This is a genomic window from Muricauda brasiliensis, from assembly GCF_003057865.1.
Classification (GTDB): domain Bacteria; phylum Bacteroidota; class Bacteroidia; order Flavobacteriales; family Flavobacteriaceae; genus Flagellimonas; species Flagellimonas chongwuensis.
The window spans coordinates 1-57,671 of sequence record NZ_QBTW01000021.1; the positions used below are offsets into that span (position 1 = coordinate 1).

The following is a 57,671-nucleotide window of genomic DNA, read 5'->3' on the forward strand; positions in this document are numbered from 1 at the left end:
CGCCGGGTCGAAGAAAGGGCCAGCCTCGACAACGGCCACCTTTAGGCCCGCCTCCGACAGCACCTTCGCCGACATGCCGCCACCGGCCCCGGAGCCCACGATGATCGCATCGTACACCGTAGAATTCTCTATTATCTGCATCTGTTAGTTTGGTTTAATTATAAATGAGTAAAATATGATTCAATCTAAAGGGAATCATTATCAATGCTTGCACAGAACGTATGTTCCATGCTCTTGATTCCCATGAGTATCTTATATATTAAAATTGAGGCCCACCATCCATAAAGGATATGATGGGCCTCATAGTTTAATACTAATGTATTAATAACCGTTGTTGTCGGTACCCAAACTTGGGTTACGCTGAAGTTCCGGCCCTGGCAAAGGCAATAACATATGCTTTTCTTCAATCTGTTTACCTCTTTCTGTGGTATGCCCAACTGCATTCACAAAGGATATGGAACCAGGTGTATCCGCTACTGGGAACTGTCCTGTACGAACAATATCGAACCAAGTTTTGAATTCAAAAACTAATTCCCTGTGTCTTTCTTTCCAAACTTCCTGTACAAAGGCCTCTGTTCCCAAACCGGATAAATCCGCTTGAACTGTGGCAATGTCGGATTCCCAATAAGCTCTGGCACGCACTTGGGCCAAATAGTTAATGGCATCTGGGGTGACTCCGCTAGATCTTGCAATGGCTTCGGCCGCAATCAGCAATACATCAGCATAACCGTAAACTGCAAAATCCTTTCCTGAGTTTGCTGTTTCAAAAATGGCGGTATCATCATGCCAGACGTAAGGTGCTGTTGCAAAGGTTTGTCCTGAATCTTGAAAGGTGGAATGAAAATATTGCTTTTCCTGAATTCTTAGGTCAGTTGCCGGGTCATATAAATCCATAAATCCATCTGAAGGCAGATACCCTCCGTTAGTAATATCATAAAGTACTTCTGAAGCAAGTGCTACAGGGTAAGAGTACCTTGGATAAACGGAAGTTCCTATCTCTGGGTCATATTCTTTGATATAAATATGTTCTACGGCAGATGCATCTGACTTTCTAATCTTGTTGTAGGCGGAATTTTCCAAATCCACAACTCCCGGAGACAGCTCATCATGCTGCACCAAATCATAAGAACCGTAAGTTCCATTGATTATGTCCTGTGCCAAGCTGGCTGCATCACTGTATCGGTCCGCATTCAATGGGTTTCCACTCATGGTCAGGTAAACATCGGCCAATAGTGTCGCAACTGCTCCTGCAGTTACGCGCTTACCGTTGTCCACCATACTTACTGTTGGCAGTCCACCATTTAGAGCATCGGTTAAATCTTGCTCTATCAGCGTATAGATATCGGCCACAGGGCTTCTCTCCAAATACAGATTTTCCAAAGATTCGTATGGCTCCGTGGTCAATGGTACGGGACCGAACCATCTTACCAAGAAATAGTAGGCAAAGGCTCTAAAGAATTTGGCTTCGGCCATTAGTTGTGACCTTTCTGAATCGCTCAACCCAGGTGTTTCAGGAATATACTTGATGGCGTTATTTGCCCTGGAGATTCCCAGATAAAGTTCCCTCCATCTATCTTGAAGGTAACCTCCAATATTATCCCCGTTAAGGGTAAGCTCTTGAGAATTGCTCACATGGAGTTCCTGACCTGCATATTCGTTAACGAAATACCCGGACATGTATCCTCCCAGCATCATTGGGGTTCCACTATACACTCCACCATCCGTCATGTTGGGAGCACCGGTCCTGTACAGTGAATTTACCGCACTGTAGGCCTGGTCTGGTTCTGAGAAGAACTGATTGGAATCCAGTTCGCTCAAGGGTTTCTCTTCCAGAAAGTCTGAACAGGAACCCAATACAATTATTCCGATTAGAAAAACTATATATTTAATTTTCATGATATCTTTTTTATGTATTAAAATTTGAGGCTACATCCAATGGTAAATGTTCTTGGCTTGGGATACTGGAAGAAGAAAATATTCTGTCCCCATTGGTTCCCGCCCCATGAAGTAGCTTCTGGGTCGTACCCTTGAAAGTCTTTGGAATGAATCACGAAAGCATTTTCCAAACTGGCATATACCCTAAGACGGTTCAAGCCCATGATATCCAAAAACTGCTGATTGAAGTTATAACCCAAAGAGAATAGGTTTCCTCTGATGTAGGAACCATCAACCACCCATCTGCTATCTACCTGACTGTTTTGCCCTGCATACGCTTGGTTCCTGATTTCCTGAACTTGGGTGTTCTGGTTGCTCTCGGTCCAACCATCATAAAGAATGGTAGCAAGTCCGTTGGCAATACCTGAACGGTCTTCGGTAGAGTGATAGAACTGCTGCATGATCTCTACACCTGCAACAAATTGTATATCGGCGGTGAAATCGAAATTCTTATATCTGAAGGTGTTGATAAAACTACCTGTAATATCCGGCAAACCTTTTCCAAGGATTTTCTTTTCTGCAGATCGTTTGGCCTCACCAGGAACAGCGCCAACTTCGGCAGCCTCAGCGGCTTCGTCGGTTCCCCAGGTTCCCAAACGCTCGTAACCCCAGAAAGAACTTAAGGACTCTCCCACTCTAAGTATAGTTTGACTTCCTGAAACCCAAAATGGTCCTGGTTCTATATCCTCATCATTTTCGCCCAAGCTTTCAATCCTGTTCTTGTTGTAGTTCATGTTGAAAGATGTCTCCCAACCGAAATCGGCTTTGCGGATAATTTCTGCGGTGACCATGGCCTCGATACCTTTGTTGGAAACCGAACCGATATTATCCCTTACCGATGTAAATCCTGTTGTATAAGGAACTGGTCTGTCCAATAGAAGGTCTTTGGTCAACTTATCGTAATAATCAAACTCCACACGAAGTCTGTAGTCAAAGGCAGCAAGATCTAAACCTATATCAAACTGGCTGGTTTTCTCCCATTCCAAACCTGGGTTGGATAAACGATTTACGGAACTGGAACTTACCCTTGTACCGTTCAATAAAACTGTTCCTGAAGAAACTGTTGCCAATGAACTATAAGGTGCAATTTCCGTATTACCCGTGATACCGTAGCTACCACGTAGCTTAAGCCTGTTGATTGCGGTCACATCCTGCATAAAACCCTCTTCACTGATGTTCCAACCTGCACCGATTGAAGGGAAGAAACCGTATTTATTGTCTTCACCAAATCTTGAAGAACCATCGACCCTTCCTGTCAAAGTCAACAGATATTTATCTTTAAATGTATAACCGGCACGTAAGAAGTAAGAGTTCAACGCCCATTCGTTTGTTTCGGATTCCGGTGCACTTGGGTTACTGGCGGAACCAATGTTGTTATAACGGAAAAAGTCGTCGCTAAATCCTCTGGCAAAAATGTTAGAGGACTCATATACACGCTCTTGCCAGCTAATACCCAACATGGTGTTGATTCTGTGATCACCGAACTCCTTGTTGTACGTTAGGTAGTTCTCTTGTTGCCAGTATGTGCTTTTTTCGTTAAAAATACGGGCAAAACCATTGGGAGCGGAAATGTTTACCAAGTCACGTGGCGAATATTCCTTTTTGTTTCTGATATTTTTATCAAAACCAAATTGTGTTCTGAACTCCAAACCTGGCATAATAGTGAAATTCGCGTAGAAGTTTCCGAAAAGCTGGTTTCTCTCCCAGAATCTTTCCTGTGTTTCCAATACGTGAACCGGGTTGGACATGGACTCCAAGTTGTAGGCATCGCTGATCATTTGGCTATTGCTCCATGTTCCATCAGGGAATTTTACAGGGAAAATTGGAGGCATTTCAATCATGGTCCTTCTTGGCGTTTGACCTCCACCGCCTTCTTCGAACTCGGTATCCTTTACGTCGTTTACAAGAAGGTTCACTCCTAATTTCAACCAATCTTTTGGGGTGACATCATAAGCTATTTTACCGCTTATCCTATCCAACTCGTTGTTCAACATTATACCTTCTATGTGGGAATAATTCAAGAACACCCCTATAGATGATTTTTCGCTTCCTTGTTGAATAGATAATTGGTGATTGTTAGAGTAAGCTGTTCTAGTGGCTTCATCTTGCCAATCGGTATCGTACAACGGATTACCTTGTGCATCAAAAAGATTGGGATCGTTTGTGGTAAAAACCGGGGCAGGATCGCCAGGACGATATTTTGGAGTGTTCTCCATACCTGTACGAACTACTTCCAACCATTCCTCTGCATTCAGCAAATCCATTTTCTTACGAATGCTTCCCACGCTCAAGAAACCATCATAACCGATAGATATTTTTTCATCTTTTGAACCTCTTTTGGTCGTGATCAAAACAACACCATTGGCACCTCTAGCTCCATAAATAGCTGCAGAAGATGCATCTTTCAACACCTCCATACGCTCAATATCGTTCGGGTTGATGAACTGTATATCGTCCATTACCACGCCATCCACCACATACAATGGATCTGTAGAAGAATTAATGGTTCCCACACCACGAATCACAATTCTTGGCGAACCTGTTGGCGAACCTGAATTCAAGAATACGTTTACACCAGCCACCTTACCTCTCATACCTTGCAAGGCGTTGCTTACCGGCGCTTTTAAAAGTGTTTCGCTGTCCACTGCCCCAACAGCACCAGTAAGGTCAGATTTTTTTTGGGTACCATAACCCACGACAACCACCTCATCAAGAGCAGCAACATTTTCTTTAAGGGTTACATCAATGGTCTGTTCTCCAGTAACCTCGATTTCCTGGGTCACAAAACCTATATAGCTAAACATAAGCGCATCACCGGCATCTGCCATAATACTGTAGTTCCCGTCAAAGTCGGTGGTAGTACCTTTGGAAGTACCTTTTACCAGTATCGACACCCCAGGAATCGGAGTACCGGCATCGTCCGTAACCTTTCCGTTTACAGTAAACTGTACATTGGTTCTAATGAGCTCGTTGATTTTGTCCGGGCTCAATGCGGTCGGCACTTTATCTACATTATGCTTGCTCAGGAGACTTTCAATTTTATCCTTTATCTCCGGATTGTTCTTTGGAAAAAGAATAATCTGGTTCCTAACAAAACTGAAGGCTATATCGGACTCGGAGAAGAGTTCGTTCAATACGGCGTCCAATGTTTTATTTTCAACTTTAAGCGATTTTTTGGAATAGACATCCACAATGCTGTTGTTGTAGAAAAAACTATAATCGCTCTTACGTTCGATTTCGTTCAATATCCGCTTCAATCTTACATTGTTCGCCTCCAACGAAATGCTTTGGGCATTTGCTTCCGAAGCAAATAACTTGGCCAAAGTAAGCGCCACTAAGATCAAATAGATTTTCATTATCCTGATAATTGGGACCTTTGGTAAAAAAAGTTCCTTTTTTTCCATAATTTTGATGAGTTTACGATGTTTAATTACATTTTTATGTGGTTAAATAGTTTCTGAGAGGAGGGTGCGGGAACACCCTCCTCTCTCTTTTTAAATCATTGCTTCATAAATAGTGTTATTTGGTTATTGTGCATTTTATAGAGTATAGGTGACGACACCTCAAAAAGATCCAGAATCTGTTCAATACCAAGATTATCGAACTCCCCGGTATATTTATAGTCCATTATCCCAGGGGATTCTACCGATATATCAACCTTGTATTTTCTTTTTAAATCGCTTATGACCTGCCTTATGGGCGTTTCATCATAAATAAATTTACCTTCTCGCCAAGCAGTAAATTTTTTGGTCTGTACGTTGTCAACAATAAGCTTATCGGCATCCTTGACATAAGTAGCCCTTTGTGATGGGGCCAACACCACGGTCTTTTGATTTTGTTCTTCCACTACTTTTACCTTTCCAGACACCAAAGTAGTTTCCACATTTTGGTCTTCCGGATAGGATTTCACATTAAAAACCGTTCCCAGCACCTGAATATTCATGCCATTTCCGGTAGCCACCTTAAAGGGTTTTTCCGGATTATGGGCCACATCAAAAAACGCCTCTCCTTGAAGACTGACATCTCTTGATTCTTCGGAAAATTTTTCGGGATAAGAAAAGGTGGTGTTCGCATTCAATGTAACCTTTGTACCATCTGACAAGGTTATGGTTTTGTTCTCCCCTATAGAGGTAGAAGCCAAAATTATTTGTGAACTTCTTTCTTCCAATTGTTTATTTGGCGAAATCAACGTATATGCCAAGGCAGCCATTAGCAAAACGCAAGCTGCATATCCTACATATTTATACCAATCGGCAAATTTTCTTTTGGGCCCCAATACGTTCTTACGCTCACCTTCTTTTAGCAGTTTGGCGACATGCCTTGCTTTGAGAACATGATAACGTTGTTGTTGCTTAGGGTTCTTGAGCAACCACTTTACAACTTCAGCCTTTTTATCATCTGGCAGTCGACCTTCTACCAATGCATTGATATCCTTGTTGTTCATCTTAAAATAGGAACAGTATTCAATAGCATGACGTAAAAAATAGGGTCACCCCCTAGTCGGAAAGTAAATTTTATAAAAACAAAGAAGGCAGGTACTCGCTCAGGGCCACTCGAAGTTGCCTTAAGGCCCTGCTCATATGGTTTTCCACGGTTTTAGGAGATATTTCCATTTCCTCTGATATTTCTTTATGGCACAATCCCTCCATCCTACTCTTTTTGAAAACTTTCTTACATTTTTCAGGGAGTTGCTCTATGGCCTTATCCACCAGAGATTGAAGCTCGTTTGCTAAAATCGAAGAAGCCATATCATCTGCCAACGCACCATGGTTCAACCAAAACTCTTGCTGTTCAACAGACATTTCTTTGGTGAGCTTATTTTTTTTGGCGCGAAGATAATCCAAACAGGCATTTCGGGTCATACTGTAAATGTAACCTGTAAAATTGGTGGTAATCTGTAATGTATCCCACTTTTCCCATAATTTGACAAAGACATCATGGATGATTTCTTCGGCATCTTCTTGAGAAGGAATATAACTGTTTACAATAACAACAAGTTTAGGCCTGTAGAACTCATATATTATGCTAAAATCATCCTCCACGGTATTCTCCGATAGGAGGTCGATTTTGAGGTTATGCAAATATTCTGGCTTCATTTTTGGTAAATGCAAACATTTTACACCTGCAATTTACAAATTTCGGATTAACGACAAATTTTAATCTCTTTATTTACTTGCGTAGCCCAAATTGAAGCAACAGTGTAGTTATAACATTATCAGATAGGTTACAGCCCATCTTTTATCTCATAAAAGTAATTCACCCAACAAAGTGAGTTTAGTTGACCAAGGTATACTTAAAACCTGCTCCATACTTGCCGTATGATCTTTGTTTTTAATCCTATGGAGTTAAGGTGTATGTAAAATCTATCCTTGTTTGCACTACTGAACCGTTCACCTCGGTTATATTGTATATTTCCGAGAATGTAAATGCCGTTAAATCTTCATTAAACTCCAAATTAGTGGTTTGCATGGAGCATGAAGATACCAAGCTAAGGTTTTGTGAAGTCAATTCCCATGTACCTGTAGAAGGAACCACATAGTCACAATCTTCCCCATATTTTCCTATTTCATAGGCAAAAGTCCTATCGGAATCAAAAGTATAGGCAGCGTCCCTAGCACACTCTTCGTATTGTTCAAAAAGGTCTGTTGATGCATTGTCCGTGTCATCATCGGTCAAATCCACTTCCTTGGCAGCTTCAATGCCGGAAAGAATCCATTCCCCGACCAATATTTCTTCGGTCGTGGTTAGATCACCAGTAAAATCCGGTGCACATTCGGGCCCTTCATCCGAACTACATGACATAAGGATTGCCGAAATACTCATTAGGGAAAAAGCATTAAAAAACATTCGTTTCATCTTCAATTAAATTTTATTGTTCGCTATTAGGATGGACAAGAATACAAATGGTTGTTTGTGGAAGTAAAAAAACATGCAAAACCCCTATAAAAATAAAGCATCTATTTTCTCGTTTTAAAACCTACAGCTCCAAGGAAAAAAGCTATGGCACGTTTGTTGTAACCCATACTTTACCAAAATCTTACAATCATGAAAAACTTCAACTTTATTCTGCTTTCCTTTGTTTTCTTAAGTATGGCTTCCTGTGCAAGTTCTGGATTTGTGAATTTGAACTACCCTCAAGAACCCGAACTTATTTTGCCACAAGAAATCGAAAGTGTAGCCGTCGTCAACCGTTCACTGACCAAAGAAGAGGACAAGAAAAACAGAACTTTGGAATCCATAGCCACGGGCGAAATAGCAGGATCGGACAAACTTGCCTCAGATGAAGCCGTCAAAGGTATTTTTGATGGTCTACGGAACAGTAATCACTTAAAAGCTGTGATACCTCCAAAAGTTAGGATATACGGTACCGGCACCAGAAAAACTCCAGAGATATTGGGTTGGGACGAAGTAAACGAAATTTGTGAATCGGCCAACGCAGACGTTCTGCTCGTTCTGGAAAACTTTGATTCCAATTCTGATTTTGTAATTGCCAATGCGGTCAATCAAGTTACCTCTGTTATGGAAACCGGACGTACCGATACACGATTCCCCCGTCGATCTCGTGTAAATATCAGAAGCTTTTGGAGACTCTACGATCCACATTCAAAAACCATTATGGATCAGTACCAACAGACCTATTTTATGGATTTTGACCTGTTAAGTGGCGCTGCACCCCTATCTGCACTACCCGAAACGGCCTATGCTGCCGGTATGGATTATACCAGCCGTTTCTTTACCAGCTATTACCGTGTAAGACGGGATATGTACAAAAAAGGAAAAGGTAGGGACAAAAACCTATTTGCCGCTGGCTGGAGAAGCAGTGAAGTGGCCAACTGGGACGAAGCCATTAGAATATGGACCGATGTTGCCAACAATAGGGGAAAGTCTGCAGGAAGGGCAGCCCATAACCTGGCAGTTGCCTACGAGGTCAAAGGGAAAACGGACATGGCACTAGAGTGGGCACAACGTGGCTACCAAGAGTTCGGGGATAAAATGGCCCGCGACTACGCCAAGGTGTTGCTCCGTCGCAAAAGCTTGGAGTATTAAAAAGTTGAAAACTTTAAATTAGGCTAACTTAACCGCCATTTTGCACTTGCCTTATAGGCCATTATATTGCACGGAAAAGATGAAAGTTTGGAGAAACTTCTTCAACAGCTAAATTGATTAAAAAAATGTTTTTAAAGCTCTCTTATCTTAATATTTCGGAACCAAGTTTCAAAATACCAATATTGCAAAGCGATTTTACCTTCTGTGGTCTTGCCGAACTCGGGGTATTTGGAAAAATGAGTACCGGCAATCTCTTCCTTCCATTCGGGTGAGCTAAAATCTTTCTCTGCCGTGAGGACCCCATTGAGGTAGAACTCTATTTTACCATTCTCCTGTTTTATCCTGGTCTTGTTCCACCCTCCTTGTTCAACCTCTACTTTGTTTTGTTGGGGCAGGAATACATAAAGGGAGCCGGGACGCTTCTCGGGTATATCATAATCCATATGGTCCGCACCTAAAATCTGATACTCCGGTCCGCTTTGCCAAGCCGTAGGTACATCCGGTAACTCCTGAACGTTGATAAAAATACCACTGTTACCATTTCCTGCTATCTTCCACTCCAAAGTAAGCTCATAATTTTCGTAAGCATCGTTAGTGACCAAATCTCCTGCTGTCAAAGATTCATCATTTGCGTTGCTATGCAATTCCCCATCCACTACCTCCCAAACAGAAGTGGCATACGGATCGTTGTACAAATGCCACCCACTCAAGGTCTCCCCATCAAAAAGTAGCTTCCAGCCTTCTTCCTTTTCCACTTGCAGCAATTGGTTGTGTGTAGCATTTTCCACCGCGGATTTTTTGGTGCGCCAAGTATCGGCGTCTTCCTTTTTATTTTCGTTTTTGCAAGATGATAATATTAAAATCAAAAGAAGACAACTTGTAAGTTTTGTGTACATGTAAGGTTTAGTTTGTTTAGTTATGTAGCAGCTAAAGATAGAAAAAGTATCCGACCCGAAACGAAACCACTTTTTATTACGCTATCAATTTCCATGTGACCTAGGTCACTTTGTGGTTTAGTCGGTTTTTATAAATTGCGTACGCTAAATGTAGATTTTATGAAAGGAAACTTTGTCAATTTGATCAATAGTGACCAATTGACGCTCATCGATTTTTCCGCAGAATGGTGTGGCCCCTGTAAAATGTTGGCACCTATTTTAAAACAAGTGAAGGATGAAATGGGCGATTCGTTGAAAATTGTGAAAATAGATGTGGACAAGAACCAAAGTCTCGCAAACACGTATCAGGTAAAAGGCGTGCCAACAATGATTTTTTTCAAGAACGGAAAACAACTCTGGAGAAAATCCGGTGTTTTGCAAAAAGGGGAAATCGTTCAATTGGCCAAATCATTTTTATAGCCTATTCAAATAGGTGAATGACCAAGAAAGGAACTGTGGAATTAAGGGTTACTTTTTTAATTACCGGTTCCCTGGTCAGCCTCTCAAAAAATGAGTGATCTTGATTGATCATAGCTACCATGCCAATATTACCGTCTTCTTGAATTAATCTTTGAATGGTATTATTGACCGAAACATCTTTCTCCACTTCCACAAATTCAAAATCGATGGATCGCAAGCGTTTTTCCAATGCGCTTTTGAAAGCTTTCTGTTCCGGAGTAAAGGATGTTTCATTACCCACATGAGCTATCCAAAGTTTCGCATTGAAACTTTTTACTAGGTTCAACAGTGGTTTTAGCTCGTAATTTTCAAAAAGATGCTCATAACCTGTAGCGAGCAAAATGGAATCCAACTTTCCATTCGGTCGGTAATCTTCCGGGACCGCTATGACCGGGCAAAAGTCCATTTCCTTGATAATAGTATAGGTATTGCTCCCCATAAAAACTTCCTTTAGTCCTGATGCACCTTTGGTTCCCATGATGATATAGTCGATTTCCTCCTGATATACCGTTTTTCCAATAGCATTGACCAAAGTATCCATTATGGATTTGGATGTAAAAGTATGTTTTGGATTCTTATCAACCTTTTTGATTCTTTCCAACTCTCGTTCAAGATCACGTTCCGATTGTTCTTTCATCAAATTGTACAATCGCGTATCATTGGCACCGGCCATTTTAGTAGAAAGACCAGAGGCTCCCACTTGATAAGAGTTTAGCAGAAAAAAGTCACAAGGAACATGCTTGAATAATTCCAAGGCGTATATCGCAGCATTCCAAGCATTTTCAGAAAAGTCCGTAGGCAATATAATTCGTTTCTTCCTCACTTGCCTATCGTTTTATATTTTGCATTACCATGAACGGTATTTTAATCTTGAGCCCCAACAGGTCCACCGTGGAACGGTATAGCATATCCTCAAAGAAAGAATGGCGGGAATTTATCATCACCAGCATTCCTGCTTCCCTCTTTTCAATTTCTTCCAAGATCACTTCAACCTTGTTTTTAACAGGTGTAGTCTCAAAATGCAAATAGGCCCTGGTCAAAGTTCCCTCTAAAAACAATCTATTATCCTCTTGGCGAAGGCTCAGTTCATCAAAATCCGTTATGTACAAACAATGCACCTTGGATTTAAATTTGCCTGCCAAATCGCCCAAAAGTTTGAGCTCACGACGTTTATAGGGCAACAAATAATCGGTTGGAAAGAGAATGGCATTGGGCTGTCTGTATTCAAAATCTTCGGGTATTGCCAATACCGGGCATTTCACATACTTAAATACCTCGATGGTATAGCTGCCAAATGTAGTATTGTGATTACTGGTCTCTCCCTTAGTTCCCATGATCACCAAATCAATGTTCATTTCATCAACAAAATCGTTGACCGCATCCATAAGTGGATCAAAACTGGCCACTGTTTCAAAATTGTGAAGTGGATTTGATGGTTCACCAATTATAGAGTTGATCATTTGGTCCAGTTTTTTCTGGGTTTGGGCCTTTCGTTCTTCTTTCAATTCATCAACTTTTTCCTTTGCCACCGTTTTATATGCTCCATATACCTCTTCCCCGTACGCATGCATCACAAAAAAGCAGGCTCGTTCACATTTAAACAGCTCTTGGGCATATTGCAATGCATGTAGGGCATTCTTTGAAAAATCTGTAGGAACCAGTATAGTTTTCATGGATATTTCTCTTTTATCAAAGATAAATCGAAGAAATATGGCAAAAAATGACATCGGTCAATCGATGATTGTCGTTAAATTTTAACAAACCTCAAATTAAATTTTTCATTTTATAAGGAGTAATATGTCGTTAACCCCTATTATATGGCTGTTGAGAGGATTACTATGTTAAAATAACATTGATGACTTTCATTGAATATTAGAGTAGGTTTATCTTTGATACCCGCATGTTTTTATATAAAAACAGCGTAACTGCCACCAAACCAAAATGAAAGTAAAATACATAGTCTACAGCTTATTAGTTGTTGGAGTAGGTGTTCTTATTGCCTATAGAATAAAGTCCAACGCCGAAATCGGGAAATCCGGAAACTCCGGACCAAACATTTCTACGGTTTCCGGAACCATATTGAAGCCTTCAAAATTCGAGGACAACATTTCCATCTCCGGTACTTTGGAAGCCAATGAACAGATAGATATTAGGAGCGAGGTTTCCGGAATCGTGGAAAGTATCAATTTTAAAGAAGGTTCCCAGGTGTCGGAGGGACAGATTCTCTTCAAGGTAAACGACATCGAACTACAGGCCCAGTTATCCAAGGCACTTACCGCAAAAAAACTGGCCTCTGAAAACGAAAGACGGGCAAAACTTTTATTGGAAAAACAGGCCATTAGCCAAGAGGAATATGACATTGCCAGCGCCGATTATCAATCAGCCAATGCAGAGTCCGAACTTATATCCGCTCAATTGTCCAAAACCAATGTTAGGGCGCCATTTTCTGGCACCATCGGGTTGCGGTCAATTTCAAAAGGAACCTATGTGACCCCTACCACCGTAGTGGCAAAATTGGTGAATACCGATAATTTAAAAATCACCTTTTCCGTTCCTGAAAAATACGCCTCCCAAATTCAGGTGGGCACGGAAATGACATTTACTACATCGGATTCAAAGGAGAATCATAAAGCAACGATTTACGCCATAGACCCAGAAGTAGATATTGCCACGAGAACGCTAAGGGTAAGGGCAATTACAGGCAACAAGGACCACAGTTTATATCCCGGGGCCTACACCAATGTAAACCTGCCGCTGGAAACTGCAGAGGATGCAATTCTTGTACCAACCGAATCTTTGATCCCTGTACAGAACGGAAAAAGAATATATATAGTTGAAAATGGCAAGGCCAAAGAAATAGACGTGGAAATAGGTTCAAGAACGGGATCGTCTGTACGGGTGATTTCCGGACTAAAACCGGGAGATACTATCATCACCTATGGGGTTATGGCGCTTCAAAATGGAATGCCCATAAGAGTAAACTTAGAATAAATCGTAAACGCTGAGCTATGAATTTATCAACCTTAAGCATAAAAAGGCCTGTACTTGCGATAGTTATGAACATAGCCATTGTACTCTTCGGAGCCATTGGCTATACCTTTTTAGGTATCAGGGAGTACCCCTCCATCGACCCGGCAATAGTTTCGGTCAGGACCAATTATTCCGGTGCGAACGCAGACATTATAGAATCACAGATAACGGAACCTTTGGAAAAGGCCATCAACTCCATTGATGGAATACGAAATATCACCTCTTCAAGTGTACAGGGTTCCAGTTCCATTAGTATAGAGTTCAATCTTGATAAAAATTTAGAGGAAGCGGCCAACGACGTTCGCGATAAAGTCTCGCAAGCGGTCAGAAGCCTACCCGATGACCTTGATGCCCCACCGGTAGTATCAAAAGCAGATTCCAATGCCGAAAGGATTCTCTCCATGACTATCCAGAGTGATAACAAGAACATATTAGAACTGTCCGATTTTGCCGAGAATGTTATTGCGCAGCGACTGGAGACCATTCCAGGAGTGAGCAGTATTCAAATCTGGGGTCAACGAAGGTACGCCATGCGATTATGGATAGACCCCGTAAAACTTGCTGCTTATGGGCTAACCGTGGCCGATGTACGAGCCGCGCTTCTGGCCCAAAACGTAGAACTTCCATCAGGTAAATTGACAGGTGACAATACAGAATTGACCGTAAAAACCATTGGGAATCTAAATACCGAAGATGGTTTCAACAATATCGTAATCAAGTCGGATGGAGCAAGACTGGTGCATTTGAGCGATATCGGAAAAGCCTCGCTGGAAGGGGAAAATATGGAGACCAAAATGACAAACTTGGGTCAGCCTATGGTCGCCACCGCTATCATCCCACAACCCGGAACCAATTACCTAGAAATTGCTGATGCTTTCTACGAAGAATATGAGCAGTTGCAAAAGGATTTACCGGACGATATATCGTTGGACATTGTTGTTGATGACACCGTATTCGTAAGAAGGGCAGTAACCGAAGTAGCTGAAACATTGTTGATATCCATTGTATTGGTAATCCTTGTCATCTATCTTTTCTTCAGGAACTGGTCCATGGCAGTAAGACCATTGATCGACATCCCGGTTTCCTTGATTGCCACATTTTTTATTATGTGGATGTTTGGATTCTCCATCAACGTACTCACCTTATTGGCCATTGTTCTTGCCACGGGCCTTGTGGTAGACGATGGTATTGTAGTAACAGAAAACATATACAAGAAAGTAGAGGAAGGTATGACGCCCATTGAGGCAGCCGTAAAAGGTTCCAAAGAGATATTTTTTGCGGTCATATCCATCTCCGTGACCCTAGCGGCCGTATTTCTTCCGGTAATATTCTTGGAAGGATTTGTTGGAAGGCTTTTTAGGGAATTCGGGGTCGTCCTCAGTGCAGCCGTTTTGGTATCGGCATTTGTTTCGTTGACATTGACTCCCATGTTGAACGCCTACCTGATAAAACCAGGCAAGCAAGGTCAATCCAAATTCTACAAGACCACCGAAAAGTTCTTTATTCAGATGAACGAATCCTATGAAAGGGCTTTGAAGGGATTTATGGCAAGGAAATGGTTGAGCTTCCCGTTGTTGTTCGCCTGTATCGGCATAATCGTACTGTTTTACAACTTATTACAAAAAGAAACGGCTCCTTATGATGACAGAAGCTACGTCCGTTTGGTAGTCAACGCACCAGAAGGGTCCTCCTATGAATATATGGAGAGATACATGGATGGCATTACCAGATTGGTGCTGGATTCCATACCCGAAGCACAGGTCGGTTTGATCATGACCTCGCCGGGCTTTGGTGCATCCTCTGTAAATAGCGGAAGGGCGAGTATCATATTGTCCGAACCGGGCGAACGTGATCGCTCACAGGCAGAAATCGCAGATGAGTTCAGTAAATGGGCAAAATCTTACGTTGGCGGTAGATCAAGTGTTTTTCAAAGACCCACCATTTCTGTAAACAAACGTGGTGGTGCACCGCTACAATTTATCATACAGGCAAAAAACTTTGAAAAGCTGGAGGAGAAAGTACCTGAATTTATGGCCGAGGCCGAAAAAGACCCTACCTTTTCTTTTGTTGATGTCAACCTAAAATTCAACAAGCCCGAACTTTATGTAACCATCGATAGAGAAAAAGCAGAGAGTCTTGGTGTGTCCGTATTGGATGTTGCACAGACCTTACAGCTATCCTTAAGTGGACAGCGGTTCGGTTACTTCCTTATGAACGGAAAACAATATCAGGTGATTGGCCAATTCGATAAACAGGATAGGAACGAACCAATGGATTTGACCTCGATATTCGTTAAGAACAACGATGGACAAATGATCCAATTGGACAATTTGGTGAATACCGAAGAACATAGCAGTCCACCACAGTTGTATCACAACAACAGATATATGTCCGCCACCGTTTCAGCTACTCTTGCTCCAGGTATGAGCATGGGAGATGGAATCGAAGCCATGGAACGGATAAAAGATAGGGTTCTTGACGATACCTTTACCACTGACCTTGGCGGTGAGTCCAGGGACTTTGTTGAAAGTAGCTCAAATACCGCATTTGCCTTTGGCCTTGCTTTTGTACTGATATTTTTGATTCTGGCAGCTCAGTTTGAAAGCTTTATAGATCCTTTCATTATTATTCTAACCGTACCGATGGCGGTCGCCGGAGCCATGTTCTCTCTATGGTTGTTTGGCGAAACATGGAATATTTTCAGTCAGATCGGAACCATTATGTTAATTGGACTGGTAACCAAGAACGGAATCCTTATTGTGGAATTTGCCAACCAGTTACAAGAGGAAAACGAACATATTTCCAAATATCAGGCTATAATGCAAGCTTCTGTCTCAAGGCTAAGACCTATTTTAATGACAAGTTTGACCGTTGCCCTTGGTGCCTTGCCGATAGCAATGTCCCTTGGTGCGGCATCACAAAGTAGAACCGGAATGGGAGTGGTAATCATTGGAGGAACTATGTTCTCCCTTGCGCTCACCTTGTTCATTATTCCAGCATTGTATGTCATGTGGTCTAGAAAAAAAGTCCAAAGACCAGAATTTAAAACCCTCGAGCTAACATAACTTATGGATTTTAAAAATTACCTACTGTTCTTACTAATATTAGCCACAGCACTTTACTCTAACGCTCAAGAAGTGCTTACCGTTGAAGAAGCCGTAAAGATTGCGCTAGAGAACAACTACCAAATAAAGACCGCCAAAAACGACCTTCGTATGGATGAAGTTGGCGTGAGTCCAGGTCAGGCAGGTATGCTGCCACAAGTTACTGCTAGCGTAGTGGACAACAATAGTGTTCAAAACCTATCGCAAACACGGGTAGATGGAACGGAAGTAGAACGAGATAATGCCAAGAACAGCAACCTGAACTACGGAGTTGCCCTGGAATGGACCATTTTCGATGGTTTGCGGATGTTTGCCAACTACGAACAGTTAGAGGAAACCCAAAAACTAGGGGAAGCTGAACTAAAACAAGCTATTTTGGGAAAAGTGGGCGATGTAATGACTACCTACTACGATTTGGTGCAACAGCAACAGCAACTTTCCGCTTTGGACAGTACCTTATTGATATCTGAACAACGAGTGGAGCTGGCACAGAACCGTTTTACCATAGGTAAGGCATCAAAATTAGAGGTATTGAACGCCCAAGTAGACTTGAATACGGATAAAACGCAAATGCAACGTCAACAGGAACTGCACAAGAACACAAAGATCCAACTGAACGAACAATTGGCCCGCGATCTAAAAATCGATTTTAAGGTCATTCCAGAAATTTTTGTTGACCAACAGCTGAACCTTGAAGAGTTGGAAAACCAAGTAGTTGCAGAGAACCCTCAGTTGCAGGCGGAAAAAATAAGTAAACGGATAAGCGAATTGCAGCTTAAACAAATTAAGGCTTCCCGGTATCCTTCAATATATGTGACCACTGGCTACAACATCGGAAATTCCACCTCGGAGCTTGGCTTTAGCACACGCTCACAATCCAATGGTTTCAACTACGGTTTTGGGGCATCCCTCAACTTATTTGATGGCTTCAATCAAAATAGGAACGAGAAAATTGGAAAAATAGCTCTAGAAAATGCCGAAATTGCCATAGCAGAGCAAGAGCAGGCATTGACATCAATGGTCAACACTACCTATCAAACCTACTTGACCAATATCAGTTTGATGGAACTGGAGGAAAAAAACGAGTCCATTGCCAAGGAAAATCTTGATATTACGGTGGAAAAGTATAGAATCGGAATCATTCCCACTATCGAATTCCGCACAGCCCAATTAAACTATATCAATGCCAAGGTTAGAAATAGTAACGCAAAGTACCAGGCAAAGGTTTCGGAGATTATCCTAAAACAATTGGCCGGAAACCTTCAGATATAAAAAATGGGCACTTTAAAAGCGCCCATTTTTTATTCAAGAATCCAACCAATATCAAGTTTTTATTTTCCATTGAACCAAATCATCACATAGATCACTATCGCAATTATGATCAACGAAATAACAATATCCTTCCAATTATAGCTGTTCTTGTTGTGCTTTTTCTCTTCCTCCGAAATGGTAGCATAGGTGAGGTTTTTAAGTTTCTCCTCAGAAGGCGGTGCTGTAGCATAGCTCACGACCACAATCAAAATGATACAGAATAGGAAGAACCATGAGGCAAAGGATAAAAAGTTCATATCGCCCAAGAGGAACCAAAAGCTATCTGGGTTCAAGGAATCCTTCACCAATTCCAGCACAATACGCAGTGCTCCCACTATAAAACCAACAATCATGGTTACAAATGCCCCTTGCGCATTGATACGCTTATGAAAAATACCCAATAGGAACACTGCTGTAATCGGAGGTGCTATATAGGACTGTACACTTTGCAGGTACTCATAAAGCACTCCTGAGATATTGGCCATAATGGGAATCCAGATGATACCGATGATTACCACGATAACAGTTGCTATTTGACCTGTCCTCACCAACTTCTTTTCAGGTGTGTTAGGTCTCAATTTTTTATAGATATCCACCGTAAACAAGGTAGAACATGAATTGAACACGGAGGCCAAAGAACTCATTAAAGCGGCCAAAAGACCAGCGGCCACAAGTCCGCGAAGCCCCGATGGCAATAAGTTGCTCATTAAAACAGGGAAAGCCTCATCAGGGCTGTTCCATTGTAATTCTCCGCGCATTTTAAGTGTTAAGGCGATAACTCCAGGAATCAAAAACAAGAATACGGGCAACAGTTTTAACAGGGCTCCAAAAATAGTCCCTCTCCTACCCTCTTTAATATTCTTTGCGGTCAATGCACGTTGTACGATATATTGATCGGTACACCAATACCAGATACCCGTAATGGTACTGGCAATCAAAAGTGGCGGCCATGGAAAATCTGGATCCGAGGCTGCTCTCCACATATTCAAATATTCTGGGGTTACGGTTTCCTTCATACTTTCCCATCCTCCAACATGATCAAGACCAATAAAGGTAAGTGCAGCGGCCCCAATCACCAAAATAACGGCTTGCAGGGTCTCGGTATAAACAACTGCCCTCATACCTCCCAGTACTGTGTAGATCCCAGTCAGTACGACTGTTGCAATGGCACCTGTCCAAAAATCGATGCCCAAGAGTGCGGAAACCACAATTCCGCCTGCATAAATGGTTACGGAAATTTTGGTGAGCACGTAGGCCACGATGGAGAATACGGACAGTATCCATCTCGCCCTAGCGTCAAAACGTTTTTCCAGGAACTCGGGCATAGTGAAAACTCCAGCTCTTGCATAAAAGGGTAAAAATACCCAACCTAAGATTAAAACGACCCAGGCCTGAATCTCATAAATCAGCATGGGCAAACGGTCCCCGGCACCAGCTCCTGCCAATCCCACAACGTGTTCCGACCCTATGTTTGAGGCAAAAATAGACGCTCCGACAACGAACCATCCTACATTTCTACCAGCCAAAAAATAGTCTTCGGTATTGTTCTCTTTTTTCCGAATTACCCATAGTGCAATTCCCAGAAGAATTAAAAAGTATATGGATATGGCTACCCAATCAAACGTATCCAATGTCTGCATGGCAGTTATTTTATTTGGTTGATAATTTATACATGGTCCTCGAAGTATATTTTTCACTAGGATTCAGCCTAACCGATGGAAAATCTGACTGGTTGGGACTATCTGGATAGTGTTGGGTTTCCAAACAGAAGCCTGAACGCTTGACATAGGTGCCCCCTCCTTTTGCAGGCAAGGTTCCATCCAAAAAGTTTCCGCTGTAAAACTGGATAGCGGGCTCGTTGGTGTATACTTCCATAAAACGTCCCGTTTTTTCGTGATATGCCGAGGCGGCCAAACGAAAGTTGTCCTTACCCTCATTAAGCACCCAACAATGATCATAACCGCCACCAAGTCCCAATTGCTCGTTTTCGGCCTCTATCTCCTTACCAATGAGTTTGGGCTCCTTGAAATCGAAAGGCGTTCCCGCTACTTTCCTTAATTCTCCAGTCGGAATCAAACCTCCATCAACGGGCAAGTAGGTATCGGCATTCAAATAAATATTATGGTCCAAAACTGGTTTGGAAAGTTGTCCTGAAAGATTAAAATAACTGTGCTGCGTTAAGTTTACCACGGTTGGCTTATCGGTAACGGCCTCATATTGGATGTCAAGGGCGTTATCATCAGTAAGGATATAGGTAACCTTTACATCCAATTTACCCGGATAGCCTTCTTCGCCATCTTTACTGGTGTAGGTAAGTTCCAAGGTTGCTCCTTCATCGGTAGTTTTGGGTTCGGCGTTCCATACCACTTTATCAAAACCTTTTTCTCCACCGTGAAGATGGTTGTCCCCATCGTTGGTTGCCAAGGTATAGGTTTCCCTGTCCAAAGAAAATTTTCCTTTAGCGATACGGTTACCGTACCTACCAATGAGCGCCCCAAAATATGGGTTTCCTTCCAGATATTGACCTAGGTTGTCAAAACCCAATACAATATCATCATAAGATCCATTTCTATCAGGAGCTGTCCAACGAGTAATGATACCCCCGTAGGTAATGACATCCACTTCTGTTCCCGCTTCATTTTTCAAGGTGAATTTCTTTATTTCCGTACCATCGGGCATTGTACCAAAGATGGTTTCCTCGATGGGGTTCGGTTGGTTTGCTGTGGTTTCAATCTCCATTTCTGATTGGTTTTCTTTTTTGTTTTGCTTACAAGCTATATTGATAAGGCTCATAAGTAAAATACCGTACAATATAACTGGTTTGGTTATCCTCATGGTTACAAATTTATATTAGTTATTGACTACATTCCATGTTGAAACATGTGATAATATGCCTCGTTTGCATGCAGTTGGTCTTTGAATGTCCTTAGTTTCGTATCCGAATCTATTACCAAAAGTTCTATTCCGAAAATATCGGCAAAATCTTCCATATATTCGGTGGTCAATGCTTGTGTATATACCGTGTGGTGCGCTCCTCCAGCATGAATCCAAGCGGTTGCGGCAATATCCAAGTTTGGTTTCGCATCCCAAAGTACCCGTGCCACTGGTAATTTTGGCAAATCGGCCATGGGAGCCACTGCTTCCACTTCGTTCACGATCAAACGGAACCTGTTGCCCATATCTATCAATGAAGCATTCAATGCATCACCTGCGGGAGAGTCGAAGACCAACCTAACAGGGTCTTCCTTACCGCCAATCCCTAACGGATGTACTTCACACGATGGTTTTGCGCTGGCAATGGACGGACATATTTCCAACATGTGCGACCCCAAAACATAGTCTTTTTGAGGTGTAAAGTGATAGGTGTAATCCTCCATAAAGGATGTTCCCCCCTCTAAGCCTTCGGCCATCACCTTCATGGTTCTGGTCAAGGCTGCCGTTTTCCAATCACCTTCGCCTCCAAAACCGTATCCATCGGCCATTAAACGCTGGACGGCAAGACCTGGCAGCTGTTTTAGAACGCCCAGATTCTCAAAAGTATCGGTAAAGGCTTTAAAACCACCTTCGTCCAAAAAGGTTCTGAGTCCCAATTCTATTCTGGCTGAATCTATCAAAGACTGTCTTTGTGCTCCATTCTTTTGAAGCGATTCGGACAGATTATAGCTCGATTCATACTCTTCAATCAGTTGATCAACGGCCTTTTGTTCCAATCCATCAATAATATTGGTAATGTCGGATGAATCATAACCATTTACAGCCACGCCAAAACGCATTTGGGCCGCAACTTTATCTCCCTCGGTAACGGCAACTTCGCGCATATTATCGCCAATACGGGCCACTTTCATATGTTGCAATTCATCAACTCCCAAAGCAACTCGCGCCCAAATGGCCAATTTTTGTTGAACTCGCTCATCTTTCCAATGGCCTACCACTACTTTGCGATTTTTACGCATCCGGGACATCATAAATCCAAATTCCCGGTCACCATGTGCGGATTGATTCAGATTCATAAAATCCATATCAATGCTTTTCCATGGAATTTCTGCATTGAACTGGGTGTGCAAATGGCACAACGGCTTGCTCAATATCTTGAGTCCTGCAATCCACATTTTAGCCGGGGAAAAAGTATGCATCCAAGTCACGACCCCTATACAAGAGGTCGAGTTACTTGCTTCACGACAGATTGCAGTTATTTCATGAGGCGTGGTAACGATAGGTTTAAAAACCAAGGAAACCGGCACTTTTTCGGTTGCATTTAATCCATCAACAATCTCTTTTGAATTGCTGGCCACTTGTTTTAAAGTTTCCGGTCCATACAAATGTTGGCTACCTGTTACAAACCAGATTTCTTTTTGGGATATTTTCATTTATTAAAGTTTATTTATTGACCGTAGTACGCATTTTTACCGTGTTTACGCTCGTAGTGTTTTTTTATGAGAGAATCTTTTAATCTTGTTGCCTGGGGATTGATCTGCAAAGTCAAATACGCCATTTGGGCAACCGTTTCCAACACTTTGGTATTGTATACCGCTTTGGCAGCATTCTTGCCCCAAGCGAAAGGGCCGTGGTTTCCGATCAAAACCATTTCAACCTCATTATAGTCCAAACTCCTCTCCTTAAAGCAGTCCAAAATTTGGATTCCCGTATTGTGCTCGTAGTTCCCTTCGATAAGTTCATCTGCCATCGGCGGCGCACAGGGAATATCCTGGGTAAGGTGGTCCGCATGCGTGGTCCCAAAAATGGGAATATCCCTTTGGGCCTGTGCCCATGAAACGGAATACATGGCGTGGGTATGGGCCACTCCCCCTATATTCTCCCAGTTTTTATATAGATAGCTGTGTGTTTTGGTGTCGGACGACGGTCTCATGTTGCCCTCTACCACATTATTATCGTAATCCATGATAACGATATCCTCTGGTTTTAATGTCTCATAGGGAATACCACTGGGCTTGATGCCAAAAACAGCATTTTCCCTGTCCACAGCACTCACATTACCGAAGGTATATATAACAAGTCCCAAGGCATTGAGTTCCATGTTTGCTTCGTAGCATTCTTCTTTCAGCAATTTGTATTTAGAGCTCATCTTATGTGTTTTTGTTCGTTTGTTCTTCCACAAAGTTTCCAAGCTGTTTATACGCTTCCAACAACTGGGCATATACCTCCACTTGGGACGCTTGCGGAAAATATTCTGCTTCAAAGTCACTTCCCATTACCTTACTGGCCTCAATGACATTATCATAGATCCCAGCGGCAACTGCTGCATAAATAGCGGCTCCCAGTGCGGGTGCCTGGTCCGATTCGGCCACTTTAATGGGCATATTGAGCACATTGGCCAAAGTCTGCATGATGAATGGTGATTTTCTGGCCACTCCTCCAATGCCGATAACGGTCTCTATTTTTACCCCCTCTTCTTCAAAACGGTCCACAATCATTTTGGCCCCGAAACAAATGGCATTGACCAAGGATTTAAAAATATGGGGAGCCTTCGTACCTAGCGATATTCCGGAAATGGCACTTTTTAATTCTTGATTGGCATCCGGGGTTCTTCGTCCGTTCACCCAGTCCAATGCGATTGGCACGGATTCTGACAACGGGATTGCCTCGGCTTGTTCCGCCAAAAGCCTTATGAACCATGATTCGACCTCAGCTTTAAGGTCTGCTTTTTGTTCTTCTGATAGTACTTTGGAGTTTAAAACCAAGTTATCCATCGGCCATTGCAATACGTCCTTGAACCATGCCAATACATCACCAAAAGCGGATTGACCTGCTTCCAGACCAACCATACCAGGGATTACGGAACCATCGACCTGTCCACAGATTCCCTTGACGGTTTTATCACCTACTGCTTCGTTGGAAGATACCATAATGTCACAAGTGGATGTTCCCATTACCCTTACCAGTGCATGATGGTCTACTTTGGCTCCTACCGCGCCTGCATGGGCATCAAAAGTGCCCACAGCGATTACAGTATCTGTAGTAAGACCTAATTTGTCCGCCCACTCTTTGTTCAGGTGGCCTGCAATTTGGTCCGAAGTATACGTTTCTTCGTAAAGATTATCTTTTAAGTCGGCCAAATAGGGATGAAGTTGGGACAAAAATTCCTTATCGGGAAGTCCGCCCCAGCTCTCGTGCCACATAGCTTTATGCCCTGCAGCACATCGGCTTCTTTTAAATTCCTTTAGATCTTTTTCATCCGCCAAGAGATAGGTGATGAAATCGCAATGCTCCATCCAAGTATGGGCAGCATCAACTACGCTTTTATCTTCTCTGGCCACATGAAGAATTTTGGCCCAGAACCACTCGGAAGAATAGATTCCTCCTTCATATTTGGTATAATCTTCTCCGCTCCAGCTTCTGGCCAAATCATTGATTTCGTTGGCTTCTTTAACCGCGGTATGATCCTTCCAAAGTACCATCATGGCGTTTGGATTTTCTTTAAAACCTTCCGTGCAGGCCAATGCTGTACCGTCTTGAGTCACTGGCATTGGCGAGGAACCTGTGGTATCTATACAGATTCCTTTTACAGTTTCTGGGGACACCTCGCTTTGTTTCATCACAGAGGTTACGGTATGCTCCAATCCCTCGATATGATCCAAAGGATGTTGCCTAAACTGGTTGATGGCGGGGTCACAGTATTTTTGTGCTTTCCACCTAGGGTACCAGAATACTTCGGAAGCCAGTTCTGCTCCGTTTTGGGAATCAATCAGTACCGCTCTTACTGAGTCGGAACCATAATCGAGTCCTATTACATATTTTTTCATTATTTTATTTTTCTTCCGTTGGCAACCACACCTTCATTTTACCAATACCACGATTGGACCATGCGTAATAGGGTATGGCGGTTAACTTCTCATTTGATATGGTTTTGACGCCTCCCAATAATTCGGGCTGCATCTCCACCTTGTATTCTTCATTGGGAGTGACTCGGATATCATCAAAAGTGTTTTTATTGTCAATCTCCTCTACCGCATAAACTATAGGACCATACTCAAGGGACATTTTCCCCAGGTCTTCTTCAACTTCTGGATTGGCCTTCACTTTTCTTACGGACATTGGGAACTCCAATTCCACCTGATCACCAGATTTCCATGTTCTGGTCAGCGTGAAGTAGCCATTATCGGCGACCATATCAATCTCCTCCCCATTTAAACTGAGCTTATTGCTTGCTTCATCTTTGGAAACATATTGATACAAATCTCCAGGTAAAACGGTATTCCTGGACCAGCTAGGTATCCTGAACTTTATGGTAAATTCTCCTTCCATCTCTGGTTCTACAGTGAATTTAACTTTCCCGTCCCATGGGTACGATGTGTCTTGAGTGACCCTTATGTCTTGATTCTGCAATTCCACCTTTGCCTCATTGCTCGCATATAGATTCGTATAAAGGGTATTGCCCGTTTTAGAATAGATTAGCCCTGGCATGGCAGGAATAAAACGAATCACATTGGTAGGGCAGCAAGAGCAATCGAACCAAGATTGACGGGTACATGCTCCACGGTTAAATTTGTAAACCCCATCCGATTCCAAGGCATTGGGATAAAAAAACTCTTGCCCATCCAGTGACAATCCAGAGATCAACCCGTTGTACAATGTCCTTTCAATAACATCAAAGTATTTTACATCCCCCGTGAGGTTATGTAACCTATGGTTCCAATATACACTACCAATAGCTGCACATGTTTCACTATACGCCGTTAAGTTTGGGAGTTCATAATTGTCTCCAAATTGTTCGCCATCATGTTCTGCTCCAATTCCACCTGTGATATACATTTTTTTGTTTACCATATTAGTCCAAAGGATTTCTACGGCTTTTAGGTATGCTGTATCTTTCTCAATGGCTGCGATGTCGGTCATACCCGCGTACATGTACACAGCCCTAACAGCATGTCCCACTACCTCTTTCTGCTCAACAACTGGCACATGGTCTTGAGAATACCATCCAAAAAGCTCATGATTGTCGGGATTTCCCCTGTTGTCCAAAAAGTATTTGGAAAGTTTTAGATAATCCTCTTTCCCGGTAATCCGATACAGTTTGATGAGCCCTGTTTCGATAATCTGGTGCCCAGGGACAGCAGCAATTTTTCCTTTGCCATCACCAAAAGTCTCTACCATTAAGTCTGCATTTTTGATAGCAATATCCAAGAAATTTCTTTTTCCCGTTGCCTTGTAATGAACGGCCGCAGCTTCGTATAAATGGCCTGCATTGTAAAGTTCATGGCTCATAAAAAGACCGTCCCAACGCTTTCCTTCTTTTACCTCCACCCACGGTGCAGGGGGCTTTCCTGGGTTGATAGTCCTCCAAGTTGTCAAATAACCATCTGCTTCCTGTCCTACTTTAATAATCGATATCAAAGAATCCACCAAAATTTCCAGTTTTGGGTTTGGAGCACTGATTAGGGAATTGGAGGCTCCCTCGATAATTTTATAGACATCGGTATCATCAAAAGGCATGGCACCTTTTACCTCCCCTTCCATTTCTCCCCCTGCAATCAGAAAATTGTCAAAACGACCTTCTTCTTGGCATTTGGCCAAAGCATATTCTATCGTTTTTTCCTGGACTCGCTGTATGATAGGCAACCAAAACTCATCCTTCAGCTTTACATTCTGTATGTTCACAGACTCAATGGGATAGTCCGGTGACTCACCAGCCATGTTTTCATTACTTGCCTGATTTTTGGAATCTTCCTTGCAGGATATGGTCAACAAAAGAAGACCTGCCAGCGTAAATAAATTTTTTTTCATGTTCTCTTAACTTCCTTGTAAGACTATAAGTGAATGTGCGGGGATGGCGATAGAAATTTTCCCTTTTTTCAATTTGGAATCTTTAAATTCTTTCGGAGTCACCTTTTCGGGATTGTCAAAGGAATTATGATCTTGAAGCTTTTCCGATGTCAAAATATTCCCTTCAATCTTTTTGATATCCAATGTGGAAATGTCCACCTCTACCTCAACATCCTTTTCTGGGTCAATGTTGACCAAAGAAATATGGACCTTCCCTGCTTTATCCTTTGACGCAGATACGGATACTACCGGAAGTCCTCTATACTCCATATTATCTTCGATTTTGGTTGGCAACAGTTTTGCATCATGGTGCACTTTGTACATGTGCATGACATGGTAGGTAGGCGTTTTGATCATTTTCTCTTCATCGGTGAGTATCACTGCCTGTAGCACATTGACCATTTGCGCCAAGTTGGCCATTTTGACCCTTCGGGCATGATTGTTAAATGTATTGAGCACTGTGCCTGCAATCATCACATCACGGATGGTATTCTGTTGGAAAAGCACCCCGTTTGCCACTTCTGGTTCGGCATCGTACCACCCTCCCCATTCGTCGACAAAAAGGTCTACCTTACCTTCAGGGTCGTACTTATCCATGATTTCGATATGCTTGGCCACATATTCTTCCATGTTAAGCGCCTGTTCCATCGTTTTAAAATATATCTCTTCATCAAAGTTGATAGATGGGCCTTTATCGTTCCAATCGAACACAGCATAATCGTGCAGCGCTACGGCCTCCATCAGTTCGTGAGGAACATTTTTCATCAAGGTTTCGGTCCAATGGTAATCATCTTCCGATGCTCCAGAGGCAATCCTATATACCTCGGTCTCCCCGGACCAACCTGGCATAAAGGTGGCATACTGACGATAGATATCTGCATAGTACTCTGCGGTCATGTTTCCGCCACAACCCCATGTTTCGTTACCCACACCCCAATATTTGACCTTCCAAGGTTCTTCCCTTCCATTTTCACGGCGCCAATCGGCCATTGGGCTTATACCGTCATGATTGGTATACTGCACCCAGTCAATCAACTCCTGCACGGTTCCACTACCCACGTTCGCTGAGAGATAGGGCTCTGCTTCGAGCACTTCGCAAAGATTTAAAAAGTTATGGGTCCCAAAACTATTATCCTCTGTGGTCCCGCCCCACCAACGGTTTACAATGGTTGGTCGATTTTCTTTGGGACCTACACCGTCCTTCCAGTGATAGGTGTCAGCAAAACAGCCTCCCGGCCATCTTAAATTGGGTATATCAAGCTCCTTTAAGGCCGCTATGATATCATTTCGAACTCCCTCGGTATTGGGAATGATTTTGTTTTCTTCCCCAACATATAGTCCTTCATAAATACAACGCCCAAGATGTTCTGCAAAATGGCCATAAATATGTTTACTGACTATGGGTGCTTCCGCATCTTCCTGAACACTGATCTTAATTGGGTCTTGTGCATTGGAAAAAGTAATTAAAAACAAGGCGGCCGTAATGGTGGTGTACCTTAAAATTTTCATGTGCATTTGGTTTGATTTGTTTTAGTTTCATGTCAAAAACAACAAAATTCTCACCTAATGTGCTTTCTAAAAAAAGCAAATTAGAGGGGTATTTTTTTACAAGTGTTGTATTTACATTTTTAAAATAACGAAAGTTTTTTGGTTAAAACAAGAAAAATGATGTTTCAATCGAAAAAAGTTCCCAAAAGATCAGTATTCAGAAATGTTTATATTTTAGCAATCGGAATTTATACGTGAAGAAATGTTTGAAGAAAACTTGGAGGCGCCAGAAAACCTGAACATGCATCTCAATTATTATCAAAAAGAAGATCAGGTTTTACTAGCAGTCGATTGTATCATCTTTGGGTTTGACAAAGAAAACCTGAAAATTTTACTGATCAAAAGAAATTTTGAACCGGAAAAGGGCAAATGGTCTTTGATCGGGGGATTCCTTAAAAAGAATGAAAACCTTGATGAGGCAGCTGTAAGAGTTTTGGAAACCCTAACCGGTTTGAACGACATTTATCTTGAACAAATACATACATATAGCAAGATTGATAGAGATCCCGGTCAGCGAACTATTTCTGTTGCCTATTTTGCCCTAATTGATGTGGACAGCCATCGTTTTGACGGAATCCAAATAGATGCCGCGCATTGGTTCGATATAAAGGAAGCTCCAAACTTGATTTTTGACCACAACGAAATGATTCAGAAGGCCAAGGCCCGGTTAAAAAGACGCGCTTTGAGCAAACCTATCGGTTTTGAACTACTTCCTGAGAAATTCACAATGAGACAACTCCAAAATTTATACGAATCCATTTTGGACAAGAAATTGGACAAACGGAATTTCATTAACAAGATAAATTCTTTGGATGTGCTTATAAAACTGGACGAAAAAGATATGAGCGTTTCCCGAAAGGGCGCTTACCTTTATGTTTTTGATAAGGACAAATATGAGAAAAAAGTGGAGGAAGACGGATTTATCTTTAAAATCTGATTCTCCACAGCTATTAGTTTTTACTTTCAGAAGGTTTTGTTTTTTCCATTAACCTTTGAATATCCATTTCGTTCAAAGCATAATCGTACATCTGCAAAGACGCCATATAACCCGAAAAGTTCTCGCCTATATCCGAAGCTCCTATCCGTATTTTGGCATTTTCAATTTGTGAGGCCAATACCATTATCTGGGAATTGTCCAGTTTTCCGTTGACATACATTTTTTCAACTACCCCATCAAAAGTCAGCACGATATGATGCCATTGGTTAGCTGGGGGAAGGTTATTGAACTTCATATCAAAATGGGTATCCAAATGTGCCACAGCCCCATAATTGCCACTGTTGTAATGCAGTGCATTATAGGAGTTTGCCAAATTGAACTTAAAACGGTCGCACCACGACAACAAGCACTCGCCTTCAGCTGATATTTCTGGGTTTTTCACCCATGTGGCCACCGTAAATGCTCCATTCCATTGCAAACTTTTTGGAACGGGTTGGTCGAGCACCAGTGCTCCTTTTTTAAAATCAAATACAGCAACACCGTTTTTTTGGTATATTGACACTTCCCCCTTTTTCTCAAAAATTCCACCAATACTTCCTTTGTTGACCAAGTTATCCGAGTTGTTTTTGGCAAGGACTTCTTGAGCATTGATACTTACAATTTTCTGATGGGAACTTTTCGTCCCAGGACCTTGTTTCGAAGATATACCCTCAATATCCAAAGGCACATCGAAAAGGGAGCCAAATACTTTAATGTTCCAAACTGCTGCCAATAAACCCGTTTTTTCAATATCCAGAACTTTGAGTTTGATATATTGGGCAGTCACATCGGAATCATCAATCATTGGGCTGCCTGCAATCCTGTTCTTCGAACGGTCTGCAAAAACCTCCCAATTCTTTCCGTTCAAGGAATATTCCAATTTGTATTGGTAATAATATCCAGCGAATTCAAACTGTGTCATTATTCTTTTTACATGAGTAGGCTTACCCAAATCGATGGTCAGGCTTTGTGGAAAAGAATTATCTTCTGCTTTCCACATGGTCGCATTGTAACCATCCGTGGCAAATGATGGTCGGTATGCATAATCGTATTTATGTGACTCCAATTGATAAAATGAAGATGCGGACACCTTGGCATTCAATGCTAAATTGGGCGGAACATTCGATTTTATTGATTTTCCCGGCCTTTTACTTCCAGGCACTACTTGTTGTATGGTGGAGTCATTTTCAAAAATAAGTTCATCCACACTTACTTGGCGGGATAAACCGCCTCTTGTCATTGGATAATCGTGTTTGTGATAAACAATATAGTAACTCCCGTCCTCCTCCAAAACAGAATGATGCCCTGGGCCGTGTACAGTTCCACTATCATTGGAACTAAGTATGGGATTGTTTACTCCCGGTGTAAATGGTCCATAGGGACTATCCGAATAGGAGTATCTCACATTATAGGTTTCGTCGTGACAGGAGCCTCCAGAGTACATCAAAATGTATTTGCTCCCTTTCTTCATCATATAAGCTGCTTCAAAAGGTTCAGGGGTTTGTTCCAAGGGTATGTTCTTAGGGTTTTTGATTCTTGACATACTTTCACTATCCAACTCCCCTACGGCATAGCCTCCGTTATAATGTACCCACGTGCCCCAATACGCATAGATTTTGCCATCATCGTCGGTAAAAAACTGTGCATCCAATGATGGAAATCCTTCCTTGGGATAATTGTGGGCAATCACTGGAGTATCATCTTCGTTCAATTTTTCCCAAGGCCCTACTGGGGAACTGGATACATATCCATAAATATTGCAGCCTGCTTGGCAATTACCAAAATACAGGTAATACCTGCCATCACTCCCTTCAATAATGTCAGGAGCCCAAAAATTTCTAAGGTTGACGGATTCCAACGAGGGAACTTCCATAGTATGGTTGTACCAATGCTCAAAATCTTTGCTGTACCATACCGTAGGTACTCCTGAGGCCAACATTTCATTGTCGGTGGTAGCGTAGATGTAGTATATATCTCCAAACTTTTTGATTGTAGGGTCAGCAAAATAACCTGGAAGAATAGGGTCCACCTTCCCGGCAGGCAATTGGGCATCTTTCTTTTGACCAAAGACATTACCCAAGACCATGACAAAAAACAATATGTATACTACCCGATTTTTCACACTTGGCAGCAAAACAACTTTTTAGGATTATAATTTAACTTCTGTTTCTTTCTTCCCCAATTCGATTTGATACGCCCCTCTGACCTTTTTATACGGCAAATCAACATCCATGCCCTCCACACGCAAATAAGCATAAGGAACATGTGTGCTTTTGCTATCCAAAGTCAGGGTTACATCTCCAGTTTTGCTGTTGTAGACCACTTTTTTAAACGAACCTGCATCCAAGGTTAGCCAAAGCTTCTCAGGCGCTATGAACACTCTAGACCTTGAAGCCGTGGTCGGTTCCAATTCCACAACAGCTCCTTTTTGGGATAGATTCCCCCCAAATGCCAACCATCCCATATCCTCATCTTTGGTAAGATAGGATGATGTATTTACGGCGTAGCCATAAAACCCGGAACCATAATCACCGGAAATACCGTCTATTTTTAAAGTTGAAGGATATGAATGGAATGCGGCCGGTCCGAATCCGTCTTGTGTAATATTGGAAATTCCTCCCAACAATCCACCATAACCTACTTTCAACAGATACAAATCCTCCGGTGTTTTACGGTAATGATTCAAAACGGGAATGGCATTCAATGAAGACCCATAGTGATGAATTTGGCGTTCTACACGTGAAGTTTCACCTGCTTTTCCACCGTACAAAAAGTCCCAATATCTTCTGGCATTACCATTATAGCCCCAATGAGGCATTGTTGGCATATAGGCCAAAATGGCACTAAGTGTAACATAGGCCTTTCGGTCATATCCAAAATAACTGGACCACATATACACTTCCTCTTGTCCAGTGGAATCCCATGGCATTTCGCTGCCAAAAGGGTAATCCAAGGCCCGCCAATGGTCTGCTCGTTCTTTCATTCTTGCTTCCAAATCCGAAGCCATTTCAGTTAGCCCTTCGTGTTTCAGGTCTTCCAAAATAAATAAGAACACCGAACCCTCCATTTGTCCGAACTGGGCATAATACGGTGCCTGTTCCACCATGGCTACGCTGGTGTGATAGGCATTTTGCAAATACCAATCCCAAGACCTGTTATCCACCAAACCTTTGTAGTAACGAGACAAGCGGTACATTACCCAATATGCGGCCGCTACATGGGGATAGTTGTAGGACCTTCCGGGGTCGTTCGCATGCTTGTGGTCCCATGCCGCCCAAGTATCGTAATTGATTTTATCGCTATACGTGCCTTTGGGCAAAGAGTCGGGTTCGTAATAAAACAAACTCTTTTTGACTCCGTACTTTTTAGGGCCTTCATTATACTGGATTCCTCCCCACAGTGTTTCATCCACAAAACCTTGCAACTTCTGGATTTCCTCCTTGTCGGGTTGAACCAATTGCTTCATAACAGCTGCCAACCAACTACCTGCTCCACCTTCATCACTCAATCCACTTATCCAAACCCTACCATCTTGAACTACCTTTTCCTTTTTCTCGTAATCATAGCTTATTGGTGATGGATTTCGTCCGAATGGGTCATTGGGGTCGTCGAACCATTGTTCCGTAGTTAGAAAATTTCCAAAATCTTCAATGACCTCTGTCTCCGGTTTAATGATTTTATAGTTGATGGTCTGTTCCGTACCATCAGTATAAGTAATGGTAAGTCTGGCCCTCCCCCACTTTTTTCCTTGGACATGGTATTTTTTCTTTCCCAAGGCAGTAGTGCCATTTTCTTTAATTTCCAATGCTCCGCTAGGTTCAACCGTTATGGAAGCAACTCTTTGGTTATAATCGATGAACAATTGCCCTTCAACATCTTGCGGCAATACGTAACCTGGAACGCCGACCGCAACAGGGTGTTTTTCCTTGACAAGTGTCTCTTGTATATTCTTGATTCCTTCGGTAAGTACAAATTTTAAGGCAAAGTTTTTGGTTTCGTTTGGTTGAAGAACAAGCGAAGTTGGTTCGTTCCATTGCTCCACTCCTTTCCATTCGTTTTCGGAATATGCTTTGCTATATGCCATCCACTCGTGAAACCCTTCAAAGACGATGCTTTTGGGAGTAGGATCGTCCAATAATGGTCGATAGGCTTCAAAAGGCATATTCTCTTTGGGCAGCACCAATAGGGCCGGACCTCTCCCGCTCAACCTTTTTACCTCAAGATACCCTGCATCTTTACCAATATAGGGGTCAAAAAAGACGTTTTGGGCATGGGTTTCCACCAAGGACTTGCCTTCAAGAATGTTATTAAACACCATTGGAACTCCCAATGCTCCTATTTCCAATGGTTTGTCTTGTTTATTGGTAATTTCAAAACGCATGACCAATTGGTCATTGTCCAATTCGTAGTATCTTTTGATGGTAACTGGTATGTCAGTTGGCAAGGTATTGGCCAAGTCGGCGGCTGCCAAAACATTCCCGCTGGTTGCCAATGGTTCTACTTTTGCTCTACTGGTGGCCGTGGAATAGCTTGTCCAAATTCCGTTTGCCTCTTTTATACGTAAGTTGATGTCTCCCAAGTGATAAAGACTGTCCTTGTCCCTTATTTCCAAGCGGTCGCCGGGAGTAAAGTCAAAATAAGGGTCGCTATTAGGGCTCAATGCTGCAACAGTTTGTGATGCCCTTACTAATTTTAACTTAAAGTCAGGAGTTTCAAATTTTTGATAGACATCGGCTACACCCAAAGTCGATTCTCTTTTTTCCACTCTGCTCCAATAGGTATTCTGCGCCATTGTAGTTGAAAAAGAGGCCATGCAAAATGCCGAGACCAGCAAATACTTTATCTGCTTCATTCTAGTGATAGTTTGATTATGGGAGCAGGATTGGACCAAAACTCCCTTGCTTAAAGAAATATGTTGTGTTTACCTATTTGAAGGCCGTGGAAAATTTCCACTTTGTTTTATAATTTTTGTTCAAGGGAAGATCCTGCAACAGAGCGCGCAATACCTCAACCGGCATTCTACCTTCTTTCATCACCTGATCGTGGAATTGCTTTTCCGTCCATCCTTTGTCCAACATCTCATTCCTTAGAGCGTAGAACTGAAGACCTCCCATCATGTATGCCAGTTGGTACAATGGGGGATAATTGGTGGTAAACGAACGTCTCACCTCTGCTTCCGCATTGGCATATTCGTGACCCACTTCATCAACCAAAAGGTCTATGCACTCTTGTGGGGTCATTTCTCCTAAATGGAACTTGAGAGAGAAAATAATCCGAGCGCATCTATGGATTCTCCAAAACAACATGCCCAGTTTTTGCTCTGGGGTCTGGGGAAAATCCTTGTTCCAAAGAATAATTTCCCAGTAGAGGGCCCACCCTTCAGTCCAAAAAGGTGTGGAAAAAGGTCTTCTGTAACTTTTGTTCCTGCTCGTCATAAAATACTGTAGATTATGGCCTGGAAGCAATTCGTGCTGGACGGTGGGAAATGAAAAATTGGGATTGTTCCCCCGCATGCTCATCAATTTGTCATCGTGATCCATTTCCATGGTCGGGTACGAGATGATGATATCCCTTCCCCCTAAAAAGAACGGACTGACCTTTTGTCTTTCTGGGCTCATCATTTTCATGCCCCAGGTTTCCTTGGCAAGTTCTGGTAATGTGATCAAATCCCTTTCCTCTATAAAATCCACAGAGTGGGAATACAGATCCATAATGGCCTGTGGCTGCTCTCCTGCAGGAACGTAGGTATTCTTTACATGCTCCAATGCCTTTTTCCAATCATCGCCATATCCCAATTCCCGAGACGCTTTAATCATTTCATTTTTGCACCATTCAAATTGTGCTTCCGCTGTTTTAATTAGTTCATCGGGTGTGTAGGGAATAAATTCCAAGGCAAGGCTCTCCTTTAGTGCTTCTTCTCCAATGGGTTTTCCAATGATTCCGCTACCATCGTCCTTAACGCTTCCTTCCGAATAATTTTCCTTTAGGAACTCGGCGTAGGCAGTCAACTTTTCATTTAATTTGTTATAAGGTTTTTCCACCCACCACGTGAAATCAGGGTCATATCCGTAGTAAAAATTATAAGCCTCTTCCAATCCCTTCTGGAACGAAACGATAAGTTGAGAAGCTTTATCGGCAGTTTGCCAATCCTTAAATGGCTTGGCTTTCCATGACTCCATTTCAGAATCAACGGATTGCGAGGCATCTTGAAATATTTGTGCCAACTCTTTTGATTCGGGCTTTTTGCCTCTTCTACGATTTTTTATGAACGGAAAAATATCTTTTGCAAAAGAGCTTACTTCGGAAACTTCCTTAAATGCATCATATTCCTGATTAAAAAAATACTCTCCTTTATTCACCAAGTTCTTCAACAGTACATAATCTACTTTTCCTTGTTGTGATAGAGCGTTGAAATCAATGGCAGACAACTTTTTGTTCCAGTCATTATAAAATGTGGAAAACCGCTGATAGTACTCTTCGGACTCTTGAACGATATAAGTCCGGTTCAAGGCCCAGTTATCCGCTTCAAATTCGGTAACGATATCAGCCATTTTGCTGTTCTGCGCGAAAGTGCACGAACTGACCAACGCTACAGCTATGATTCCTATTCTTTTTAAATCCATTTTGTTCGAGTTTAGTTTCTTACTTTATCCTCCTAAAGGTAATGATTGGTTTTTCTAAATTTTGATGGCTTCCCCTATTATTCCAATGTAACATCCATATACACCGAATGGCGGCCGTATGTTTCATAGAATGGTTTAAAAACAACTCCATCAATGGTAAATTCCAATGTTTTTGGGTTTCCTTCAATAGTACTGCCTATATTCTTGGCATTCAATGTTATCTTTCTCCAATCGTTTCGTGGTTCGGGTTCTTGGGCCACCAAAAGTACCGGTCCATAAAAAAGGCTTGCAATGTTTTGTTGGTCCATTACTGGGTCCAAATGGAATTGAAATGGCATTTGAACATCAATGACATCACCATTGTTCCATTTACGGTTCAGGGTCATGTAGGAACCGGGTTCTGCTTTTATCTTCTGCTCTTTACCATTCACTTTTACATAAAATCCTTTGGTCGCCCACTGTGGAACACGTATGTTCAAATCAAATTTTCCTTCGCCTTTAATTATTAACTGGGTGTTATCCGCTTTAGGAAAATCCGTTTTTTGCTCTATGGCAATATTCTTCTCTGTCCACTCCAAGGTTGAGGGCACAAAAAGGTTTACATATAGTGCGCTATTGTCCTTGTTCTTAAAATAAATGGAGTTTTGAAGCTTAGTGCTACTTTCCAAGGCCGTACCATTACAACAGGTAAATCCTGTCATATCCGCATTTCCAAATCTTTTGACGGAACCTGGCCGCAATGGCACATGGTAGGTGTTTGCCGGGCTGTCCTCTGCTACCGATGCCAAAATATGGTTGTATAGTCCACGCTCATAATAATCCATGAGCTCCGTCCGCTGGTCGAACAAGAATAAGTTTTTAGTCAGCTTCAACATATTGTAGGTGGCACAGGTCTCATTTTGTCCTCCTGCTGAAAAACCATTCTCGTACAAGGTAGCAGGTTGCCCGATGAAACATTCTGCATTGGTTGGATTCCTTGCTCCGGCCACACCCCCAATGCTGTACATATAATCATGCTTGGCCTTGTACCAGAAATTTTCGGCTACGCGATAGTACTCCGGAGATTCGGAATCGCGATAGATTTCAAGCGCCCCCATGATCTGTGGTATATGCTGGTTGGCATGCAACCCTCGGAAGGAATCGACATTTTTGGCCAATCCGTGGGAATGCTCCGCATCTCCAAAAAACATTTTGATGTTGTCAAACAGTTGTGCGACCTTAAGGTATCTCGGTTCATCGGTAATCCTATCCAATCGGGCCATGGCCTCGTTCATCCCACCGAATTCCCCGGCAATGTAGCTGTTCCACATACTGATCAATGTATCCGTTGGCAATAAGCTCAATCGGGCATACACCCAATCTCCCATTCCCTTGGCCACTTCCAAAGCTTTCTTGTTTCCACTTACCTCGTAGATATCCATTAAGCCTGCCAATATTTTGTGCAAAGTGTAATATGGTGCCCAAACTTGAGTTGGTTGGGTACCGTAAGATGCACCGTTTTCCAGCATAATAAACTGGTCCGGCGGATAGGCACTTATAAATCCTTTTCCCCAGTTCCAATAATCGGTTCGAATACCATTTTCGCTCAAATCCGAATCGTAAGTGGATTTTCCTGGGCCGTGGGGAACTTTAGTCGGGTCCGATTCATGCTCTCCACCAACCTTGGTAGGCTTTCCGGACATTTGAGACAGTTTGTAGAGCACTTCTACCATATAATCCATTTTATTGGCAAAATTGGCCTGCAGTTCCTCATCGTAACCAGTACTTGCATACGCCTGGGCGATGGCTGTTAAATAATGGCCCGTGGCGTGACCTCTTAACTTTGTTTCTTGGCTATCCCACACGCCCAATGGTTCAGCACCTTCCGGCTGTTCTTGTCCAAAGGCATTCCGGAACATGTACAAAAATGAGTCCGGGTTGGTCGCTGCCAATGTGTTGATGAACTTATCCCTATTTTCTATAAACTTTGTTTGTTGACCATCAGTATCCGAATCCAATCTTACTTGATTCAATCCAAACACTTCCAGTTTCATGTCAGGCGTTTTCACATCCTGTTTTGCCTTTACACTAATTTTTGCCTTGGGCTTAAAATCCGTCCCCGGAACCCTGCCGGTGACCACATAACTTCCCGCTTTGGTCACCTCGCTGTTATCTATCGGTGAAGGCCATAGAACCCTGACCTCCGGCCCTTTGACTCCATCACGATATGTTCCTTTGACATGGCGCGGCAATCTGGGCAAATAGCCCAGTTCCGTTTCTACCTCAACATCGGACACGCCGGTCAGGAACTCATTGTATAATTGAGGTGCATCAGAAGAGAATTTTGGCAGGTTGTCTTCAGGTTTTTCCCGTCTTACCACAGCATCCCCACCTTTGAGAGCAATATATCGAATCCTTGAAACCTGCTTTTCACTCAAAGGAATCCTATACAACCTAAAATCGTAAATCTTTGCTTTGAGGTAAGGATTTCCCGACACAATCGGTTTTCCTAAATAGAGTAAATTCTCATGAGTGAACAAATCCTCCAATTCCATTTCAACATTTTCAGTCTTTCCTGCTTCCTGTCCATTGACAAAAACACTTATGGATTTTGATGGAACATCAAAGACAAGTGCTAGATGGACCCATTGATTCGTTTCAATTTCCACATCTGGGGAAAGCACCTCATATCCTGATTTGCCATCCAATATGACCTGAGCTTGGAACCCTTCTTGTTCTTTGGTTCCGAATGGGGCAACAAAAAAATGCGTCCTATTGTCTTTTCCAAAATCAAAAAGAAGCTGTCCCGGTTCCTTCGACTGAAAATTCACCCAGGTTGCAATACTGATGGATTCCTCACTTTGCACAGATTCACCCGGAATGGAAATATAGGATTTACCGTCACCTGGGAGTGAAAGTACTTTTTTAAATTGCTCATCATCTTTAAAATCAATTTCGCCGTAAGCTCTTGCGTGCAAATTATTCCTGGACCAATCTTTGGCATCTCCATCAAAAATATATCTGGCAATCATTCCGGTCTCCCCAATTCCATCCAAAATCTGGTTACCACTCTGCGCGTGTACCAAACTCATTTGGGCAGTGAATAGAAAAAATACTGCACCGACAAAAAACTTACTTATATTCATAATAACTCGTTTACTCCTATAATTTTACTAACCAATGGTTTACTGTTGTTGTTTTTCTAATTGTAGATTTCCTCCCATGAGGGCGGGTCGACATCCATCAAATGTTTTACAAAAAAGTCCTTACGCTTCCTCTCACCAAATTCCCCGCCGGAGGAATGTCCCATGCCGGGTATGGTGACCAACTCAAAATCTTTATTGGCTTTGATCAATGCATTGGCGAATTGCATAGTACTGGCGGGATCTACGTTATCATCCACTTCTCCCAGTATCAACATTAAATCACCACCCATTTGACCTGCATTTTCAACATTGGAGCACTCGGCATAATGTGGCCCTATGGGATAGCCCATAAACTGCTCGTTCCACCAAATCTTATCCATTCTATTGTCGTGGCACCCGCAGGAAGATACGGCTACATCATAAAAATCAGAATTGAACACCAATGCTGCAGCTGCGTTTTGCCCACCTGCCGAAGTCCCGAAAATGCCCACGTTTTCAGCATCCATATACGGATATTTTTTAGCGGCTTCGCGAATCCAAATTTTTCTATCGGGAAAACCGCCATCTTTGAGATTCTTCCAGCATACATCGTGAAAGGCTTTTGAGCGGTTGGAAGTCCCCATACCATCTATCTGTACCACAATGAATCCCAGTTCCGCTAAAGATGACATGGACCAGTAGTACGACCTAAAATCCTTGGGGACAAATGAACTGTGAGGCCCTGCATAAATATATTCGATTACAGGGTATGTTTTGTTGGGGTCAAAAGAAGTCGGTCTTATGATGACTCCCCAGATATCGGTAACACCATCCCTGCCTTTGGCCGTAAAAACCTCAGGAGCTATCCACCCCTCCTGCAATAATGCGGAATGGTCGGCCTTTTGTAATTGCATTAAGGTCTTGGCATTTTTTGAAGATTTTAAAAGTGTTACAGGCGGGGCATCCACCCTAGAGTACTGATCTACATAATATTCATAGTCTTCCGAGAAAGTAAGTTGATGGTTCCCGTTTTCTTTGGTGAATCGGGTCAAGTTCCTACCATCAAAATCTATTTTAAAGTAATGAAGGAAGTATGGGTCCTGCCCTTTATCCATCCCACTGGCCGTAAAGTACACCTCTCTATTCTCTTCATCCACATGAATGACATTTCGCACTACCCATTCTCCTTTGGTAAGCTGTTTTTTTACTTTTCCCGTTTCTCCATCGTACAAATAGATATGGTTCCATCCATCCCTTTCCGATGTCCATATAATTTCCTTTCCATCATCAATATCGTACCTGTACTTTTTGCTGCTATAGTCAATAAAGGTTTTGCTGACCTCATTTACCAGCACTTTTACCGCTCCAGTATTTGCATCAACCGCTATTACTTTGTAAGCTTGGTGACCTCGTTGATTATATTCAAAGGTAAAGGCACTGCTATCTTCTCTCCATTCTATATTATTCAACCCAAATTGATGGCTAAACTCATCGGTAGGAACTTGGATATGTTTCTTTTTCCCAACCAAAAACAATTGTGGGCTTTTGAACGGGAGCTCATCTCCTGGCTTTAAATAATCCCTGGATTGCAATTTGGGCTGAAACTGGTCCCCTGGACTGGATTCCACAAAATATATTTTACGTTCATCTCCTGGACGCACCTTGTATGCCATGATTTTTTCCCCATCCGGTGCCCATTTTATGTAGGTGGAATAGAAAAAACCCGGAGCGCCATCATAGCTCAACCGGGTTTCTTCATCTGTCGAGGTATTTTTGATATAAAGGTTGTGATTCTTGATATATGCCAACATAGTGGAATCGGGGGACATCACAGGTGGATTATTGGTCTCATCGAACCTGCTGCCCCAATAGCCCCAATCTCTTTTTGGGTCTTCAGTTTTTGACTCTACAATTGTTAATTCCTGCTGATTGGGATTAAAGGAAACTATCTTTTCATCAAAAGTAAATTTCAACGCTGCCATATCGGCATCAAATTCCAGTTCGCTGATGTCTATGTGGTTGGCATCTATATCTTTCTCAAATTTCTCGGACAACAATTTGGCCAATACAGCATGATCAAAACATTTTTCTTGGGTTTTCTCCGAGGGATTTACCCATAAGTATTCTTTTCCTTCCGGGGTATTGTTTACATACCATAGTAGGTTATTTTCTTGCCAATGAAAATTCTTAGGCGAGTTTGTGACCTTGTCCCGAAACAAAGAATCCAGCGAAATCGCCTTTTTATATTCCGCTAAAGTTCCTTGGGCTAATGATGTACCGAAGTTTATAAGTATAAAAAATACACTTATTTTTTTGACAAAAGATTCCATAGTTTAAATAAGTCTAAAACTATAGATAATCTCTGGTTGTACATCGATTCATATTACCAGATACTTATACTATATTACCCTTAACGCTTTCATTACTGCGCAAAAAAAGCGATTAATTGATTAAGAACCTCCAAAATGCAAAAGAAAACCTGTGGGAAGAAAACAATTTTAATGAAACCTTTCCGGTGAGAGCGGGGCGATGTCCATTAGTGGTTTTGAACCATTCACTTCTTGCGACACCAGCTTTCCAGTTATTGGCCCCAAGCTCCAACCCATCATAGCGTGACCTGCCGCTATGGTCAGGTTATTATATGTTGTGGTTTTGCCAATAAACGGCAATCCATCCGGTGATACCGGCCTGAGTCCAGAGCTAGCACAATCTTGTTCTTCTGAAAGTATGGTAAAATCTCTATAGTGCGTCTTAACGGCATTGGCCAAAGCCGCTACACGTTCTTTTTGAATGGTGTCGTTATTGCCGGAAAACTCCATCGTACCCGCAAATCGGGTAAAGCCATCCATCGGGGTAATCGCCATTCGAGCATCCACCAAAATAGTGGGTAAGGTTATTCCCGTTGGTCTCCTAACATCCACACTGTAGCCTTTTCCACCTTGGATAGGAACTTTAAGCCCCATTGTTTTCGCTAGTTTTGATGTCCAGCTCCCACTGGCCAATACGAACTCATCAGCCTCATAATTGCTATCCTGAGTCCTCAATGAGACTATTTGCTTCCCCATTACGTTAACGTTTTCAACCTTTTGACCCAACTTAAAATCTACTCCATGTTCCTGTAGCCAAGTTTTTAGTTCCTCCATAAAATGATTGGGAGTCATATGGGCATCACACTTGTAATGAACGGCTCCCCTTACTTGGTCGGATAGTACAGGTTGTACTTTTTTTAAATCTTCTTGCGACAATATGGAAACCTCCAAACCTTCTTTTATGGCTTTTTTGGCCACTTCATGCTCCTCCTTTTCAGATTTCTCGGTACAATACGCCATCAAGACCCCTTTTCTTTCGTAATGAAAGTCGAAATCGTGAAAAGCCAATAATTCTTCATAAAGTGCCCTACTTTTTAAATTGAGTTCTTTGAGCACGGGCAATGCTTTTTCAACATTGGAAACTGTTGCAGACTTTTTAAATAATAGTGCCCATTTGAAGAAATCCATATCCCATCTGGGCTTCATATAAAATGGGCTGGAACTATTGAGCATCCATTTAAGACCTTGGGTAATTATTCCCGGAGCGGCCAAAGGAACAAAATGACTTGGTGTAATATATCCTGCATTGATATAAGATGTTCCGCCATCCATATTGGTTTGGTCCAAAACGGTGACTTTATGTCCATCTTTCACCAAATAATATGCACTACAAAGCCCGGAGATCCCTCCCCCTACAACTATTACTTTCTTCATTCTGAAAATTGATTTACAGTACTTGGAACCCATGTGCGTATGGGTCATCGTCATCTATAATGATATTATTATAGCCTGTTACCTGTGCCCACCCCTGAATACTGGGCACAATGGCCTTTTTACCGGACAAGGTGGTCTGCTGCTCTATCCTTCCAATAAACTTGCTCCCAATAAAACTTTCATGAATAAAGTTCTCGTTCGCGCCCAACTTTCCTTTGGTATATAATTGTGCCATACGAGCCGATGTTCCCGTACCGCAGGGAGAACGATCTATGGCCTTATCCCCGTAAAAAACTGCATTTCTTCCCGAAGATGTCGGGTCCAAAGGGTCTCCGGTCCAAAGCATATGGCTCACATCCCTGATAGTAGGATCTTCCGGATGCACAAACATGTCAGGATACTTTTCATTGATACGCTTTCGTACCACTTGGGAATAATGTATGATTTGGCCAGCGGTAAAATTATGTACGCCTTTAAAGTTTTCCTGGGGATCAACGATTGCATAGTAATTTCCACCGTAGGACACGTCAAAGGTTATCTGGCCTAGTTCCGGACACTCCACGGTCAAATTTTCAGCGGCCAAATAGGATTTTACATTGACCAATTTTACCCAATCCACTTTTTTGCCCGTTTGGCGGTACTCAATTTCCACCAATCCTGCTGGGGCTTCCATCTTAATTTTTCCCTGTATTTTGGGAACAATCAATCCCTCCTCTATTGCTACGGTAATGGTACCGATGGTTCCATGTCCGCACATGGGCAGACAACCAGAGGTTTCAATAAAAAGTATTGCAAAATCATTATTCGGATTATGCGGCGGAAGCAAAATGCTCCCGCTCATCATATCGTGCCCACGTGGCTCGAACATCAATCCTTTTCTGATCCAGTCAAAATCCTTGAGAAAATGCTGTCTTTTTTCACTCATGTTTGCCCCGATCAAGTTGGGACCTCCACCTGCCACTACGCGTACGGGGTTGCCACAGGTATGTGCATCAACACAAAAAAAAGTTTTTCTTGCCACTAGCGCTCTTTAAAAAACCATCTTAATTTTTATTTTCTATCCCTTGAGATGTTCTGGTAACAACGACTGCGGAAAGGATTGATAGCTAACCGGTCTGACCCATCTATTAATGGCGTGCACACCAACTGCCGTAAACCTAGAATCCGTAGATGCCGGATAGGGTCCTCCGTGCTGCATGGACGGACATACTTCCACTCCTGTAGGAACACCGTTATAAATGATCCTGCCCACTCTATTCTGCAAAGCATCCACCACTTCTATCAAATTGATGGTATCATTCTCTTCCGCGATAAGGGTGCCTGTCAACTGCCCTTCCAATCCTTCGATTATTTGAAAGAGTTCGGTATCATCCTTACATTGTACCACTAACGAAAATGGGCCGAAAACTTCTTGGTGCAATTTTGGATTGGCCAAAAATTCACTACCTGAAACCGTTGCTACCGCTGAAGCTGCATAATTCGGTTCCAAATCAGCATCTACTTTACCTACTACTTCAACCCCAGATTGGGATGTTACATCAGCTTCTTTTTTCTCGTAGCCGCTCTTAATGTTCGGGTGCAGCATGCATTGCGGATCCAACGCAATCGTTTCCTTGGCCAACTCGGCTATGAAACCTTCTGTGTGGTCATTCTTTATGGTCAATAGCAGGCCTGGATTGGTACAAAATTGGCCAGTTCCCAACGTGATAGATCCTGCGTAAGTATTTGCAATCTCTCCTCCTCTTTGGGATATTGCGTCCGGAGTTATGATTACAGGATTGATACTTCCCATCTCTGCAAATACCGGAATAGGTTCTTCTCTTTTTGCAGCGATATCGAACAATGCCCTTCCACCTGTAATACTACCTGTGAAGCCCACTGCTTTGACCTTGGGATGGTTTACCAAATCCACTCCTGCTTGGACTCCTCCGTTGATGCTGGAAAACACTCCTTTGGGCATGCCTGTTTTCTCTACTGCCTTAACAATGGCTGAAGCCACCAATTCGGATGTACCTGCATGCATGGGGTGGGATTTAACGATAACTGGACAACCGGCTGCCAGTGCACTTGCCGTATCACCTCCGGCCGTTGAATAGGCCAATGGGAAGTTACTTGCTCCAAATACAGCCACGGGGCCCAAAGGAATCATTGTTTTTCTCAAGTCCTCCTTGGGCATAGGTTTTCTATCCGGCTCGGCCGCATCAAATGTATTGCTCCTCCAATCCTCGGTTTCCACCAGTTTTGCAAAGGAACTCAATTGGTTCATGGTCCTGCCACGCTCACCAATCGCCCTACCTTCGGGAAGTCCTGATTCCTTGGTATAGGTATCTATCAATTCTTGATCCAATGCTTGAATCTCATCTGCAATGGCATTTAAAAAAGCAGCCCTTTGCTTACCGGGCACACTTCTATACACTTTAAAGGCATCCCATGCGGCATCTACCGCCTTTTCAATTTCCTCCTTTGTTACTTCTACAAAAGTTGTGGGGTTTTCCTTGTTTAGTTTAGGGTTGATGGTCTTGAACTCAACCTCTCCATTTGCACTAAATTCTCCTGCGATACAGTTTTTACCTGTAATCATACTACACTTTTTAGGTTTTTATATTCTGGGAGCTCTGGTCTGTTTTTCATGGCTTCCTCAATAACCTTGAGCACCCGCTCCCTTTCTTCTCCTTGCAAGGGCAATCTTGGGGCCCTAACATTTTCAGTTCCAATTCCTGTGGCCACTTCGGCCAATTTTATGTTCTGTACCAACTGCGGGCTTATATCCAGTTCCAACAATGGCATAAACCATTTATATATGGACAGGGCCTCGTTTATTTTACCTGCCTTGACGAGTTCGTAAATGGCTACCGTTTCTGCAGGGTAGGCACAAACCAATCCTGCCACCCAACCATCGGCTCCTATCACAAGACTCTCAAGTCCCAAAGTATCAACACCTGTGAATACCTTGAACCTGTCTCCAAAACGGTTTTTTAAACGTATTACATTGGTGATGTCCCGTGTTGATTCCTTTACTGCTTGGATGTTATCACATTCTGACAACTCCTCCATCATATCCAAAGTTACCTCAATTTTATAATCTACCGGATTATTGTAAATCATGATAGGCAAAGATGTACTGTTTGCGATGGCTTTAAAGTACACAACGGTTTCGTGGTCGGTTGCCTTGTAGCGCATTGGAGGTAAAAGCATTAGTCCCTGCGCCCCTACCTTTTCTGCATGCTGGGCAACTTCTATGGCTTCTTTTGTGCTTTGCTCGGCTATATTGATAATCACAGGAACTTTACCATGGACTATCTTTAACGAGGTTTTTATCAAGGTCTCTTTTTCCTCTTTGGTAAGTGTACTTGCCTCACCCAAGGTTCCTCCAAGAATTATCCCGTGTACACCGGCATCCAGTTGTGCGTTAATATTTTTCTCAAACATGGCAAGGTCCAATTCGTCCTCGCTTGTGAATTTTGTGGTTACAGCGGGCATAACCCCTTCCCAATGTATCATAATGCTATATATTTTGATTACAAAAATAGATGACTAAATTTCAAGGATAAGCTTCATTATTAACGAATACTAATACTATATTAACCCAAATATTGGTTCAGGTCATAATTATGATGATATTCGTATAAAAAGTAGTGAAAGTTCTTCCGTTTAAAATTCCGAAACCCAAAGATGAAGCCTTGGTCTATCAAGTAGACCGGGAACGGGTTTTTTATGACCAACTTCACCAACATGCAGAAATACAAATAAGTTATATTGCCAAAGGTGCAGGGTCCTTAATCGTGGGCGACTCCATTAGTGATTATAAGGAGGGTGATATCTTGGTCATAGGAGGATATGTCCCACATGCTTTTAAGAGCGATGTTTCCTTTTCTCCAACATCGCTTATGTACACTCTTTTTTTTGACATCAATTCTTTTGGAAAGGAGTTTTTCCGTATTACAGACCTTGCATCCACAAAGGAATTCTTCAAAAAATCGGAACTTGGAATGCGGGTCATATCCAATAAAGACATCATTATTGGAGAGTTCAACAAACTAAAGACTCAAAATAAAATAGAGCAAATAGCCACTCTGTTGGTCATTATAAACCGTATAACACAATCCCAAACAACACCTCTCTCCTCATTTGTTTACCGCAAGTCTTTTTCCGATGATGAGGGCAAGCGCATGAACGATGTTTTTAAATATGCCATGGACCGCTACCACGAACCTATTAGTTTGGATGAAATAGCCGATGTGGCCAATATGAGCAAAAATGCATTTTGTAGGTATTTTAAAAAACGGACGAACAAGACTTTTTTCCAGTTTCTTATTGAGATTCGAATAGAAAATGCCTGTAAGCTTATTCTAGGAAGTCCAGAACTGGCTATTTCATTGATTTCCGATCAATGCGGATTTAACAACATTGCCAACTTTAACAGAAAATTCAAGGAATTGAAAGGATGTTCCCCCACCCAGTTCCGGGCGCAATTTTAAAATCCATATCTATATAAAAAAACGGATGGGAAATCCCATCCGCTTATGCACTAAATAACAAACTCAAAACAATTACAACAATTTGTTTTATCGTTTACACCTTTTCCCTAGTAGCCAGGATTCTGGCTCAGGTTTGTGTTGGTGTTAAGTTCTTCCAGACCTATGGGAAACAAAATAGTGTGTTCTCCTTGTGGAGTATGGTTATACCAATTCTTTGTCTGGTACACACCAAATCGAATCATATCGGATCTTCTTCTTGCCTCTGCAGCGAACTCCCATCCCAATTCATCCAAAAATCGACCGTATGGCACAGCAGATTGGTCTCCTGGTTCGTCTATGGTTCCATCTTCGGCCAACGTTCCATACTCCACCGTGGTATCCCCTTCAAGTTCAGTTCCTGTAACGGTGGCCTCGGCAGGATCTTCAAAAGAACGTAAACGAACCTGCGTTACTATGGTAGCTGCTTCATCGGCTCGGTTAGTCCTTAGGAGAGCTTCGGCCTTCATCATAAGTACATCTGTATATCTAAGAAAAGGGAAATCAACGCTGAGTCCTCCGGTGGCACCAGATTCTATTTCATACTTACCACATCTAAAACCGTCTGTAAAATCACAATCGTAAATACTTGGCATCTCCTTTCTTAGGGTCATTACCACACTGCCATCGGAAGCGTTCAATTGGTCTCCCATCAACCAGGTATCCGCCAAGCGTTTATCATTGGCATTATAACTATCTATAAATTGTGGATTACAACTAGACCCTCCCCAAGGTTGGGCCTGCATATCAAAAACCAATCTATGATCTGGCAAAAGCATTTTCATATGGGCGCTCCAATCTCCTGCAAATATTTGATCGTAAGGAATCGCGAACACCATTTCCGGATTTCCTTGGTTCTCTGTACTAAAGATATCGGAGTAATTCGACGATAGCTCAAAAGCTCCGCTGGATATAATTTCATCACACGCATCGATAACGTTTCCCCATTGGGCGGTTCCTGTATATACCTCGGCGTTTAAATACACACGTGCCAGAACATGATAAGCAGCCCACTTCGTCATACGACCATAGGTCGATTGATCTACGACCTCGGTAAGGTTGGGTATAACCTCTGTCAACTCGGATACAATAAAGTTGTACACTTCTGCACGTGGGCTCTGTACCGGAAGTTCATCACTATAACTAGCTATAATGGGAACGTTACCATGGGTGTCTACCAACATAGAATAGTACAATGCCCTTAAGGCCCTCATTTCTGAAATAATGGCAGATGCCTGCTCTTCGCTCACCGGTAGTTCTCCAGATTCGACTTGTAGAATCACCCTATTGGCACTATTGATCCCATTAAAACAGGTAATCCATGTGTTTCTTGGTTGCCATTGGGTCTCTGTCCATTCATGAAAGTGCATTCTTTTGTATGTACCTCCATCATCCCAACCATTGGGGCGTGTTGGAGTCACGAACATATCGCCGGGCTCTTCCTGCAAATCAAAATATCCTTGCCAACCCATTACAAATCGCATTGGCGTGTAGGCGGATGCCATAACCGAAATGATATCGGATTCCGAAGGTACAAAAGAGGATTCGGTCACTTCCGAGAACACTTCTTCCTCCAAGTCGGTACAGGCTATTGGCAAGAGCAATAAACTTGCCAGGAGCGTCAAAATTTTTGGTCTAAGTGAATTCACTTTGTTCAATATATTTTTCATGATATTTTTTTTAGAATGTGAAGTTGATTCCCAATGTAAATGTTCTGATGGAGGGGTACTTATCCCTGTTATCATTACCTGGAACGATTCCATCGTTAGGAGTGCGGTTTCTATTTACTTCTGGGTCTATCCCCTTATATCCCGTAATAGTTGCCAAGTTCAGTCCGGATGCATATATACGGAAGCTTTGGGCAAACTTGATGGCATCCTTTGGCAGTGTGTATCCCAAGGTAACGTTATCTATCTTTAGGAAATCCCCGTCTTCTACATAGTAGCTCACAAATCGTTGTACATCTTGCAGGACAGCTTTTCCATAAACCATATCATAAGCGGAGTCCAATGTATTGTAACTGATGGTCGGGTTTTCGTAGAACATTCTGGAAAAATTCAATATTTGATAATCCAATGCTCCTCTTAAATTTACCATCAAGTCCCAGTTCTTATACTTAACCGTATTGTTCCAGCTATAGTAGGCTTTTGGCAAACCGTTGCCCAGTACTTGTCTATCGTCGGTCGTGGCCTCGGTTGCAGGAACAAGTGTACCATCCGGGCGTTCTATGACCCATATGCCGTCATCAGTAATATCCACACTTTTTAATCCATAAAAGTTCCCTATGGGCTGACCTTCCTGTACCCTGTGGGTACTAATCTGTATTGGCTCGCCCGTATATCCCTCGTCAAAGAAATCATTGGTCAATTGGAACTCGCCGTTGGACAATGATACTACTTCGTTTGTATTTGTGGAATAGGTAAGGTTAGCGGTCCATTCGAAGTTATCCGTTTGAAAAGGGGTTACGTTCAATAGAAACTCAAGACCTGTATTTTTAATCTGAGCTACGTTTGCCGCAATTGTACCAAAAAAGTAAGGAGGTGTCGGTACGCTATAATTGAGCAGTGCATCCTTTGTGGTTCTGTTATAATAATCTACGGAACCATTGATACGGCCATCCAGCACCCCAAAATCCAACCCTAGGTTAAACTCTTCCTTTTTCTCCCAACGTAGGTTTGGATTTGCATTACGCGACGGCACCAATTCTCTTACCCATTGGCCATTGTTCAAGAAATAATCTCCATACGTTAGTCCGCTCAAAGCTTGGTAATTAGCTCCTGCATTGATTCCTGTAATACCAAACCCCGTTCTTAACTTAAGATTGGACAGCCAATCCCAGTTATCCGCGAAAGACTCCTGATCTACACGCCAACCTAGAGAAATACCAGGAAAGTTTCCCCATTTGTTATCTTCACCAAATCTGGAAGATCCTTCACGACGCATACTTGCCATTAAAAGATAACGATCATCGTAGTTGTAGGTGACCCTCGAGAAAAATGCGATCAATTTATCGGAATACTTATCACTTCCCATACCTGCTTCACCCAATTGCAGACCTTGACCACTGCCTAAATTATTGTAGGTGAATCCATCTGTTGGGAAACGACGGTTGGTTGCCCAAAAGCCCTCGGTGGTATTGTCCTCGTAGTTATATCCTACCAGACCGGTAACTTTATGCTTTCCAAAACTGTTATCATAATCCACGGTAAACTGCCCATAGTTTCCAACATAATCATTGGTCCCCCTTGATGCAAAGCCCTCTTGCCCATTTTTAGTAGTGGAAACATGGTTTTTTGTTTGATAAAAACCTCTAATATTTGAATCTCCTTTGCGTGTATAGAGTCCTTTCACCGTAAGATTATCCCCAAAATCATAGCTCAGGGAAAAATCGAACCTAGTGTTCCTATATCTGTTCTGACCAATTGTTTCCTGTATATAGGCAACAGGGTTATCATAGAAGTACACATCTCTTTCGTACCAGGTACCATCTTCGTTATAAACAGGCTCCGTTGGGTTCCTAATCAAGGCCTGTCTGTATATGTACGGGTTAAAGCTTGTTCCGTCGCCCAAGGCATTAAAGGTCTGTTCGCTCAATATCACCCCAACGTTTGCCTTTAATCTGTCATCGAACATGGCATGGTTCACACTTACTCTTGCGGTATGCCTCTTGTTATCGGATTTTAGAAAAATACCTTCGATATCCCTATAGTTCAATGAGGCCGTCATATTGGAAGTTGAATTACCTGCCCTGAAAATCAGGTTATGTACTTGGCTGTAGGCATCGCGGGTAATTTGGTCAACCCAATCTGTATCGGATCCAAAGTCCTCAACATTTGCACCATTAAAAGTGTAACCTTCATTAAATTTTTGTCTCAACTCTCCAGCATCCAGAAAGTTCAATCTATCAGCAATGGTGGACAAAGATGCATACCCATTATATTCAATGGTCGGTTTCATATCTGCACTACCCTTTTTTGTGGTAATGATGATTACACCATTGGTACCACGCGTTCCATAAATAGCTGTCGCCGAACCGTCTTTCAATACATCTATCGATTCAATATCTTCTGGCGCTACAGTATTCAAACTTCCGGGAACTCCATCTACCAAAACCAACGGATTCGACCCACCTGTTAGCGAGGAAAAACCCCGTAAGTTGATTTGCGTTCCTTCCGTGGGGTCGCCCGAAGGCGCGGAAACGGACAGACCAGCAACCTTACCTTGTATAAGCTGCGCGGCATCCTTTACATTTCCCTGTACAAAGTCCTCGGACTTTACTGTTGCCACGGAACTGGTTACATCGGCACGTGTTTGCGTACCGTAACCTATCACAACTACTTCTGACAATTGCTGTAAATCTTCTTTCAATACTACATTGATAGAACTGTTTCCCTGAACAGCAATCTCTTGGGTCAAAAAGCCTAGATAGGAAAAGACAAGTACAGCATCCGATTGGGATATGGTAATTTCATAGTTACCATCAAAGTTGGTTGCAGTTCCGTTGGTAGTGTTCTTCTCTAGAACGGCCGCACCGGCAATCGGGATACCCTGCTCGTCCGTAACGCTACCTGTAATTGTTTGTTGAGAGTATCCAGCTTGCCAAATCAAAAGGCAAAACACGGAAAACAGAAACTGTTTTTTTCCCAAACATTTTTTGAATAAAAAGCTAGCCAATTTCATAATACATGTTTAGTTTGTTTAGTTAATTGCTTTCATAAAATCGATACTCCGTTATTCTTTAAAATGAGTTAAGAATTAAGAAGCGTTAAATTTACACTTGTAAATGTAATCTTCTGAATACTAAGTTTTCGGGAAATATTATCCGGTTTTGATACTATATTGACCAATAGGTGGGTATTTTACATATATAACCGTTTTAATCCTATCAGTCAGAAAACAACAAGTATGTTTTCAACACTTAATAGTTATTAAATCGTTATTTCATGAGAAGACGAAAACAATCTGCCCTTCAGAACAAAAAGTCATCATTTTAAATGATTCCCGTTTCTAAAAAAAACTATACAAAACATTAACTTTAAGGATTCAATTCAAATTGATTGTACACGGTAATAGACATAGAGACCACAGGGAACGGAATCAAGGGCAACAAGATTACCGAAATCTCTATTTTTAAATATGATGGTGGTCAAATTGTGGGCGAGTTCACGTCCTTGGTAAACCCCATGGCTCCCATCCCTTATTTTATTACAGGACTTACGGGAATCGATGATCAAATGGTGCAAAATGCACCAACGTTTAAGGAGATTGCCCCAAACGTTTTGCGCATTACTGACGGCTGTATTTTTGTGGCCCACTCCGTTAACTTTGATTACGGGGTGATCAAAGAGGAGTTTCGACAAATCGGAGTGGACTTTACCCGTAAAAAACTTTGCACGGTCCGCCTATCCAGAAAGTTGATACCGGGCCTTCGCTCCTATAGTTTGGGGAAACTATGTTCTGCAGTGAACATTCCATTGGTGGATAGGCACCGTGCTCGCGGAGATGCCCATGCCACCGTTCTGCTGTTCGAAAAACTCTTGGAGCAACCTGAATCCGAACTGGTATTCAAAAGGTTTTTGAACGCCAGAAGTCAAGAAGCTACCCTCCCGCCCCATTTGTCCAAAGCTGTTTTTGATAAAATCCCCCAACAACCGGGCATCTATTATTTTATGAACCAGAAAGGGGAGATTATCTATGTCGGAAAGGCCATCAACCTAAAAAAACGGGTGTTGGGGCACTTCTATGACAAGAGCCGTAAAGAACTTCAAATGTGCAGTGAAACGGCTAATATTGATTTTAAGTTAGCAGGCAGCGAATTAGTGGCCCTGTTGATGGAATCCGCAGAAATAAAACGACTGTTCCCTCCTTACAACCGCGCTCAAAAAAGACAGGGCAAGCAATATGCCATTTTCACCTACGAGGATAGAAACGGGATTATGCACTTGGCATACAATATTATTAAGGGTGTTCCAAGTCCGTTGAAAGTCTTCCATAATCAAACTGAATGCCGAGCGTATTTGGAAGAAGTCTGCAAAAGTTTTTCGCTCTGTCCTAAATATTGCCATCTACAAGAGACAACAGCCGCTTGCTCACATCATGAAATTGATACCTGCGAAGGAATTTGCAGGGGCGAAGAAACGTCACAGGATTACAACCAAAAAGTCGAGGAAGCGATAGTTCACATGAAAATGCTATCATCGGAAGTTCGCATAATCAAAGAAAAAGGCAGGGCGGAAAATGAGAGTGCGGTGGTTTTAATTGCCGACGGCATCTACAAAGGCTTTGGTTTTATTGATACTGATATTGAAATATCCACATTGGAGGATATCGAAGCTTTTATTACACCACAGAAGCATACTTTGGAAACTGAAAGTATTCTTACCCAATATTTTTTGAAGCATAGCAAAAGTCAAGTGCTTGCCACCTAAAACTATGATGTAGGTCTTAGCACCACTTTAAATTGAGCAGTATCCTTCAACTCTTGAAAACCTTGATGCAGATTGCTCTGCTCAACGGCATAGGGGTAAAAGGTAATCGGTTCTATACACACCATGTTCCGAACCTCCGTCCAACACATAAAATTGCCAAAACCTTCGGTTTCAATACAGATTTCCTTTTCATCCTTTAGTGTGATGGAAGTACAATCATCCACTTGTAACGCTCGGCTCCCAACGGCCAACACTTCATCCAAAGAAATCTCTTTGCCCTTTGCCAAAATTACAGGTGATTTTGAGTGCAGTTTAAATGCTGGATGGTATCCCAACATAAACGGCATTGCCTCTTCTCCCGAAACCTTAAAATGGATTTCAAGGCTGTTATCCGTCAACAAAAATGATTTCTCAAACCTAAAATCGTAGGGCCAGGTAAGTTTTTCTTCTGTTGATTTCTCTGGGAACTTTGAGTTGTACACTTCTGTTCCCGATTGATACTCCTTCGCAAAAACCGCGGATGTCTCTGTTTGATGTTCCAATTGGTAATCCATTTGGCGTAAAAGCCCATGTTGATCCTGCACAGCTTCTCCTTTCGGTGTTTTTACGCGAAACCCGGCCTCGTTCACCGGACCGATGATGGGAAACATTTCCGTATCGGCGCTTCCCCAACCAGGGCTCCCCTTTTGGTGGATAAATTGGTGACCGTTAACTTCGTAGCCTACCAGCTCTCCTGCATCAATTTTTACTGTGGTATTATTTACGCTAAGTGTTACCATTATTTTGTATTTATCAATCGGTAGATGAGAATTGCTGTACGCTTGGTCAAGGCTTCAATAGTGTTCAGGTTAACGGTTTCTTGAGGCGTATGCGCATTACTTCCCATGGTTCCCAGACCGTCCAGCCCATCCACATATTCAGCCACGAAGGACACATCGGCCGCTCCCCTTTTTCCTGGGTCGTAGGCCAACACCTCTCCTTGTTTTAGGTCCAGGCTCACTTCGTTCAAAGTTTGTAGCAAAGCTAGATTACCTTCCGTAGGTTGCATGGCAGGGTAACTATCCGTAAAACTTACACTTGCAGAGGTCTGCGGCAAGTTATTGGCAACGATTTCCCTCATCTTGTTCCTAGCACGCTCCTTTTGCTCTTCCGATATAAATCGAAGCCCCCCTTTTACCACAGCTTTCTGAGCGACCACATTGGTTTTCCCAAAAGCATCGCCCTTACTGGTCAATTCATCATAATTTACGAAGGTGCCCCCAAGCAAAACACCTGGATTGAAGGTCAACAGGTCTTCACCTTTGACATCGGTATAAAATTGATGAAGGATTCTGGACATTTCAAAAATGGCGCCAGCACCAGTACCTTCACTAAAAATTCCAGAGGAATGGGCCCGTTTTCCCTCCACCTCTACGGCCCAACCGGAAGCTCCTCTTCGGGCCACGGTGGCATAGTTAAATCCGGTGGAGGTTTCAAAACCAAGGGCAATATCGCTTCGCTTGGCTGCATCAATCAAATCTTTCCTGCTTATTGACAACGGCTTGCCTGTACTCTCTTCATCCCCTGTAAATGCCACAACGATCTGTGCATTCTCCAACAGTCCGTTTTCGGACAGTGCCTTTAAGGCATACAGCACAATTACATCACCACCTTTCATATCGTTGCCGCCTGGGGCGTGGGCAATACTATCGTTTACCATTTCAAATGTTTGAAACGGGCTGTCTTCTTCAAAAACGGTGTCCAAATGCCCTATCAGCAACAGTTTTTTTCCCTTGTTTCCGGTGGTTTCCGCAAAAAGATGACCTGAACGGTTCATCTCTGCGGGCATTTCTATCCAGTTGGTCTCAAAACCAATTTGGTCAAAGGCATCTTTAAAAACCATACCCACTTCCTTCACACCTTTGGCGTTCAGGGTACCACTATTAATGTTGACCACTTTTTCCAAAAAATCTATGGCTTCGGCATTGTTCTGCTCTATGGTAGAGACAATCTTTTTTTCTGTTCTGGAAAGTTTTTGTGCAGAAACCGAAGCAACAAAAAGCATTGCAATAAGGCTGGAAGTATATTGAATTTTCATGGTGGGTTATTTTGTCTGCCAAGTTATCAATTTAGAATGATAAACACCAAGTCGGGCAGCATCTTCTACTCGAACTGGATGGCCTTAACAGGTGTAATCTTGGTGATGATATAGGACGGTATCAAAAGCATCAGCAAACAAAGCAACATTACCCCAACATTCAATAACAAAATGGTGGGTACGTCTATGTACACGGGAATGTAATCGATGTAATACTCCTCGGGGTTCGGAAACTTGAACATCCGGTACTTGTTCTGGAGAAAAATAACCCCGAGACCAATCAAATTACCCCAAAAAAGCCCAATACCGATTAAATAGGCCGCGTTGTACAAGAACACTTTTCGAATGCTCCAGTTGGCAGAGCCCAATGCCTTTAAAATCCCTATCATTTGGGTACGTTCCAAAATAAGGACCAGCAAAGCGGTGATCATATTGATGCCGCCCACAATAATCATGATACCAATAATGAGGGCAATATTAAAATCAAACAGACCTATCCATTCAAATATGCGGAAGTATTTGGATTTGATGTTCTGGGTATCCAAGACCGATAGAGTATTGTTGTAGATTTCGTTGCTTTTCTCATCTAATTGGCCAAAATCGTCGATAAAGACCTCAAAGTTTCCAATCTGGTTTTCGTCCCAACGGTTCATTAATTGAATATGACGGATATCCACAAAAACGTAGGTTTCATCAAACTCCTCAAAACCGCTATCGTAAATACCAACAATTTCGAACCTACGATTGTTCGGCGGTTTGGACGCATCCCCATCACGCAGAAAAAAGGAAAAGAAACTATCGCCAACTTTTAATTGTAACCTATTGGCCATCAAACTGGAAACAAGCACTTCTTCATTAAGGTCGCCGCTGTAATCGGGAAGCCTTCCATCGACCAAATATTCTTTAAAAGTACTCCAATCGTAATCGGTGCCCACTCCTTTGGCCAACATCCCCTCGAACGTTTCGGCCGTTCGGATAATCCCTCCTTTGGTGGCAACCGCTTGAACATGCCTTACCCCATCAACAGTTTTAAATTCGGGATAAAAATCCTGATCAATGGAAACCGGCGTCAGGGAAACCTCGGAATTGTTGTTATCAAAATTTGAAATCTGGATATGGCCGTTAAAGGCCGCCACCTTCTCTCGAATCTTATTTTTAAGGCCCGTGCCCGTAGCAATGGCAATGAGCATCATCACCACACCGATTGCGATTGCGGCAATGGCAATTTTTATTATCGGGGCGGAAATACTAATTTTATGTTCCTTCCCTGTAACAAGGCGTTTGGCAATAAATAATTCTAAATTCAACGAATGCCCATTTTATCTAGAATCAAAAGTACAGTTTTATTGTTGTTTTTGGTGTTTTCCGCATGTAAGGGACAACAAAAAGAAACCATTTCGGCCACGGAACCTGAAATTGCGGCTCCTGCTCCCATAAAAGTTGCGGCCAACAGAACCGAGGTGTACCTGCCCATTCTGCAGGGAAAATCCGTAGCTGTGGTGGCCAACCCGACCAGTGTAATTTTTAAAGAAAATGGACATACCCACTTGGTAGATTCTTTACTATCCTCAGGAGTAAATGTAAAGCAGGTTTTTGCGCCCGAACATGGTTTCCGCGGAAGAGCGGATGCCGGAGAACATGTAAAGGACGGTGTGGATACCCAAACGGGCCTGCCCATAATTTCCTTGTATGGTAAAAACAGAAAACCATCCGCAGCACAACTGAGCAATTCGGATGTGGTTGTTTTTGATATTCAGGATGTGGGCGTGCGGTTCTACACCTATATTGCCACATTGCAGCTGGTAATGGATGCCTGTGCCGAAAACAACGTCCCCATTATTGTGTTGGACCGCCCCAACCCCAACGGACATTATGTGGATGGCCCTACCATGATGAAAGAACATACTGGCTACTTAGGTTTGAACACGATTCCTTTGGTGTATGGGATGACGATGGGGGAATACGCCCAAATGTTGAACGGTGAAGGATGGCTGGAAAACGGCAGCAAAGCCGATTTGACCGTGATTGAACTGGAAAACTACACCCACGAGTCGGA

Annotated in this window: 39 protein-coding genes (1 of these 39 running past the window's edge); 9 read left to right on the forward strand and 30 right to left on the reverse strand. The window is 42.4% G+C overall.

The features are described 5' to 3' along the window. From DCK90_RS15230 to DCK90_RS15255, 6 genes are all read right to left on the reverse strand, one after another. On the reverse strand, positions 1-141 hold a 141-nt coding region (locus tag DCK90_RS15230), incomplete at its 3' end, for an FAD-binding protein (RefSeq protein ID WP_159075819.1). A gap of 180 nt (positions 142-321) precedes the next feature. Continuing rightward, the gene (locus tag DCK90_RS15235; RefSeq protein WP_108247073.1) at positions 322-1,896 is read right to left on the reverse strand and encodes a RagB/SusD family nutrient uptake outer membrane protein; all 1,575 of its coding nucleotides are present in this window, start codon (positions 1,894-1,896) and stop codon (positions 322-324) included. A gap of 17 nt (positions 1,897-1,913) precedes the next feature. Next, entirely contained in the window at positions 1,914-5,291 is a 3,378-nt protein-coding gene (locus DCK90_RS15240) for a TonB-dependent receptor (protein ID WP_234414771.1), read from the reverse strand. Positions 5,292-5,434: 143 nt separating this feature from the next. Next, positions 5,435-6,379, reverse strand: coding sequence for a FecR family protein (locus DCK90_RS15245; RefSeq protein WP_108247075.1), 945 nt, complete (start codon positions 6,377-6,379; stop codon positions 5,435-5,437). A gap of 70 nt (positions 6,380-6,449) precedes the next feature. After that, a complete protein-coding gene (locus DCK90_RS15250) occupies positions 6,450-7,031 on the reverse strand; it encodes an RNA polymerase sigma-70 factor (RefSeq protein ID WP_108247076.1) in 582 nt (193 codons plus the stop codon). Between the two features lie 241 nt (positions 7,032-7,272). Beyond that, positions 7,273-7,791, reverse strand: a complete 519-nt coding sequence (locus DCK90_RS15255) for a DUF5004 domain-containing protein (protein WP_108247077.1) — start codon at positions 7,789-7,791, stop codon at positions 7,273-7,275. Positions 7,792-7,980: 189 nt separating this feature from the next. On the opposite strand from DCK90_RS15255, the gene DCK90_RS15260 reads away from it, so the two are divergent. Further along, positions 7,981-8,982 (forward strand): DUF6340 family protein, encoded by a 1,002-nt coding sequence (locus DCK90_RS15260; RefSeq protein WP_108247078.1) that lies wholly within the window; start codon positions 7,981-7,983, stop codon positions 8,980-8,982. A 131-nt stretch (positions 8,983-9,113) separates the two neighbouring features. Here the strand turns inward: DCK90_RS15260 and DCK90_RS15265 are convergent, their stop codons facing one another. Then, positions 9,114-9,878: a 3-keto-disaccharide hydrolase gene (locus tag DCK90_RS15265; RefSeq protein WP_108247079.1), complete on the reverse strand. Its 765-nt coding sequence runs from the start codon at positions 9,876-9,878 to the stop codon at positions 9,114-9,116. 159 nt (positions 9,879-10,037) lie between these two features. On the opposite strand from DCK90_RS15265, the gene trxA reads away from it, so the two are divergent. Then, complete coding sequence (trxA, locus tag DCK90_RS15270) at positions 10,038-10,337, forward strand: thioredoxin (protein ID WP_108247080.1); 300 nt, start codon at positions 10,038-10,040, stop codon at positions 10,335-10,337. Position 10,338: 1 nt separating this feature from the next. On the opposite strand, the gene DCK90_RS15275 is transcribed toward trxA, so the two are convergent. Together DCK90_RS15275 and DCK90_RS15280 are read right to left on the reverse strand one after the other, a co-directional pair. After that, complete coding sequence (locus DCK90_RS15275; protein ID WP_108247081.1) at positions 10,339-11,199, reverse strand: universal stress protein; 861 nt, start codon at positions 11,197-11,199, stop codon at positions 10,339-10,341. 4 nt (positions 11,200-11,203) lie between these two features. Next, the gene (locus DCK90_RS15280; RefSeq protein ID WP_108247109.1) at positions 11,204-12,049 is read right to left on the reverse strand and encodes a universal stress protein; all 846 of its coding nucleotides are present in this window, start codon (positions 12,047-12,049) and stop codon (positions 11,204-11,206) included. Positions 12,050-12,317: 268 nt separating this feature from the next. Here DCK90_RS15280 and DCK90_RS15285 point away from each other — a divergent pair, with 268 nt between their 5' ends. From DCK90_RS15285 to DCK90_RS15295, 3 genes are read left to right on the forward strand one after another with little or no spacing between them, the layout of a single operon-like run. Then, complete coding sequence (locus DCK90_RS15285; RefSeq protein WP_108247082.1) at positions 12,318-13,367, forward strand: efflux RND transporter periplasmic adaptor subunit; 1,050 nt, start codon at positions 12,318-12,320, stop codon at positions 13,365-13,367. A gap of 17 nt (positions 13,368-13,384) precedes the next feature. Then, on the forward strand, positions 13,385-16,471 hold the full coding sequence (locus tag DCK90_RS15290; RefSeq protein ID WP_108247083.1) for an efflux RND transporter permease subunit: 3,087 nt from the start codon (positions 13,385-13,387) through the stop codon (positions 16,469-16,471). Positions 16,472-16,474: 3 nt separating this feature from the next. Then, positions 16,475-17,782 carry a TolC family protein gene (locus DCK90_RS15295; protein WP_108247084.1) on the forward strand — a complete coding sequence of 436 codons (1,308 nt, stop codon included), beginning with the start codon at positions 16,475-16,477 and terminating at the stop codon, positions 17,780-17,782. A 59-nt stretch (positions 17,783-17,841) separates the two neighbouring features. Here DCK90_RS15295 and DCK90_RS15300 read toward each other — a convergent pair whose 3' ends face one another. Genes DCK90_RS15300 through DCK90_RS15330 form a run of 7 tightly spaced genes read right to left on the reverse strand, consistent with a single transcriptional unit; the run spans position 17,842 to position 28,111 of the window. Beyond that, complete coding sequence (locus DCK90_RS15300) at positions 17,842-19,461, reverse strand: sodium:solute symporter (protein ID WP_108247085.1); 1,620 nt, start codon at positions 19,459-19,461, stop codon at positions 17,842-17,844. Between the two features lie 10 nt (positions 19,462-19,471). Next, a complete protein-coding gene (locus tag DCK90_RS15305) occupies positions 19,472-20,656 on the reverse strand; it encodes an aldose epimerase family protein (RefSeq protein WP_108247086.1) in 1,185 nt (394 codons plus the stop codon). 26 nt (positions 20,657-20,682) lie between these two features. Continuing rightward, positions 20,683-22,188 carry an L-arabinose isomerase gene (araA, locus tag DCK90_RS15310; protein WP_108247087.1) on the reverse strand — a complete coding sequence of 502 codons (1,506 nt, stop codon included), beginning with the start codon at positions 22,186-22,188 and terminating at the stop codon, positions 20,683-20,685. A 14-nt stretch (positions 22,189-22,202) separates the two neighbouring features. Then, positions 22,203-22,904, reverse strand: coding sequence for an L-ribulose-5-phosphate 4-epimerase (locus tag DCK90_RS15315; protein ID WP_108247088.1), 702 nt, complete (start codon positions 22,902-22,904; stop codon positions 22,203-22,205). A gap of 1 nt (position 22,905) precedes the next feature. Further along, on the reverse strand, positions 22,906-24,582 hold the full coding sequence (locus tag DCK90_RS15320) for a ribulokinase (RefSeq protein ID WP_108247089.1): 1,677 nt from the start codon (positions 24,580-24,582) through the stop codon (positions 22,906-22,908). A gap of 4 nt (positions 24,583-24,586) precedes the next feature. Then, the gene (locus DCK90_RS15325) at positions 24,587-26,563 is read right to left on the reverse strand and encodes a glycoside hydrolase family 127 protein (protein ID WP_108247090.1); all 1,977 of its coding nucleotides are present in this window, start codon (positions 26,561-26,563) and stop codon (positions 24,587-24,589) included. A 6-nt stretch (positions 26,564-26,569) separates the two neighbouring features. Beyond that, positions 26,570-28,111 carry an alpha-N-arabinofuranosidase gene (locus DCK90_RS15330; RefSeq protein ID WP_108247091.1) on the reverse strand — a complete coding sequence of 514 codons (1,542 nt, stop codon included), beginning with the start codon at positions 28,109-28,111 and terminating at the stop codon, positions 26,570-26,572. 241 nt (positions 28,112-28,352) lie between these two features. Between DCK90_RS15330 and DCK90_RS15335 the strand changes: the two genes are divergently transcribed. Continuing rightward, on the forward strand, positions 28,353-29,087 hold the full coding sequence (locus tag DCK90_RS15335; protein WP_394339721.1) for an NUDIX hydrolase: 735 nt from the start codon (positions 28,353-28,355) through the stop codon (positions 29,085-29,087). Positions 29,088-29,100: 13 nt separating this feature from the next. Here DCK90_RS15335 and DCK90_RS15340 read toward each other — a convergent pair whose 3' ends face one another. The 9 genes from DCK90_RS15340 to DCK90_RS15380 form a co-directional block, all read right to left on the reverse strand. Further along, positions 29,101-31,212, reverse strand: coding sequence for a family 43 glycosylhydrolase (locus DCK90_RS15340; RefSeq protein ID WP_108247092.1), 2,112 nt, complete (start codon positions 31,210-31,212; stop codon positions 29,101-29,103). A gap of 63 nt (positions 31,213-31,275) precedes the next feature. Then, complete coding sequence (locus tag DCK90_RS15345; RefSeq protein WP_108247093.1) at positions 31,276-33,978, reverse strand: DUF5695 domain-containing protein; 2,703 nt, start codon at positions 33,976-33,978, stop codon at positions 31,276-31,278. Between the two features lie 73 nt (positions 33,979-34,051). Continuing rightward, positions 34,052-35,749 carry a DUF885 family protein gene (locus tag DCK90_RS15350; protein WP_108247094.1) on the reverse strand — a complete coding sequence of 566 codons (1,698 nt, stop codon included), beginning with the start codon at positions 35,747-35,749 and terminating at the stop codon, positions 34,052-34,054. Positions 35,750-35,826: 77 nt separating this feature from the next. Next, positions 35,827-38,874 carry a beta-L-arabinofuranosidase domain-containing protein gene (locus DCK90_RS15355; RefSeq protein ID WP_108247095.1) on the reverse strand — a complete coding sequence of 1,016 codons (3,048 nt, stop codon included), beginning with the start codon at positions 38,872-38,874 and terminating at the stop codon, positions 35,827-35,829. A gap of 56 nt (positions 38,875-38,930) precedes the next feature. Further along, positions 38,931-41,183, reverse strand: a complete 2,253-nt coding sequence (locus DCK90_RS15360; protein ID WP_108247096.1) for a S9 family peptidase — start codon at positions 41,181-41,183, stop codon at positions 38,931-38,933. A 168-nt stretch (positions 41,184-41,351) separates the two neighbouring features. Further along, positions 41,352-42,596 carry an NAD(P)/FAD-dependent oxidoreductase gene (locus tag DCK90_RS15365; protein ID WP_108247097.1) on the reverse strand — a complete coding sequence of 415 codons (1,245 nt, stop codon included), beginning with the start codon at positions 42,594-42,596 and terminating at the stop codon, positions 41,352-41,354. A 13-nt stretch (positions 42,597-42,609) separates the two neighbouring features. After that, positions 42,610-43,617 (reverse strand): 4-hydroxyproline epimerase, encoded by a 1,008-nt coding sequence (locus DCK90_RS15370; protein WP_108247098.1) that lies wholly within the window; start codon positions 43,615-43,617, stop codon positions 42,610-42,612. 36 nt (positions 43,618-43,653) lie between these two features. Continuing rightward, positions 43,654-45,177, reverse strand: a complete 1,524-nt coding sequence (locus DCK90_RS15375) for an aldehyde dehydrogenase (NADP(+)) (protein WP_108247099.1) — start codon at positions 45,175-45,177, stop codon at positions 43,654-43,656. After that, positions 45,174-46,097 (reverse strand): dihydrodipicolinate synthase family protein, encoded by a 924-nt coding sequence (locus tag DCK90_RS15380; protein WP_108247100.1) that lies wholly within the window; start codon positions 46,095-46,097, stop codon positions 45,174-45,176. The genes DCK90_RS15375 and DCK90_RS15380 overlap by 4 nt, the downstream gene beginning before the upstream one ends. A gap of 134 nt (positions 46,098-46,231) precedes the next feature. Here DCK90_RS15380 and DCK90_RS15385 point away from each other — a divergent pair, with 134 nt between their 5' ends. After that, a complete protein-coding gene (locus DCK90_RS15385) occupies positions 46,232-47,074 on the forward strand; it encodes an AraC family transcriptional regulator (protein ID WP_108247101.1) in 843 nt (280 codons plus the stop codon). A gap of 107 nt (positions 47,075-47,181) precedes the next feature. Here the strand turns inward: DCK90_RS15385 and DCK90_RS15390 are convergent, their stop codons facing one another. Together DCK90_RS15390 and DCK90_RS15395 are read right to left on the reverse strand one after the other, a co-directional pair. Next, positions 47,182-48,780 (reverse strand): RagB/SusD family nutrient uptake outer membrane protein, encoded by a 1,599-nt coding sequence (locus DCK90_RS15390; RefSeq protein WP_108247102.1) that lies wholly within the window; start codon positions 48,778-48,780, stop codon positions 47,182-47,184. A gap of 10 nt (positions 48,781-48,790) precedes the next feature. Then, complete coding sequence (locus DCK90_RS15395; protein WP_108247103.1) at positions 48,791-51,790, reverse strand: SusC/RagA family TonB-linked outer membrane protein; 3,000 nt, start codon at positions 51,788-51,790, stop codon at positions 48,791-48,793. A gap of 377 nt (positions 51,791-52,167) precedes the next feature. Here DCK90_RS15395 and DCK90_RS15400 point away from each other — a divergent pair, with 377 nt between their 5' ends. Beyond that, positions 52,168-53,538: an exonuclease domain-containing protein gene (locus tag DCK90_RS15400; RefSeq protein WP_108247104.1), complete on the forward strand. Its 1,371-nt coding sequence runs from the start codon at positions 52,168-52,170 to the stop codon at positions 53,536-53,538. Positions 53,539-53,540: 2 nt separating this feature from the next. Here the strand turns inward: DCK90_RS15400 and DCK90_RS15405 are convergent, their stop codons facing one another. The 3 genes from DCK90_RS15405 to DCK90_RS15415 form a co-directional block, all read right to left on the reverse strand. Further along, a complete protein-coding gene (locus tag DCK90_RS15405) occupies positions 53,541-54,317 on the reverse strand; it encodes an aldose epimerase family protein (protein WP_108247105.1) in 777 nt (258 codons plus the stop codon). Beyond that, positions 54,317-55,615 carry a M20/M25/M40 family metallo-hydrolase gene (locus DCK90_RS15410; protein ID WP_108247106.1) on the reverse strand — a complete coding sequence of 433 codons (1,299 nt, stop codon included), beginning with the start codon at positions 55,613-55,615 and terminating at the stop codon, positions 54,317-54,319. Before DCK90_RS15410 ends, DCK90_RS15405 begins: the two co-directional genes overlap by 1 nt. Before the next feature lie 65 nt (positions 55,616-55,680). Continuing rightward, positions 55,681-56,922, reverse strand: a complete 1,242-nt coding sequence (locus DCK90_RS15415) for an ABC transporter permease (protein WP_108247107.1) — start codon at positions 56,920-56,922, stop codon at positions 55,681-55,683. Between the two features lie 3 nt (positions 56,923-56,925). Between DCK90_RS15415 and DCK90_RS15420 the strand changes: the two genes are divergently transcribed. Beyond that, positions 56,926-57,671: the 5' portion of an exo-beta-N-acetylmuramidase NamZ family protein gene (locus DCK90_RS15420; RefSeq protein ID WP_108247108.1), read on the forward strand. It continues 478 nt past the right edge of the window; 746 of the gene's 1,224 nt are visible here — the first part of the coding sequence; it begins with the start codon at positions 56,926-56,928; its stop codon lies off the right edge, out of view.

Excerpts from the sequence above, each read along its gene's own strand:
- DCK90_RS15320 (WP_108247089.1), bottom strand. The coding sequence starts at position 24,582 with ATGAAAAAATATGTAATAGGACTCGATTATGGTTCCGACTCAGTAAGA.
- DCK90_RS15315 (WP_108247088.1), bottom strand. The coding sequence starts at position 22,904 with ATGAGCTCTAAATACAAATTGCTGAAAGAAGAATGCTACGAAGCAAAC.
- araA (WP_108247087.1), bottom strand. The coding sequence starts at position 22,188 with ATGAAAATATCCCAAAAAGAAATCTGGTTTGTAACAGGTAGCCAACAT.
- DCK90_RS15250 (WP_108247076.1), bottom strand. The coding sequence starts at position 7,031 with ATGAAGCCAGAATATTTGCATAACCTCAAAATCGACCTCCTATCGGAG.
- DCK90_RS15365 (WP_108247097.1), bottom strand. The coding sequence starts at position 42,596 with ATGAAGAAAGTAATAGTTGTAGGGGGAGGGATCTCCGGGCTTTGTAGT.
- DCK90_RS15340 (WP_108247092.1), bottom strand. The coding sequence starts at position 31,212 with ATGGTCTTGGGTAATGTCTTTGGTCAAAAGAAAGATGCCCAATTGCCT.
- DCK90_RS15305 (WP_108247086.1), bottom strand. The coding sequence starts at position 20,656 with ATGAGGATAACCAAACCAGTTATATTGTACGGTATTTTACTTATGAGC.
- DCK90_RS15325 (WP_108247090.1), bottom strand. The coding sequence starts at position 26,563 with ATGAAAAAAAATTTATTTACGCTGGCAGGTCTTCTTTTGTTGACCATA.
- DCK90_RS15235 (WP_108247073.1), bottom strand. The coding sequence starts at position 1,896 with ATGAAAATTAAATATATAGTTTTTCTAATCGGAATAATTGTATTGGGT.
- DCK90_RS15260 (WP_108247078.1), top strand. The coding sequence starts at position 7,981 with ATGAAAAACTTCAACTTTATTCTGCTTTCCTTTGTTTTCTTAAGTATG.
- DCK90_RS15280 (WP_108247109.1), bottom strand. The coding sequence starts at position 12,049 with ATGAAAACTATACTGGTTCCTACAGATTTTTCAAAGAATGCCCTACAT.
- DCK90_RS15240 (WP_234414771.1), bottom strand. The coding sequence starts at position 5,291 with ATGAAAATCTATTTGATCTTAGTGGCGCTTACTTTGGCCAAGTTATTT.
- DCK90_RS15295 (WP_108247084.1), top strand. The coding sequence starts at position 16,475 with ATGGATTTTAAAAATTACCTACTGTTCTTACTAATATTAGCCACAGCA.
- DCK90_RS15355 (WP_108247095.1), bottom strand. The coding sequence starts at position 38,874 with ATGAATATAAGTAAGTTTTTTGTCGGTGCAGTATTTTTTCTATTCACT.
- DCK90_RS15255 (WP_108247077.1), bottom strand. The coding sequence starts at position 7,791 with ATGAAACGAATGTTTTTTAATGCTTTTTCCCTAATGAGTATTTCGGCA.
- DCK90_RS15330 (WP_108247091.1), bottom strand. The coding sequence starts at position 28,111 with ATGAAAATTTTAAGGTACACCACCATTACGGCCGCCTTGTTTTTAATT.
- DCK90_RS15285 (WP_108247082.1), top strand. The coding sequence starts at position 12,318 with ATGAAAGTAAAATACATAGTCTACAGCTTATTAGTTGTTGGAGTAGGT.
- DCK90_RS15405 (WP_108247105.1), bottom strand. The coding sequence starts at position 54,317 with ATGGTAACACTTAGCGTAAATAATACCACAGTAAAAATTGATGCAGGA.
- DCK90_RS15375 (WP_108247099.1), bottom strand. The coding sequence starts at position 45,177 with ATGATTACAGGTAAAAACTGTATCGCAGGAGAATTTAGTGCAAATGGA.
- DCK90_RS15290 (WP_108247083.1), top strand. The coding sequence starts at position 13,385 with ATGAATTTATCAACCTTAAGCATAAAAAGGCCTGTACTTGCGATAGTT.
- DCK90_RS15395 (WP_108247103.1), bottom strand. The coding sequence starts at position 51,790 with ATGAAATTGGCTAGCTTTTTATTCAAAAAATGTTTGGGAAAAAAACAG.
- DCK90_RS15245 (WP_108247075.1), bottom strand. The coding sequence starts at position 6,379 with ATGAACAACAAGGATATCAATGCATTGGTAGAAGGTCGACTGCCAGAT.
- DCK90_RS15300 (WP_108247085.1), bottom strand. The coding sequence starts at position 19,461 with ATGCAGACATTGGATACGTTTGATTGGGTAGCCATATCCATATACTTT.
- DCK90_RS15380 (WP_108247100.1), bottom strand. The coding sequence starts at position 46,097 with ATGATACATTGGGAAGGGGTTATGCCCGCTGTAACCACAAAATTCACA.
- DCK90_RS15345 (WP_108247093.1), bottom strand. The coding sequence starts at position 33,978 with ATGAAGCAGATAAAGTATTTGCTGGTCTCGGCATTTTGCATGGCCTCT.
- DCK90_RS15360 (WP_108247096.1), bottom strand. The coding sequence starts at position 41,183 with ATGGAATCTTTTGTCAAAAAAATAAGTGTATTTTTTATACTTATAAAC.
- DCK90_RS15410 (WP_108247106.1), bottom strand. The coding sequence starts at position 55,615 with ATGAAAATTCAATATACTTCCAGCCTTATTGCAATGCTTTTTGTTGCT.
- DCK90_RS15265 (WP_108247079.1), bottom strand. The coding sequence starts at position 9,878 with ATGTACACAAAACTTACAAGTTGTCTTCTTTTGATTTTAATATTATCA.
- trxA (WP_108247080.1), top strand. The coding sequence starts at position 10,038 with ATGAAAGGAAACTTTGTCAATTTGATCAATAGTGACCAATTGACGCTC.
- DCK90_RS15350 (WP_108247094.1), bottom strand. The coding sequence starts at position 35,749 with ATGGATTTAAAAAGAATAGGAATCATAGCTGTAGCGTTGGTCAGTTCG.
- DCK90_RS15390 (WP_108247102.1), bottom strand. The coding sequence starts at position 48,780 with ATGAAAAATATATTGAACAAAGTGAATTCACTTAGACCAAAAATTTTG.
- DCK90_RS15335 (WP_394339721.1), top strand. The coding sequence starts at position 28,353 with ATGTTTGAAGAAAACTTGGAGGCGCCAGAAAACCTGAACATGCATCTC.